Raw genomic sequence first — 56060 nt, 5'->3', positions numbered from 1 at the left:
ACATCCACTCCGGCACCACGCAGCACGTGCTCGACGAGGCGCTGGAGTGGCTGGACCTCGTCCAGCGGCAGTGCGGCGAGTGTCAGGCCCCGCTGGCCTGGGACTGACCGCCGGGCGACCACGGGCCATGGCGGGGCAGACAGGGACGGCCCCGGCTGGCTCAGTCGCAGATGCGAGCGCCCATGGCGCGGTGGCCCGGTTGGCGCCGCTGCCCCCGCGTGTCTTCGTGTCGGTGAGCTGGATGTGTTGGCGACACTCCACCTTCCGCTCAGAACCGGCACAATTGGGCCCCGCCCGGCACGGGCAGGGGCGCCTGGAGGGCCACGCGGATGGAGCGCTCCAGCACCGAGTAGTCCGCGGGATTCTCGCGCTCCAGCACCAGCGGCTCCTTCAGCCCCGCCTCCGTGTTGCTGATGAAGCGCGGCGGCCCGCCATGCTTGTAACCGCGCGTGTGGAACAGGAAGGGGTGGCCCAGCACCACGTCACCCGCCGCGCCGGTCAGCTCCAGGAAGTCGCCAATGGGCTCGGCGAGCACGCGCTCGAACAGCTCCAGGTGGGTGAGCCCCTCGGGGTGCCGCGCCAGCACCCGCGCCGTCCGCCGGTGCGAGCCCTGGGAGATGATGGTGCCGCCGTGCCTCGGGGCGATGTCGGAGAACAGGCCGATGACGAGCAGCCCCTGCCTCGGGCAGTCCAGCGTGTGCCGGAACCAGTTGCCGTCCACGTGCCAGCTGAAGTCGGGGATGCGGTAGGGCTCGTGCGCCCCGAAGTGGAAGTTCACCGGCCAGAAGCCCCAGCGGCGGTCGCCCCGCCAGCGCCCGGGGCCCAGCAGCTCCTCCACCGCCGCCGCCAGCCGGTCCGTGAAGGTGGCCAGCACCTCGGGCGCATCCAGGTGCTCCTCGATGTCATAGGCCGGCGGCCACGTCGCCGGGTCCTCCCGGCGGATGCCGCGCTTCGCCTCCATGCGCTCCCACACGCGCTCGCGCGCCGCCGCCGCCTGTGAGGAGGTGAAAGCGCCCTCCAGGACACAGAAGCCCCGCTCGATGAAGCTGTCCAGTTGGTCCGGGCTCAGCACGCCCATGTACGCTCCCCCGTGAAATGATTACCTCGCTCGAGATGCTCACCCCGGATGAGTGCGCCCGGCTGGATGCCCGCATCAAGGAGCTGCGCGCGCACTGGATTCCGCGAGGCAACACCCCCCGGGACACCTCGTTCTTCACTCTGGGCGCCGCCATCTACCTGGACGACCCGGCCGAGTACCGCGGCGTCGCCGAGCGCAACAACCCGCTGCTGCGCGAGCACTTCGGCTGGCTCTACGAGCGGCTCACCGGGTTCCTCTCCCGTCAGCTTCGCGCCCCCGCCGTCCTCGCGCCGGGGCTGGGCCACCCCGGCTTCCACATCTGGCTGACGCCGGCCCTCTTCACCACGCCGGAGGCCTCGGTGCACTTCGACCTCCAGTACCTGCGCGCCTTCCCCACGCCCGGGCCGGGCATGGACTTCGAGCGGCCCCTCTCCTTCACCCTGACCCTGCGCCTGCCCCGCCGCGGCGGCGGGCTCAACCTCTGGGAGTTCACCTTCGAGCGCTACCGCCAGTTCTACGAGCGCATGAACACGCGCATGCAGCCGAAGGACGTGACGGTGCTGCTGCCCCGCCTGCGGCACCCGTACACCGTGGGCGCCATCGCCATGCACTCCGGCCACCTGCTCCACCAGGTGGGCGAGGTGGACCAGGTCTTCCCCGGGGACGAGCGCATCACCCTGCAAGGCCATGGCGTCCAGGTGCATGGCGTGTGGCAGCTCTACTTCTGAGCGCCCGCCAGGAAGGCCGCCAGCGTGGCGGCGATGGGGTGGCCGGTGTGGTGCTCGTAGTAGGTGAAGCACGGGGAGGGGTTCACCTCGAAGCAGAACCACTCCCCTCGCGGAGTGCGCCGCAGGTCCAGCCCCGCCAGGTGGAGTCCCAGCGCGCGGGCCAGGGCGCGGCAGCGCTCCGCCACGTCCAGGGGGAGCAGCCCCGCCCGCAGCTCCACGCTGCCGCCCTGCTGGCGCGCGTACCGGTAGTCCACCGCGTCCGAAGTCACCTCGCAGGGGAACACCTCCTCGCCCACCACGTGCACGCGCACGTCCTGGCCCGGCACGTACGCCTGGAACTGGGTGGGGCACCACGCCACGTCCTGGAGCCGCTCGCGGTGCTCCGGCCCCAGCCGGGCCACCCTGCTACGCACCCCGCTCACCGACTTGTAGACGACGGCCCCGTGCCGCTCCCAGAACTCGAGCGCCGCGAGCGGGTCCGTGGTGAGGAGCGTCTCCGGCACGCGGAAGCCCTGCCGGGCGATGAGCGCCGCCTGGAAGGGCTTGGAGCCGTTGGACGCCATGGCGGCCGGCCGGTTGACGATGCGTCCCGGCGCCTCCTCCACCCAGGACCAGAGCGCCGTCTCCACCTCGCGGATGCGCGCCTGCACCACCGCGCCCACGTCCTCCACGCCGGGCAGCCTGCGCGAGTCGTACACACGGGTGTAGACGGCGTCCACCTCGCCCAGAATCACGCGCTGCGCCCCGCTCCACACCGTGCCTCCCAGCACGGGCCCCACCTCCAGCTCCAGCCGCTGCTGGAGCACCCGCCGCTGGTCCAGCAGCATGTAGGGCGCCTTGCGCCACTCCAGCGCCGAGCGCACCGCGTCGAAGGGCGCGTCCCCTGGCAGTCCCCACAGCAGAATCATGCGCGCGCCTCGCTCCCGAAACGCTCCAGCAACACCTCCGCCACCGCCGGCGCCCCCACGTCAATCGACAGCTCCGCCGACACGAAGGCCGGCCCCTCGAAGCGGGCGGTGAGCAGCTCCACCCCGGCCGCCATCGCCAGCCGCACCGCCTGCTCGCCCACGGCCGCGTCCACCTCGCCCAGCCAGCGCCGGCCCACCACCGTGACGGACGCCACGCGCCGGGGGGAGCCATCCCCGAGGTCCCGCCGCGCCGCCGCCAGCGGCAGGCCGCAGCGGGCCGCCAGCGACAGCCACCGCTCCAGGCCCAGGCTCGGCCCCATCAGCGACGAGGCCGTGGGCCGGTTGAGCACCGGGCACGGCAGCCGGCTCAGCCAGGACGCGAGGAAGGCGTTCAGCTCCGACGCCACGTAGCTCCGGTCCTCCGGGGCGATGTGCGTCAGGTCCGAGTCGAGGTACCCGGGCAGGCGCGTCACCACGCCCCGGAAGGTGGACACCTCCACCTGCTCGCCTCCTACCACCGCGAGCTCCGGCCCGGTGCCGCCCACGCGGTGCTGCCAGCCCGGCGTGGACAGGTCCAGGAGCGACAGCAGCCTCGCGCCCTCGGAGGCCCACCGCACCACCAGCCCTCGCGCCTGCTCGTCGCGGGGATGTGCCAGGACCACCAGCATCAGCGCACCTCCTTCTCCCCGGGCTGCTGCTCCGCGCCCTTCTCGCCCACCTTCTCCTCGGGCCAGTCCACCGGGCGCTCCACCACCGCCTCGCGCAGGACACGCTCGCCCACCTCGGGCCGCTCCTCGGCGCGGATGAAGGCCCGGCCCTGGACGGACACCGTCACCGCCGGCGCGTCCCCGGGCGCCCCGAAGAGGAAGGACAGCATCGAGTCCGAGCGCGGGTCCACCGCCCGGACTTCCGAGAGCTGGTCAATCTGCTTCTCCGCCGCGCCCAGCACCTTCTCGATGGTGTCCTTGTCGTCCTTGCTGTCCTTGCCGTCCTTGGTGTCCTTCGTGTCCTTGGAATCTTTCGTGTCCTTGACGTCCTTGCCGTCCTTGCTGTCCTTCGCGTCCTTGGTGTCCTTCGTGTCCTTGGTGTCCTTCACGTCCTTCGTGTCCTTGACGTCCTTCGCGTCCTTCGTGTCCTTGACGTCCTTCGCGTCCTTCGTCTCCTTGCTCGTCTTCGCCGGGGGCTTGTTGAGCTCGGTCTTGATGTCCGCCAGGAGCTGGAACAGCTCGCGGCGCATCTTGGCGATGGCCTCGAAGGCGCGGACCACGTTGCCGTTGAGCGCATCCAGGTCGGTTTCAATGCGGTGCAGCCGCTCGTTGAAGCCCATCTCCCCCGAGGTGGCCTGCGCCTGCACCACGTCCCGGCCATCCACCCAGTCCTCGTGGTCGAACGAGCGCTGGAAGTTGCTGCTCAGGGTGGGGTCCTCCTTGACGAACTCGAAGCTGTAGTTGAAGGCCATGGCGGTCCTCGCTACTTGACGGTATGGGTGTCGCGCTCACCCGGATGGCGGCGCTGCTGGAAGGCGCGGAAGCTGCGTGCGAGCAGCCCGGTCATCGGCACGGCCTGCCCCTGGCCGCCGGGGTCCACCTGCTCCTCGCGCAGGGTGCCGGTGTCCATCACCACGCCGAGCGGCGTGAGGCGCTCCAGCAGGTTCATCAGGTACTCGTACTGGGAGATGTCCAGGCGTGCGCCCGGGTTCATCACCACCCTCGTCTCGAAGGGGCGCACGCGCCTGCGGGGGTCCGCCCGGTTGCGCCGCACGAGCGTCACCGTCACCACCGCGTCCAGCCCGGTATCGGGCGTGGGCGCGACGTAGCGGCTGCGCGAGCCGGCCTCCTGCTCCAGCGTGCCGGGCGTGCCCGCCAGGGACAGCACGTACCAGTGGAAGTCCTCGCGCCGGGGGTTGAGCAGGACGGCGCGCGCCGGCAGGGGGATGACGCCCACCACCAGCAGCACGCCCGACGGCACGCCGCCCGAGACGGAGACGAGCGGCAGCACCGACACCACCTCGCGCCGCTTCATGGAGTCCACCAGCGCCGTGAGCCGCGCCACCGCCGCCGAGGTGTTCGCCAGCAGCCCGGTGGCGAACGCCGCCTCCAGGGAGAGTGTCACCAGCAACTCCGGGGGGAGGGTCTCGAGGCCCGCCACCGCGCGCTGCACCTCGGCGCGCGTCCGGGGAGGGCGCAGCCCCGCGGAGGTGAAGGCCGTGAGCGCGGCGGCGGGCGGCTCCAGGGTGGCGGCCGCGTCCCAGAGGGCGGGCGCCGCCGCCGCGGACTGCCGCGTGCCGACGTTCGCCGCGCCTCCCGCGTCCGCCTCCACGTCGCTCAGCGCGAAGTGGAGGACGGCGTCCAGCCCGGTGTCCTCGGGCGCGTGCAGGCGCACGCCCAGGGAGCCCGCGGGGCCTGACTCGTCGCTCACCACCAGGCCATGGATGGGCACGTGGGACAGGTAGTACCGGGGGCCAGGCGTGCGGTGCACCGTCCGCAGCCCGCAGCCCGCCAGCAGCCACCGGCCCGCGGGGTCCTCCGCCGCCGTCCCGGGCGTGAGGGACTGGAGCAGCCGGACGACCTGGACGTCCGTCCCCGCGGCGAAGGTGCCCGCCAGCAGGGTGTTCCTCATCAGCGTCAGCTCGTCCGCCGGCGGCACCTCCACCTCCACGCCCAGCCCCAGCTCGTACCGGCTGCCTCCGGTGTCGGCCTGCGCCCGCAGCACCCCCCAGCGCCGCGTCACCCCCAGCGCCACCCGGCAGCGCCCCACCAGGTCCAGCGCCTGGGCCAGCCCCGGGGCAATGAAGGCCCCCGCCGGGAAGGTGTAGTTCGTGCGCAGCCGCGACAGCATGGCGTCCTGCCGCGCCCGCTCCAGCAGCGGCATCAGCCGGTTCGCCGGCGTCGCCGAGGCGGGCGCCAGCAGGTGCACCTTCCGCAGGTGGTCGAAGAAGTTCGTCCTCTGGTTCTCGGGCCCCATCAGCCGCAGGCCCACCGCGAACTCGGTGTTGGCCTCGTAGAGCGTGAAGCGTTTGCTGACGCCCAGCGCGGCGAGCGGCCCGGTGTTGGCATCGCTCTCCCCCGGGCCGTTGAGGCGCAGGACCACCTGCCGCGGGGTCGCCATGAGGAAGGGCCGGTAGAGCGCGAGCCGGCGGCGGTAGCTGGCGTCGCTCTCGCGCTCCGTCACGCTGGTCGGCTGCGTCTTCGCCGCGTCCCAGCCGAGCCGGTCCTCGAAGCGCGGCACGCCCAGCTCCAGGCCCAGCCGGTCCAGCGCGCCGCGGGTGGCATGCTCCAGCTGCCGCATGGCGAACAGCTCGCGCGCCTGCCGGCGCAGCCGCTGCTTCTCCGCGCCCAGCGCATACAGCATCCGCCCCATCACCCCCTCCACCAGCCGCGCCTGCACCAGCTGCGCCACCGGCACGTCCGCGGGCGCGCTCGCCCCCTTCACCACCTCCACCGCCAGGGCCGGCATCGCCGCCGACTCGGCCAGCAGCGGGTCCGGGTGGAAGGCGGGCAGGAAGGCCCCCGCCTCGGACCAGGGCTCGAAGCGCAGCGTCACCTGCTCCCGCACCGTCGTCCCGACGGACACCTTCACCGTCACCTGGAAGCCCGAGGCCCCCACGTCCATCGCCGGCGCCACCAGCAGCAGCGGCTGCCGCGAGCCCGCCTCCACCACCGCCCGCCCGCTGGCGTCCAGCGGGAGCGGCCGCTCCCGCGTCCCGTCGGAGAACGGGCCGGTCAGGTGGGCGGCCATGCTCTGGTGCGAGGCACTCCTCAGCAGGTCCAGGTCGAGCTCGGGCATGGAGTCCTCACACGATTCGCAGCATCAGGTCGCTGTCCACGAAGGAGGCAATCTGGTTGGCGCGCACGAGGACGTTCTGCCCGACGGGCGCCTGGAAGAAGTCCACCAGGGCCGGCGGCTGCGAGACGCTGTTGTCGCCGTACCCGGGCGGGAAGCGCAGGAGCTGCAGGTTCTGCACGTCCGCCACGCCCGGCTCGCTCATCATCGCCCACACCACCTCGGAGGCGCGCACCGGCTCGCCGAAGCCCAGCGCGTCCACGTAGCGGCGCACCCGCTGCATCAGCCGCTGCTTGAGCGCCACCGCCGCCGCGGACGTATTGACGGCGTCCAGCTGGCCCGTGCGCGGCAGCGGCAGCCCCTTCACCACCAGCCTCCCGGACAGCCCGACGAAGACCCGGTCCGCCTGCTGGAGGCGCGCGCCGATGCCAATGGGCCGCAGGTCCTCCATGGCGGAGGCCAGCGCCGCCCCCAGCCCGTCCGGGCCGTCCCAGATGGCGGCGTCCGTGGTGGCCACCACCACGTCGAAGTAGTACGGCGACGCCAGGTCCCGCTCGCTGCCGAAGAGCCGCTCCAGGAAGTTGAAGCTCCCGAAGATGGGCAGGTTGACGTCCAGTCCGCCCACCCTGTCCCGCACCTGCACCTGGCGCACGCCGGGCAGCATCGACAGCGCCACGCGGATGGACTCCACCGTCCACAGCGAGCGCGGCGCCTGCAGCAGCAGCTCGCGGTAGCGCACGTCCGGCCACTGCTGCTCCCCGCCCGTCAGGGGCGCGGTGTGCTCGATGGCGACAATCGCCTCCGGCGCCACGTTGGGCACCTGGACCCGGGCGATGGACAGCAGGTCTCCCGGCGTCCAGGACAGCTTGGCGTCCAGCGTGTTCCAGAAGCGTATCTTCTGCGTCTCCACCGCGGGGTTCAGGTTGTGCTCGGGCCCGGGGTAGAAGGCCACCACCGGCACCTCGCGCACCGGGCTGCTGCGCGACAGCAGCACGGACTCCTCCAGCGCCACGTGGTGGAAGCCCGAGGTGAGCAGGCGCGCGCCCTGGGGCAGGGTGAGGAAGTCGAAGCTCGCGGGCAGGTTCGCCGTCAGCCTCACCGTGCCGCGCGCTTCCAGGTACGGCCGGGGCAGCCCCAGCTCCTCGCCCAGCCGCGACAGCGCCTCGCCGCGCGCGGTGGCCACGAACTGGTTGTCGTAGAGGGAGGCCATCGCCGCCCACGTCCGCGCGTCCTCCAGCGCGGACACCTCCAGCAGCTTGCGGATGGCCGAGCCCGAGCCCAGGTCCAGGTCGTTGCCGAACAGGGAGCGCGCCAGCGCCAGCTTCTCCGCCAGCAGGCGGGCGAAGGGCTTGGGGACGAAGCCCGTGTCGGTGACGCCATAACCGGCCGCTCCGGTGGAGCGCGCCACGGCCGCGTCCACGGCGAGCACGTCGGCGGTGTCCACCTTGAAGGTCTCGTCAGCCATTCGCCGTCCTCGCGCCGCCCGGCCCGGTGCTCATGGCCAGCCTGTCGCCCGTCACCGTCTCGAAGACCACCCGGACCTCCAGCCTGCGGGCGGCGCCCGTGCCGGGGGGCTCCAGCCGCTGGTCCACCAGCTTCACGTCCACCACGCGGCTCACCCGCGCCTCCTTGCGCAACAGCGAGACGAGCCCCACGCGCACCCGCTCCCGCACCAGCATGGGTGTCGTCTCGTCGCTCAGTGCGTTGAGCCCGTCGAAGCCGAAGTCGGTGTTGAACACGTCGCCCCCCAGGGGCGTGGTGACGGCCAGCGTCAGGGACTGGCCGAGCGCGTCCATGCCCTCCACCATGGCCAGGTCCACCTTCCCACCCGCCCCCCGCTCCAGCACCAGGTCCCGGGCCAGGTCGGCCACGGCCGCGCACCGGGGCGCGCGGCCCAGCAGCCGGGTGCGCAGCTGCTCTCGTTCGTCCCGCGGAGCCATGCGTCCCTCCTCGCTACTTCGCCTTCAGCTTCGTCTGCTGCGCGTCCACCGCCAGCGTGCCGGGCCCGTCGGTGGTGCCCGCCGCCGTGTCCAGCAGGACGGGGACGTTGCCCACGGTGAGGCGGGTGGCCGGGCCCGCCGTCACGGCCAGCACCGTGGTGCACTTCCGGGTGGTCTGGGTGACGGGGTTGGTGCATGCCGCCGAGTCGACGCCCCTGCCCGCCACGTCCGCGGCCCGCAGCACGGCCTGTCTCTTCACCGTCAGCTTCGCGCCGCCCGGCCCCGTCTGCACGCCACCGGTGTGGCTGCACGCCACCCTGCTGCCCTTCGTCAGCACGCCGCTCATGTCCGGTCCCCCACGTCCATGGCGTTCTTCACCTTCACCTTCACGTCGTCCGCCTCCAGGGTGAGGGTCGTCTTCGCGGCCAGGCTGAGCGCGCCCTCGCTGTGGATGACGATGTCGCCGTTCTGCTTGATGACGATGCGCGAACCCTCCGCGTGCTGGATGGTGACGGAGTCCCCGGCGGACTCCGGCCGCGTGCCCGGGCCCTTGAGCAGCGTCTCGCCGATGCGCACCGTGAGCCGGCCCACCTCGATGACGCGGTTGCCGTCCGCGTCGATGAGGTCGTTGGTGGCCAGCCCCGAAGGCTCCGCCGGCTGCTGCCCGGCCGGCAGCGTCTGGCGCCGCGAGGGGGGCACGTCGGCGGGGAGGATGAGCCACCAGTCGCCCGGCCGCGAGTCCGGGGCGTGTCCCGACTCCCACACCGCGCCCAGGTCCACGGGGTCGTCCTCCCGGCCCAGGTGGTGCCCCAGCACCACGCGCGTGCCCGGGTAGCGCGGCAGCACCAGCCCGCAGCGCCCCCAGGCGAAGGGCGTGAGGTAGGGCACACCCGCCAGCAGGGGCCGCTCCTCCCGGTCCACCGGCAGCCGGCGTGCCTGCCGGGGAAGGCCGTCTCCCGGCGCCAGGCCCTTCCACACGGACACCGTCTGCGCGGGCGGCTCGGCGCGGCCCTCCACGTGGGACGCGCGCACCTCGCCCACGCCCAGCGGCTCCCGCGCGCCCCCCCGCACCACCTCGCGCAGGGCGCTCATCACCCGCCCGTCCGGGGACGCGCGCGGGTCCCCGCCATGGGGCACGGGGCTGCGCACCGGCGTCGGCGTGTCCCACTCCCTGCCCGGGGCGATGCGGTCCACACCGGCCACGGTGGTGGTGAAGCCCGCCGTGCGGGACAGGCGGTGCTGGACGCCGGTGACGTAGATGGAGACCGGTGGTGCGGCCGCCGGGGCCCCCACGCCCGCCGCCCGGGCAACGTCCACCACCGCGCCGAGCGCGCCGAGGCCCGCCGGCTCCGCCGCGTCCTCGGCGGGCAGCGACACCTGCACCACGTCCCCGGGCTTGAGGTCGGGCCGGCCCTTGAGCAGGAGCTGATAGGTGGCGCGCGTGGGCGGCGGCGCGCGGAGCCCGCCTGGCGGAGCACCCTGCGGGTCCGTGGAGCGCGTGCCGCTCACCTCGGCCTGGATGAGCCCGCTGGAGAAGTCGAGCACCGGGGCCGGGCCGCCCTCCAGGGGAATGGGACGCCCCGGGCCGATGTGCAGCGTCCCCTCGCGGATGAGCAGCATGCCGCGCCCGTAGCGGCCGGACTCCTCCTCCAGCCGCGCCGCGAGCTGGAGCAGCGCCGACACTCCCGTGCCCTCCGGGGAGTGCCACTGTGGTGGGGCCCCGGCCGCCGCCCTCACCGCCGGCAGCGCATGGATTCTGACCTTCTCCGCCTTGTGCAGCGCCTTCGCCACCTTCGCCGCGGCGTCCAGGCTGTCCGTGCCCTTCTCCAGCACGGGGAGCCGGGCCAGCAGCGCGTCGTAGACGCGCTCGTGCCCCTCCAGCACCGCCTCGTAGCGCCGGGCGCCCATGCGCCGGCTGAAGCGCGTGACGCGCAGCACGGCGACCGGACGCTGGGCGTCCGTCCCCGGGACGGAGGAGCCCACGCCCGGCGAGCCCGTCAGTCCCGCCAGGCTGGAGAGCATGCCCAGCGGCGAGCCGGTGTCGCGCCAGGACAGGGAGAGGTCCGCGTAGACGGGCTGGCCTCCACGCATCATCGCGCTCACCTGCTCGTAGTGCGCGGGGGAGATGCCCTCGATGGCCATGGAGTAGGAGCCGCCCTCCAGCCCGCCCGGGAGCGTGGCCTCCACCTCCGCGTGGTAGTCCCGCGAGCTGAGCGACAGCTCCTTCGCGCCCACGCCCTCGGTGAACAGCCGCAGCTCCCAGCCGGCCTCGTTGCCGACGGCCTCCTGGAGGGAGGAAGTCATGGCCCGGGCTCCTCGGGCGCTTCCACGCCCAGCTCGGACTGGATGATGCCCTGGAAGCGGGCCGCCACACGCGACTGCAGCCTCGGCAGGACGAAGCGCGCGGCGCCCGCGTCCGCGCGCCGCCACGCCAGCTCGACGAAGGAGCCGAAGTCCCCCGCGCCGCGCAGCGTCCCCACGTGGAGCGCCCAGCCCAGCACGACGACCTCCAGCCGGGCCCCCGGCGCGCCCCCGCCGTCAGGAACCGCGCGCCACAGCCCGGCCGCCAGCGGCAGGACGCCGGCGATGGTGCCCGCCATGCGCACCACCAGCCGGGCCGGAGCACGCGCCAGGGCCTGCGTGGCGGCGGTGGCGAGACGGGTGGCGGCGGGCACCGGGGTGTGGCGTGTGTCCTCGGGCTCGCTGCCGCCCACGAGCGCCGTGGGGTCCGCCTCCCGGATGAGGACGGCCTGGCCCAGCGGGGCGTACAGGACGAGCTCGAGCTCGCCGTCCAGGGGAAGCGGCTGCGGCAGCCCGCGCACGAGCGGCACGCGCACGCGCGTCATGTCCGCGGGCAGGCGCGGGGGCGTGCCGGGCACGAGGTAGCGGTTGACGGGAATGGGGAGTGGCAGCGGCATGCCTCAGCGCCCTCCGAAGTCGGCGAGCGCGCGCACGCCGAGGCTGGCGACCTCCAGCAGCCGGCCGGTGATGCCGGGCCGGGGCATGTGGACGAGCGTCATCGACACGTCGAGGACGTCCCGCCGCGCCGCGGACGAGGTGAAGCTGAGCGACTGGACCTGGAGGTCGGTGCGCACAGTCATGCTGGTGATGAGGACCAGGCCCCCGGCGGCGCCGCCCGTGAGGCCTTCCACCACCGAGCCGCGCCGGCTCGACTCGGCCAGCAGCTCCAGCTCGAACTTCTGGCGGAAGCGCTCCGGACCCACCAGCAGGCCGGACAGCGAGAGGGTGTCGTCGTGGGTGCCCACCGCGGTGCGCAGCCCCGAGGAGGCCAGCGGGGGCAGGTGGTAGGACTGGCTCAGGGTGACGGTGCTCACCGCGTACAGCGGAAGGGTGACGAGCCCGTCGGAGAGGATGGCGGAGGGGGGTACACCCGCGCCGATGAAGCTCTGGCCGCTCATCTGCCCCCTCCCCGTGCCCGCTCGCGCTCGAGCTGCTCCAGCTGCCGGGCCAGCTTCTCCATCACCTGGTCCGCGACGGCATTGACGTCCACCGCGCCCTCCTTCCGCACGACGGTGATTTCCACCGGGAAGTGGTAGTGCACTCCATCCGCCCCCCGCTGGACGAGCGGAGGCTGCTCCCCCGCGGACACGGCGGGGGGCGACACCTCGGCGGCCTTCCCGGGGTCCGGAGCCATGCGTCCGCTCCGCTAGGGGACTTCCACCGAGGAGCCCTGCTTCGGCTCCATGCTCGCCTGGAGGCTGAAGCCGGAGAACGTGGCAACGGGCGCCCCGGAGACGGTGGCGTTGGACGGCGCGGCGCTGGTGATGAGGCACTCGCGCAGCACCACCCGCTTGAAGGACCAGTCCGTCCCCGTGTGCTCGTGCAGGGTGATGTCGCAGCGCTTGCCCGACATGGCCAGCGAGGTGAGCTGCGCCGCCACGTCTCCAATCGCCTTCACGTTGATGGTGAACGTAATCGCGCTCGGCGTGAAGATGGCCCCCACGTGGGTGCGCTCGATGGAGTGGTGTACCTCCGCGTTGAGGCTGAACGTCGGGGTGAAGGAGTCAATCGGGGTGATGTCCACGCGCTTGCCGTCCTCGTCCACGTAGGTGACGGCCAGGCGCGTCCTCCAATCCACGGGCTTTTCCATGGGCTCGTTCCTCTCTTCTCAATCCCGGGGGTGACTCAGAACTTGGGCTGCAGCGTCACGCGCAGCCGGTGCACGGCCGGCCCGTAGGTGACGCTCACCACCATGTCCACGCTCCGGTTGGCGCGTGCCGTGGTGACGAGGGTGTTGTCCGCCGGCGTCCGCGCGCTCTCCGGGATGGCGAACACGTCCAGCACGGGGATGGAGACGCTGAAGTCGTCGATGACGGCCCCCCGCTTCAGCGGCCCGAGGATGCCCTCCACCGTGGACTTGATGAGCGTGAGCCCGGCGCGGGTGATGCGCGCGTCGCCCACCAGTCCCACCAGCCCCGCCTTCAGCCGGAAGTCGATGTCGTCCAGCGTGCGCACCAGGTCGACGTAGAGCTGGGAGGCGTCACTCGTGAAGGCGCGGCCCTCGCCGAAGTGGAAGCCCCCACCCACGATGAGCGCGGGCTGGAGGATGGGGACGACCTCCTTCTCGGACAGGCCCTTGATTTCGGCGGCGCTGAACTGCGACTCCAGGGGGATGGAGATGCCGCGCACGCGCTTGAGCAGGATGGAGGTGGAGGGCGGGTAGCCCGCCATGGCCGCCATGGCGGCGGTGGCCACGTCGGCCGTGCCCCCGCCGTCCGCCACCACGCCACGGGCGGCCACCACCACCATGCGGCTGGTGCTGGAGCGCAGCGGCTCGAGAGGCGTCGTCACGTCCGCCACGTAGGTGGGCGTGCGCGCGGTGGAGGGGTCCGCCATGGCCACGCCGAGCCGCTTCTGTCCCGCCGCCGAGTTGCTCTCCACATGCGTCTTCAAGAGCCCGAGCGTGGTGATGGCGGTGACACCCGCGAGCGACACGAAGTTCACGTCGTCCGCCGCGTTGAGGCTGTCCAGCGCCGCGCCGAAGTCCCCGTCGGTGCCGGTGCCGCCCACCTTGACGCCGTAGACCTTCGACGGCTTGGGGTCCTGCAGGAGCGCCAGCGCCAGGGACTTCGCCAGGGGGGTGCCCACGCCGAACAGGGCGGTGGCATCCGCCAGCGAGTCCACCGGCCTGGGGGCGTTGACCGCCGCGCTGCCGGTGGCGGCCACGCCCACCACGGCGATGACCCCCGGTGCGCGCTGGGCCACGGGCTGGAGCGCCGACGTGTCGATGACCACGTCGATGAATGGGTAGGCTGCGGCAACTGGGGGCATGCGTCCTTCCTCTCGCGTTAGCTGCTGGCTGGCGTGGCGACCAGCCCGATTCCCTCGCGCGCCAGCCACAGGCCCGCGGTGGCGCGGCGGCGCTGGCGCCGGATGGCGGCGTCCAGGCCGGCGTCCTCTCCGCCGGGCCACCCGGCGTCGTCGAAGGTGGTTTCCGGCACCACCCAGATGACGACCAGCGCGTGACGCGCCTCCGACTGGGGACTCCGGGGCCGCTCCATCCCGAGCTGCTCCAGGTGCTCGCGGACGAGCTTGCTGTCGGCCACCAGTTGCGCCACGGACAGGGGCGCGCTCCGGATGAGCAGCGCGGCGGCCAGGGGAAGGGGCCGGGCAGAAGGTGTCCCGGCGCCGGGCGCGGAGAGTCCCAGCTGGAAGGTGCCCGCCGCCGCCTGTCCCCGCATGCGCCGCAGCAGCCCGCCCACGGAGGCGGCGCCCGCGCGCGCGAGCCAGCCCTCCAGCCACGCCTCGGAGAGCGCCTCGGGCTGGCGGACACCGGCGCGCAGCCGGGCGAGCAGCCGCGCGCGCCGCTCCGCCTCCAGGACGGCCGGGTCCTCCGGCAGCGCCCCGAGCGCCGCGGCAATCTCCGCGTCGATGCTCTCCAGGTCGGGCCAGCGGCTGACGACGTGGTCGACGGTGGCCGTCTCCCCCGAAGCGCGGGCGATGATGGCGCCGCGCCAGAACGCGTCCACCCGCACACCGTCCGCGCCCGGCGCGTGGAGCGTGAAGCGGGCCTCGTGCCGCTCCGTCTGGGTGGAAGGGCCCCAGGCCCCCTCGACGAGGGAGCGGCGGGGAACCGACAGGCCGATGAAGAACTGCTCGAAGACGGGGCTGTAGGGCCCGGAGAGCGTCATCGCCTCCGAGTCGTAGGCGGCGAAGAGCACGTGCTCGAGGGAGACCTGGTCGAAAAGCGCGGCCCGGCTGCCATCAGCCGCCAGCCGGACGAGCGTGTAGTCGACGTAGTCCACCGCATCCCCCCGCGTGAAGCACCCAACACATGCTCCCGGGCCACGTTTCACGGGCGGCGTGAAAGGAATATCAAACCACTTTCAATGTCAATCATTTGCATGAATTGATGAGTAGTTATCGCTGGGCTCGTCGCGCGGGGTGGCTTGCGGATGAAGACCGACGTCAACGTGCCCATCCGCCTCCGCGTGGACGCGGACGCGCTGAGCGCGGATGCGGAGCTGCTCGAGCGGCTCGTCTCCGAGTCCGTGGAGAAGGTGCTGGCCCGGGCCGCGGGCGCGCTGGCGAAGCATGGGCACGCGGGGCCGCCCGTCTTCCATCCTCCGCGGCTGCTCTGGAGCGGGCCCGGGCTGGGCGACGTGACGCCGCTGGTGCGCGCGGACATGGAGGCGCGCATCCGCCGGGCGGTGGAGGCCCAGGTGGCGAAGCACCGGCCCACGCCCCCCGCGCCCAGGCGCCCGGCGGCGGTGCGCCCCTGGTTCGTCGTCAAGGACGTGTACTTCCACCTCACGCCACGCGACTTCTTCAAGTTCCGCGATGAGGTGATGTACGAAGGCGAGCTGATCAACCCGCTCGAGCTGTACGCCCACATGCTCGACGAGCGCAGGCGCGCCGTGGCCTGGCTGGTCCAGGTCAACCAGGAGTTCGTGTCAAAGACGCTGGGCCGAGAGGTACGCCAGCGCTTCTCCGTGCTGTCGAAGGTGACCCGGAAGCAGGCGCTCTATGCCCCCTTCGTCTGGTCGGACCGGCTGCTGGGGATGCTCGCGGGCATGGACCTGGACGGTGTCGTCCGGGGCGCCCTCCCCAGCCTCGAGAAGTATCGCGAGAAGTACCTGGAGGGCCGCACCGAGGGCGCCAAGGCGGCGGTGTACATCAAGCCCGGCGGCCGGGTGCTCTTCGTCTTCATGGCGCTGCCCGGCTTCGACCTGACCACCCTCGTCCGTGGCGAGCCGGTGCTGGACAGGACGCTGCCGCTGCGAGAGCTCGACGCGCTGGTGGACACCCTCACCTTCGAGGCGCTGTTCAGCGCCCCGTGGGCGGACGTGCGAAAGGCGTACGGTGACGAGCCGGTGCCGCTGTCCCTCGAGCCCTTCACCGTGGAGCAGCCCGTCCAGGAGCGCAGCCTGGCCGCCCTCTTCGAAGGACGGAGGCGGGCGGTCTCCGGTATCGCCGTGCTGGGCCGAACGCTGCTGCTCAGCGACGAGTCGCTCGCGCCGCTCACCCCCGCCGCGCGGGCGCTGCTCGAGCCGCTCAGCAACCCGGAGACGCGCGCGGTGCGGGGCCTGCCGCCGCAGGGCCGCCAATGGAAGCCGGGCTGGCGCGGCGTCAGCGTGACGCCCCGCTTCGGCCTCGTCCGCGAGCGGCTGGAAATCGTCTCGTGGCACCCGTGGGCCCAGAGGAACGCGGCCGAGCTCGCCGGGTACCTCCGCCTGGGGAAGTACGACCGGAGGGACCGCCTCCGTCACTGGCTCATCGCGACGTGGCCGGACACGGACAGGTGGGCGCTGCTGGACCTGCTGCTCCTGGAGCTGGAGCGGCTGGGCGTGCTGGAGCAGTTCCTCCAGCTGCTGCGCGACGAGGCGCCCAACGTCGGCTTCTATCTGCGCCCCGTGGTGCGCCTGCTGGAGAAGACGCGCTACGCGCCGCGGGTCAAGCGCCTGGGGGTGGTGGAGGCCTACTCCCGCGCCACCCAGGGCCTGCGCCGCCACACCTACGACGTGGAAGCGCAGGAGCTTCGCCCCTGGCACGAGCAGAAGCGGCGCGTGCGCGCGGGCGCGGGCGCGGTCCTCGCGGACCACGTCTACATCTTCCAGGAGAAGTTCGACGCGCTCCGTCCCACGGAGAAGACGATGGAGCGGCTGGCCGGCCCGGCGAGGAAGCGCGCCGGTGAGCTGATGGGCGAGCTGCTCTGCGAGGGGAAGCAGCGCACCCAGGAAGAGCTCATCGCGCAGGCCGTGCAGGAGGCCGCGGAGGCGCTCGTCCCGCCCCTGGGAGAGAAGGACTTCGAGAAGGTGGAGGTGAGCATCAGCTACCGGCTCGTGGCCCTGGAGCTGGCGGACCCGCATGACCCCTCCAGCATCCGCGTGCGCTACAGGCGGGTCCGGAGGATGGGCGACGGCCCATGGGAGGACGTCTCCGAGGACCAGGTCGACGACGTGGAGAAGTTCGCCGGGTACCTGGCCGCCTACGAGATTGCCAACATGCGGCGGGGCGTAGAGACGCTGGCCACCATCGAGCTGCTCCTGATAGGCGGCTTCTTCGCCGCGCAGGCGGGCGTGGTGGGTGTCATGGTGCGGGTGGCGGGAGGGCGGCTGCCGGTGCTGCTGGCCGTCGCCGCGCGCGAGGCCATCTACCTCTACAAGGTGGCCACGGGCCAGGAGGAGTTCACGCTCGGCGGCTTCCTGCTCAACGCCTTCAAGGGCTGGCTGGACGCGGTGGGCTTCCGCTTCGGCTCGATGGGCGGCCTCGCGCTGGGCAAGCTGATAACGGCAGGGGGCGTGCGCCTGCTGCTCGCGGGCGCGACGGCGCGCATCCTGACCCGCGCGCTGGGCGTGGGCATCTCCTTCGTGGTGGAGCAGTTCGTGGAGGACGTCATCGTCCTCGTGCGCTGCAACAGGTGGCAGGGCTCCGCGCGCAAGTACGTGCAGCAGCTCGGGTTCGGGTTCGCCGTGGGCCTGGGCTTCGAGCTGGTGGCGCCGCTGCTGGGCGCGGCGGCGAAGCCCCTGCTGGAGCGGCTCAAGCCGCTGCTCAGGGGCACGCAGGACAAGCTGGAGGTGCTGAAAATCCTCCTGAAGGAGCTGACCCCCGAGCAGGCCGCGCTGTGGCTGCGCCTGTCCATGGAGCGCATCGCAGCGGCGCTGCGCGAGCTGCTGGACAACCCGAAGGTCCTCCAGGAGATGGCGGAGGCGCTGCGCGGCAAGGCCCGCGAGCTGGTGGACGCCCTCCCCGACGCGCTCAAGGCCCTCAAGGCGGCCCCGGGCAGGGCGGCCGGCGCGGTGAGGAAGGAGTACAAGGTCGCCTTCTTCCAGGAGCTCTTCGACCTGGCGGGCATCGAGCTGCGGGGCCCGGTGCTGGAGGGCTTCGAGCGGCTGCTGGGCGCGGCGGGCACGCGCGACGTCTACGGGCTGGTGCGCACGCTGCTGAAGCAGAAGGGCGCCAGCGGCTTCATCGCCTCACTGCGGGCGCTCGAAGTACAGGCCCTGGAGCGGCTGTTGGCGAACGGGGAGCTGGAGCGCATCCTCCGCTCGACGAGGCTGACGGACTTCATGTCCACCCGGGGCGGGCTGGGGTGGGGACTGCTGGAGCGGGTCTTCGACGGCTCGGCGGTGAAGCTGGAGGCGCTGCTGAAGGACCTGGAGCCGCTGGCGCCGGATGCGCGCGAGGCGGTGCTCCGCCTGCTGGACGCGCACGGCCACGCGCTGCCGCCCGCGATGCGGGGCAACGTGGGGGAGCTGTCCCGGCTCGCGGGACAGGAGGGCACGCCCGGCTTCCAGGCCGAGCTGGCGACGCTGGGCCGGCAGACGCGGGTGGAGGCGCTGCTGCGACAGGTGACGCCGGAGGCGGTGACGCGGGGGAATGCCCGCGCCATCCTGGACAAGGTGAAGCAGGCGGAGAAGGCCGGGAAGGTGCCCGTCAGCTACGAGCTGCGCCAGGAAATCCTCACCCGCAGCGGCGGGGAGCTGCAGACCATCGAGGCGTATACGTACGAGATACCCAAGGACCTCTCGTACGACCAGATGTCGAGGTGGCTTGCGGACCCGGCGCACTGGCTGCCCGAGCGGCGCGTCGTCCAGCAGCAGCTCGTGCAGAGCGAGCTGGCGAAGGCGCAGGCCCTCTCCGCCCGCCTCAACGAGCCGGACGTGGTGTACGCGCTACGCGGCAACACGGCGGCGGGCAAGACGACCACCGTGAAGCGGCACCCCACGCTCGGTCCCAAGGCCCTGGACCCGAGCGGCGAGCTGAGCGGCGTCATCAACCCGGACACCATCAAGGGCCGCATCGTCGAACTGGAGCGGGGCGTCACCAGCTCCCAGGCCCACCGCGAGGGGAGCATGCTGTCCGGCCAGGTGGAGGAGTCCGTGCTGGCGCAGGAGGGCAGCGCGCTCGTGTACGACCGGCGCTTCTCCTGGCCCAAGGAGATTCCGGAGCTGCTCAACGCCATTGGCCGGCGCAGGCTGAAGCTCATCGACATCGACGTGTCGCTGGAGACGTCCGCGGTGCGCGTGCTGATGCGCAATCCGGGCTCGGCGGACCCGCTGGTGCCGTTCGACCCGGTGGCGCAGGGCTTCCTGGGAATCCGTCAGAATCGGAAGGTGCTCATCGAGGGGGAACCGCCGCCCGGCTTCCGCGGCGTGAAGAACGACCCGCGCGTCAGCGACTACGAGCTGTACGTCACCAATGCGCAAGGGCAGTCCGTCCTCGTGGCGTCCAAGCGCAACGGGACGTGGGTGCCTCCCCAGACAGAGGCGGAGGCGGAGCTCTTCGAGCAGGCCGTCCGCAACCCCGCCTCGCTCGAAGCCCAGGCCCGGGCGCAGGTCATCGACGATGCGTTCATCCAGAGGATGACCGCGAGCATCTCCGACCCGGGCTACAAGGAGGCGGTGAAGAAGCGGCTCTTGGAGTACCGGGGCAAGACGCTGAAGGATGCGCTGGACGCGCACTCCAAGCGGCTCCAGTAGAGAGAGAGAGGACACACATGCCGGGGAAGACTCCAGAGCAGCTCGAGGCGGAGATGTGGGAGCGCGTCCGGCAGCAGGAGAAGGAGGATGATGCCGCGCAGCGGGAGCGCATCCGCCAGGCGCGGGAGACGTCCGACAAGGAGCCCTTCGACTTCGAGCGGTTGCGCCAGCTCTACGCGCCCATTGCCGTCCCACCCCTGGCGGCGCTGCCCGAGTCCATGGCGCAGAGCTTCGAGGAGAACTACTACCGGCACTGGACCGAGGTGAAGACGCTCCAGCAGGCCGCCGAGTACATCCGGTGGCTGAACCTGCACGATGCGACCTGAGAGCCCCCGCGGTGACAGCTCCAAGGCTGGAGTGAATGTCACATGCCGGGAGTCTGGTTGTGAGACGGCATGTCCAGGTAGGAAGCGCACACCTCGAACGGGCCCAAGGGCCGCGTCGCGGGACGGAGTTCCTTCGCGCTCATGTCCCGGGTGGCCCAGGCCCCCTGCCGCCGCTCGTGGACCCTGGCTCCATCAGGAGGGGTCGTTCGCCGGGGGCGTCTGGCGTGGGTGATGTTGCGCGGCGCGGCGGCCCTCCGGGCCTGGATCCGGCCCGCCAGGATGCGCGCGTTCAGGGACATGGACCGAGCGACTTCCAGCATGCGAGGAGGCACCCTACGGCTTCGGCGGCGCACAAGGGGCATGGGAAGTCCCTGATTGCGTCATGGTTCTGTCATGAAATCGCCGCGCCGATTTTTCTTTGACGAGAACCGGCGTCCCGTCCCTGGCTACCCGAAGGTCATCCGCACCGGCAGTGAGTCATGAAGCGCACGGCCCCACACCCGGCCATTGATGACGTACAGCACGGCGCGGCCGTAGTACCAGAGGCTCAGCCGGTAGCCATCCACCGTCAGTGAATCGGTGGGCCCCACGCCGAGCTGCACGCCCTCCATCGTGAAGGTGTCCACCACCGCGGGCTCTCCGCACCGGGCGAGCACCTCCTCGGCCGGCGTGCCCATGGCGACGCTGTCGAACAGCGCCCTGGGCAGGTCCACCTCGCCCACCGGCACCGGCTCCCGCCGCGGCGCGGGGCCTCCGCCTCCCGGCTTGCGCGCCACGAGCTTGTCCACCGGGTGGCAGTGCAGCGGGATTCCGGGATGCTGGTCCCACTTCACGTACCGGTCATGCCGCACCTGCTCCCAGTCGCCGTAGAAGGCGGCCAGCTCGCCCTGGGCCAGCGAGTGCTTGAAGCCGGCGGCGAGGAACTCGGGACCGGCGGGGTACTCGTCGGTGAAGAGCATGCAGGTATAGGCGTTGTAGCCGCCCGGCGCGGTGTGCGCCTTGAGCCGCGCCAGCAGGCTCCGCCACGTCCTGTTGTCCAGGTAGTCGATGACGCCGTGGGCCATGATGACGTCCCAGGTGTCGCGCAGCTCCAGCTCGGCGATGTCCGCCACCACCGCCCGCAGCGGGACGCCGGTGCGCTTCGCCAGCGCGCTCAGCTTCTCGATGCCCGCCGCCGAGCGGTCCACCGCCGTCACCTGGCACCCGCGCCCCGCCAGGAAGAAGGCGTTGCGCCCCTCGCCGCAGCCCAGGTCCAGCACCCGGGTGCCCGGAGGCAACGCCGCGGCCAGCTCGACGATGTCGTGGTTGGGCCCGCCCATGGTGGAGACGTTGCCGTCCTTGTAGCCCTTCTCCCAGAAGGCGTTGAAGGGCAGGTGCTCGAACTCCCGGGTCGTCGTCTTCATGAGGCCCTCTTCAGGTGGGAAGGAAGGCGCGCTCGAGCGCGTCCACGGCGGGGGACTTGAACAGCGTGGCGATGACGTTGCTGAACTTGAAGCCCAGCGGGGTGAGCGCGTAGGTGCCCTCGCGGTCCACCGTCACGCAGCCCTCGAGGACGAGCGCGTCCAGTTCCTCGGCGAAGTCATCCAGGCCCGCGCCCCCGAAGCGCCGCGCGTAGGCGGCCGGCTCCAGCCGCCCCAGCGAGAGGTTGAGGATGCAGAAGCGCCGCTTCTGCTCGTCCTCGTCCAGCACGAAGCCCAGGCCCAGCGGCTCGTCCGGACGGTGCGGGTGGGAGATGAAGCCGCGGATGATGTCGAGCGTCTCCGGCCGCCGCACGGCGAAGTCGGTGCCGTAGTGGACGGTGTCGGCATAGCTGCGCGCCCCCGCCCCCAGCCCCAGCAGCGGCACCCCGGCGAAGTCCGCCACCTCCTGCTGGAGCCCGTCGTGCTCCAGCGTGGAGAAGCGCACGAAGCTGTTCTGCCGGAAGCCCCGCTCGGCGAGCCACGCCACGCTCTCGTCATAGAGGGCGTACTTGGAGCTGTCGTCCATGAAGCCGTCCGCGAGCCGCCCGCGCCGCTTGTCGATGACCGTCAGCGGGCGGAACACCACCGGGTAGAGCGTCACCGTCCGGGGCCCGAAGCCCACCGTGGTGCTCAGGCTGTGCAGCCAGGTCTCGCGCTGCTGGCCCTCCAGCCCGTAGATGAGGTCGTAGTTGACGTTGGCGAAGCCCACGCGCTGGATGGCCTCCACCGCCCCGTACAGCGTCCGGGTGGAATAGGGACGCCCCGCGCGCTTGCGCTCCTCCTCGTCCAGCGTCTGCAGGCCCATGCTGACGCGGTTGACGCCCAGGGCCTTGAGGCGCTCCAGCCGCTCCGGCGTCATCGTGTCCGGCGAGCCCTCCACCGCCACCTCCGCCGTGGGCGAGAAGCGTGGGAAGGCCCGGTGCAGGGACTCGAAGAGGGTGGAGAACTGCTCCGGCGAAAGCGTGGTGGGCGTGCCCCCGCCCACGTACAGGGACACCACCTCCAGGTGGCCCAGCAGCGCGCCATACATGGCGATCTGCCGCTGGAGCGCGGCCACGTAGTCCTCCACCAGCCGCGGGGAGTGGCTGGTGGTGAGGAACAGCGTGCAGAACGAGCAGCGGTACCCGCAGAAGGGCACGTGCACGTAGAGGTTGAGCTTGTCCCGGGCGCCGGCCCACACCTCGGCCAGGGTGCGGGGCGGCTGCACCGGCCGGTAGGCGCGCTTGGAGGGGTAGCTGTAGACGTAGCAGGGCAGCTCGGAGCCCGCGATGGCCCGTTGCAGCCGGGTCCGGGCGTCCAGCTCCGGCTCGGGCGTGGCGTACAGCATGGCGCGCTCCTTCCGCGAAGCCGCGGCGGCTTACGCGTAGTGGTGGATGAGGTACTGGAGGGCCGGCTCCAGCCCGTCGAAGTCCCGGGTGACGATGGCCTCGTACCCGGGCCGGCCCCGGAAGCAGTTGCCGAAGACGAGGATGGGCAGCCCCGCGGCGTGCGCGAGGAACATCTCCCCGATGGTGAAGAACGGCGCCTTCTGGCTCTCAATCGTGGGCGGCAGCGTCAGGTTGACGAGCAGCACGTCCGCCCGCGCCAGATGCCAGCGGTCATTGGTGAAGACCTCGTTGGGCCGGGCCCGGTACTCCGTGCCCGCGGCCACCATCACCCGCGTCGGGTCGTAGGTGAGGAAGCCCGCATCCTCCAGCACCCGGGAGGCCCGCTGGCGCCACGTCGAGGCGTCCTCCAGCGAGAGGCCATCAATCATCCCCGAGAGGAACACCGTCTTCGGCTGTCCGCCGCGCGTGCGCCGCTCGTGCATGGTCATTTCGAGTCGTAGGGCGCGACCTCGCCGGCCGCGCGCGGTTGGACCTTCAGCTCCAGCCTTCCTTCCTGGTGCCGGGTGGCGAGCTCCGGGTGCACGGCGAACAACCGCAGCACCAGGTCGCGCACCAGCTCCCTCACGCGCTCGGGGAACATCCACGGCGCGTAGCGCAGGCCCAGCGTCAGGGTGATGCGCTCGGGGCGGTGGCCGGGCTCGGCGGGCAGGTGCTCCACCGCGTAGTGCAGGTCCCCCGTGAGCTCCAGCCCCTGTCCGCCGGGCAGGTCCGGGAAGCGCGGGGAGATGGCGATGTCCGGCAGCGCCTCCAGCGCCTCATAGAGGGGACCGGAGAGCAGCAGCGGCACCACCTTGGGGCCGCTCGCGTCCAGCACCGAGCGCTTGAGCCGCCCCAGGTAGCGCGCCTGGAGGCCCGCCGGACCGTGCGGCTCGCCCACCGGCTCCACCACGTCCCCGGTGAAGTAGCGCACCAGCGGCATCTGCTGCATGAACGGGTAGAGGCCGGTGAGCAGCAGCACGCCCGGGCCCTCCTTCACCGGCTGCAGCGTGCGTGGGTGCACCACCTCCGGGACGAGGTGCGGGTCGAACACCCAGATGCCGTCCGAGCCGTACTCCACCGCGCCCCCGAACATCTCGGTGAGGCTGTAGCGGTTCTGGACGTTGGCGCCCCACAGCGAGCCCAGCAGCCGCTGGCGCGCGGGCGTCACGTGGCCGCCGAAGAGCACCAGCGTCTTCACCGGGCTCCTCGCCAGGTCCACGCCTTCCGCGAGCAGGTAGGCCGTGAGGGCCTTCACCATGCGCTCGGTGCCCATCACCACGGAGACGCGCGGCTCCACGCCGGGGAGATTGTGCGTGCGCTCCAGCACCCCGCGCGCCTGGGCCGCCTGCGCCTTGTCATACACGCCCACGGACAGCACGTAGGCGTGGCTGGGCACGGGGGTGAGCGCCCCGTGGTAGGCGTTCATCAGGTTCATGTACAGCGGGCGCGGGCCGGGCCGGGGCTCGGCCAGGAGCTGGGCGCCGAAGAAGTCCCAGACGAAGGCCTGCTCGGCGGGACCCCGGTACACCTGGAGGAAGGCGCCGGTGGTGCCAGTGGTGTGCTGCACGGCGGCCGGCGTGCCCGGGTCGCACAGGATGTCTCCCTGGTGCTGGACGACCTCCTCGCGGAAGAGCACCGGCAGCCGATCCAGGTCCTCCAGCCCGCGGAACGGATTGGCCACCTCCGCGAAGCGCTGCCGGTAGAAAGGCGAGCGCTCCGTGCACCACGTCACCGTGTCCTTGAGCAGCCTGTCGCGCAGCGCGTGGACGGAGTCGGCCATCGGGCTCACTCCCCGCTACCGGAGCGGGTGGCGTCGGCGACGAAGGCGCGGAAGGCGTCCGTGAAGGGGGTCCTCCCGGTGAGGGACGCACCGGCGACGCCGGGCTGCGCCATGAAGGGCTGGGCGGTGACAGGCTCGGCGGCGAACGGCTCGGCCACCAGCGGCTCCGCGGCGAACGGCTCCGCCACCAGCGGCTCCGCAGCGAACGGCTCTGCGGCGAGAGGCTCCGCGGCGAGAGGCTCCGCGGCGAGGGGCTCGGCAGCGAGAGGCTCCGCGGCGAACGGCTCCGCGGCGAGAGGCTCCGCGGCGAACGGCTCCGCCACCAGCGGCTCCGCGGCGAACGGCTCCGCCACCAGCGGCTCCGCGGCGAACGGCTCCGCCGCGATGGCCTCGGCGGCGATGGCCTCCGCGGCGATGGCTTGCGCGGCGAGCGCCTGGGCGGCGATGGCCTCAGCGGCGGCGGCCTGGGCGTTGGCGTTCTTCTCACCCATGGCCCGCTGGGCGGCCTTCTGCACCTCGTCCAGCTCGGCGTTGGCGCGGGTCATCAGCGCGTTGGCGAGTTGCGGCAGGGCGGCGCGCTGACGGGCGTCGGCGAGCACCGTGCGCGAGGCGGCGACCTGCGCGACGGACCGGGCCAGCGTCTGGCGCACCGCTTCGTCCTTCACCTTCAACGCCTGCCGATAGAGGGACGACAGCTCGGTGGGATCCATGGCTCTTCACCTCCGCCCGCATCGAAGGTCCGTCGGGCGTCATGGGGGTGGCAGTGTGCCGGGGATGGATGTCTTGCTCCACCGCCAGTGATTTCAATTTCACTATTGGTGTCGCATATCCAACCCATGGAGGTGGTCCCTCTTCGGAGCTGGGCCATACTGCGCGGCATTTCTCGCTGGAGCCTGACTTGTCCGATCAGCCCCTTCGCACCCTGCGTGGCCGTGTCCTCCGTCCCCGAGCGGAGCAGGCCCGCTTCGAGCTGTTGCCGGATGCCCTCATCGAGCTGGACTCGCGCGGGCGCATCCAGGCGGTGGGGCCGGCTCCCGCGGACTGCCGCGTCCCGGAGACGCACCCCGGGACGGTGTTGCTGCCGGGCTTCGTGGACACGCACATCCACTTCCCGCAGACGCGGATGATTGGCAGCGCGAGCGGGCCGCTGCTGACCTGGCTGGAGCGCTCGGTGTTCCCGGAGGAGGGGCGCTTCCGGGAGCGGGCCTATGCCGAGCAGGTGGCGGTGGAGTTCTGCGACGCGCTCATCGCCCAGGGCACCACGAGCGCCTCCATCTTCAGCTCCAGCCACCCCGAGGCCACGGACGCGCTGTTCGCCGAGCTGTCCCGGCGGGGCCTGCGAGGGATGGCGGGGCTGACGCTGATGGACCGGGGCGCTCCCCCGGCGGTGCTGCGCGAGGCCCCGGCGGCGCTGGAGGCCTGCGAGGCCCTCATCGAGCGGTGGCATGGCCACGACGCGGGGCGGCTGCGCTTCTGCGTGACGCCGCGGTTCGCGCTGAGCTGCACGTCGGAGCTGCTGCGTGGCGCGGGGCGGCTGGCGGAGCTGCACGGGCTGTGGATGCAGACGCACCTGTCGGAGAACCGCGAGGAGCTGCGCGCCACGGCGGCCGCGTTCCCCGGGGCGGCGGACTACCTGGGTGTGTACGAGGAGCACGGGCTGGTGGGCAGCCGCAGCCTGTTCGCCCACTGCATTCACCTGTCGGATGGGGAGTGGTCGCGGATGGCGCGTCACAACGCGGTGGTGGCGCACTGCCCGGACAGCAACTTCTTCCTGGGCAGCGGGTGCATGCCGCTGCGCCAGGCCACCGAGCGGGGCATCCGGGTGGGCCTGGGGACGGACATGGGCGCGGGGCGGACGTTCTCGCTGCGTCGGGTGGCGGCGAGCGCGTATGACGCGGCGCTGGTGCTCCAGGCGCCGGTGGCGCCGGAGGAGCTGCTGTGGCGGGCGACGGAGGGTGGAGCCCTCGCGCTGGGGCTGGAGGGGGTCGGACGCATCGCCCCGGGCTACGAGGCGGACCTGGTGGCGGTGGACGTGCCCGCGCACCTCGCGGCCGAGGAGGCCCTCATCGACGCGCTGCTGTTCCGGCGCGATGCGGGCCCGGTGCGGGCCACCTACGTGCGCGGCCGGAGGCTTGCGTCCAGTGGCGGGAGCCCGTCCCGGAGCTGAGCCGCCCGCGCGGTGTCAACCTCACGGCTGCCCCAGGTGAGCACGGCGGGCCCGGTTCGCGACTCGCTGGGTGGGGCTCTTGTGTCGAGTCCCTGGAACGTGGCACGCCTGGGGAGTGCCCACCACCCGCATCGAGAACTCAGCGCTCCCTGCCCACAACCCGAACGCGCGTGGGTGGGCGAGCCCCGGCGTGGTGGTGTCGGCCGTGGTGTTCCTGGTCGCGTTGCACGCGCTGAGCCCGAGCAACACGCAGGCGGACTGGCGCGTCTTCTATGACGCCGGGGCGCACGCGCTCGCGGGGCAAGCGCTGTACCGGCCAGAGGACCTCCCCTGGGTGTACAAGTACGCGCCCGTGACGGCGTACCTCTTCGCGCCGTTCGCCCTGCTGCCCCAAGGGGTGGCGCGCTGGGCCTGGGTGCTGCTCACCGCGGCCATGCTGGTGCGAAGCTACCTGCTGTGGGCCTCGCAGCTGCCGCGGCCCCTGCCCACGTGGGCGCACGGGCTGGTGCTGGCGGTGGGGTTGCCGTTCTTCAAGCACCTCTTCCGCTACGGCAACTGCGACTCGTTGCTCTTGTGGCTCGCGCTCGAGAGCGAGGCGCTGCGCACGAAGCGGCCGCTGGCCTCGGGCGCCATGCTCGCGCTCGCGTGCGTGTTCAAGCCGCCGCTCGCGCTGCTCGTGCTCGTGGCACTGCGGGCACGTGAGTGGCAGCGGGTGGCCGCCACGGGAGCCGCGGCGCTCGCGCTGCTGGCGCTCCCCGCGCTGCAGCTGGGGCCGGCGCGCGCCTGGGGGGAGCTGCAGGCGTGGCGCGCGATGCTCGCGGACTCGACGGGCCCGATGCTGTGCGCCAACCAGAACCAGAGCGTCTTCGGCATGGCGTGCTGGGTGTCCTCGCCCGCGGAAGGCGTGCGCTACACGCTGCTGGCGGCGGGGTTGGGCGCCGTGCTCGTGGCCTCGCTCGCCTGGCTGCTCGTGGCGCTGGCCAGGGCGGACCCCGCGGCGGAGCGGCGCGCGCTCACCGCCGTGGCGCTCTACTGCACGGCGGTGCTGTCGCCGCTCGGGTGGCGCAACAACCTCGTGAGCCTCATGCCGCTGACGTACCTGTTGGTGGAGGCGGCACTGCGGCTGCGCTCGCGCGCGACGTGGGCCGCCGCGCTCGTCGCCCCCGCGGTGGCGACGCTCACGGGCGTGCTCGCATACGAGGTGCTCGGCCGCGCGCGCTTCCAGCTGTTCCTCGAGCTGCGAGTGCTCGGGGTGTGCGCGGCGGTGACGGCCGTCACCGCGATGGTGCTGCAGGTGCGGGTTGCGCGAGGGGTATCGCCGGATGCCGCGCACACGCGACAGGATGTGGCGATGGACGCTCGCGGCAGGTTCTGAGCCTCGCGAGGCACCCGGCTCAGTGGCCGTGCCGGCACTGCCCCAGGAAGCGGACCAACTCCGTGTGGAACCACTGCGCGGAGTCCAGCATCAGCCAGTGGCTCGCGTGCGGCGCCACGGAGCGGGACAGCGAGGGCCGCGAGCCCACCAGCGTCTCCGGTCCCGTGGTGGCCGCCAGCGCGTGGGTGTGGCCCGTGAAGCCCTCGAAGGCCTCGCCCGGGTCGTGGTGGAAGAGCGACTCCAGATACCCGGCGATGGGCTCGCGCCGCGACGTGCGCATCATCTTCATCACCAGGACGCGCGTGGACTCCTTCGCTTCGAGCATCAGCGGCGCGAGCCAGTGCTCGTGGAAGGCGCCGTACTTCGCCGCGCTGAAGTTCTCCAGCCACGCGTCCGCTTCCGCCTTCGGGGTGCGGCGCATGTCACCGGGCGCCTCCACGTAGAGCAGCCCGGCGAGGCGCTCGGGGTAGTACGCGGCGAAGGCACCCGCCACCGCGCCTCCGAAGCCGTGCCCCACCAGCACGAACTTCTCCGGGGCCAGCGCGTCCGCGACGGCGGCCACGTCCTCCACCGCCGCCTCCACGCCGAAGGGGCCGTGGGCGCCGCCGCTCTCCCCCAGGCCGCGCAGGTCGAACGAGATGCTGCGCGTCGCCAGGCCGTGCTGCGCCCCGGCCCAGAGCGTCCGGTCCGCGGGGATTCCGTGCACGAACAGCGTCGGAATGCCGCCATCGCCTTCAACGGTCGCCATCAACCGTCCCGCGGGTCCCGTAACGGCCACCGTCTTCGGTTCCTTCTGCTTCATGGACTCTGCTCCCGGCCCCCGGTACGGGCACTGCCCGTCCTCCCACCGCGCCGTCCGTGGCGCCAGGGCCATCCTCCCAGTCTGCTCCCATTCCCTGGCGGCCGCATCGCGGCCCGGCCCTGAGGTGTAACGGGGGGGACAGTGGAGCGTCTCCGCACCAGGTGCCCGCGGTGGGGTTGCTGAGTAGGATGCCACGGTTTTCCGTCAGGACTCAGGCACCCATGCGGCAGAAAATCACAGGCTTCCATCTCGACGGGGAAGGCCACTGGGTCGCCGACCTCGAGTGTGGCCACCGGCAGCACGTGCGCCATGACCCACCCTGGATGGTGCGCCCCTGGGTCCTCACGGAGGAAGGGAGGCGCAGCCGCCTGGGAGTCGAGCTCGATTGCAAGCGCTGTGATGAGGCAGGGCTCGCGGTCGCCGAGGCGGTGCGCGAAGCGCTGAAGACCGCGGCACAGCGGGCCTACGAAGAGGGGGGCCTGAGCGGCCTCTGCGCCGAGGGCCGATGGGACCTGGCCCTGGACGCGCTCGGTACGACAGACCTGCTCCCTGTCATCCACCGCGCGCTCGCCCCCGGGCCCAGGGGCGATGCCGAATAGAAGGCCCTGATGCCGCGCACGTCAGGATTGCCCGGTTGACTCTCAGGCGTGGCTGCTGCCAGGACAGCAGGAACCATGCTCAAGAGAGCCTCATTGGCCGAAGTCACGAACGGAACCATCAGCCGGGCTCCTGGCCAGCGGCATCTGGTCGTGGCGATGCAGCTCTACCCGCGCTTCCTGTCCAAGGCCAAAATCGACGAGTACCTGCGCTGCCTCTCCCCCGAAGCGAACCTCTTCGCCGAATATCGAAAGCTTTGCGTCCAGTATGACGACCACGAGAAGGCCTTCGAGAACGTCCGCTACGAGGAGCGCTTTGACCTTTCGGACGAGGGCAAGGAGAACCTGGCTCGACTTGCGGAGCTCTCGGAGAGCCAGGATGTCATCCTGATCTGCCGCTGCGACCGCGGTCAGCACTGCCACGTCGATCTGGTTCTCCTCATGGCGCGCGCATGGTTCGGCGCCTCCATCTCAGAGTTGCCTTTTGAATACCGGAGGTTCCAAGAACGCTTCGCACGTTGACGCTTCAGCGGATCTCCGGCGATGGCAATCGTGATGATTGGCTAGAAGCCGTTGCAGGTGCAGATGTTGTAGGGCCCACCTGCCGTGACGTTGTCGTCACCGGAATCGTAGGTCCCAGCCGGGCAGTCGCCGCACGCCTTGGGATGAGGCGCTCCGACGAACTGGACTCCATTGGTTGTCTTACCGCAGGAGGAGACCCACGAGGAGTCGCAGCTGCCGCCCCCATTACCGCAGACGGGATTGCAGGGGTCTCCTCCACAAACGCCGGCGCAATAGGTGCACATGCCGGCGTGCGGGTTGCTGCTCGTCAGCCTGTCCTCACCGCAATAGCCACAAGCGTTGTAGCCGGCCTTGTCCGGACAATCCACGGTGCTGTCGCAGGCCATGAGCATGGTGGCGACAACAGCTATTGATAACATTCTTGACATGCGACGATCCTGCCATCGCCAAGGGCCATTGTCACATGCCGGCCCGAAGGGAGCCGCTGGATGCCGCGCCCACGGAGCGAGCGCCGCGACATCGCTCCCTCGCCGCCAACGTGAGTGAGACAGTCCGCACTTGCAGTTTCAGTGTCCAGGGCGTCGAGTGGGGCACCATCAGGAGGATGCGACCATGGCGCATGGAAACGTGACCGACGAGGAACTTGCCGAGCTCATTCGGCGCACCGCGGAAGCCGCCTCGGCCTTCATGCGCGGGGATATGCGCAGATACCTCTCGCTCATTACGCACGCGGACGACTACACGCTCATGGCACCGTTCGGCGGAGAGCCGACGCGCGGCTTCGACGCATCGAGCGAGCGACTGGAAGCCATGGAGCGCTACTTTCAGGCCGGCGAGGCGGCTCTGGAGCTGGTGCAGTCATACGCGTCTGGCGACATGGTGGTTCTGGTGGTGATTGAACGGCAGCATGGCGAGGTCGGCGGTCTGCCGGACCAGGACTGGTCGTTGCGCGTGACTCTGGTCTATCGCCGTGATGGAGCCGAGTGGCGGTTGGTGCATCGTCATGCCGACCCGCTGGTCCATGGCATGAGCCTGGAGCAAGCCGCGGCGATCGCCCGCGGCTGACTCCTGTTTGCCGGCCGGCCGAGCCCCTCGGCTCTTCCGCATTGGCACTCGGAGTGAGAAACACTAAAAATGGCTTTTCATGGGAAAGCGGTTTGGTTCATGGCGAGCCTGGGGGCTCCTGGCCTGCACGGTGCTCGCCGTCGGGGCGCTCTGGGCGTACCGCGGGAGCGCCGCTCCCGTGGAGTCCGCGCCCGGACCTGGCTCGACCCGGGTAACGGAGGAGAGCGCCGGAGCGCGGGCGAGCCCTGGCCCGGCGGGGGCCGTGCCGCGGCAGCCGCGAGCCGTCATGGCCTCCTCGCTGCCCGAGGCGCGGGAAATCCAGGCACAGCTCCTGCTGGCGCGGGTCCGCCACTCCCTGGAGCGGGCCTGGCGCCGCGCCTCCGCCCAGGGGGACTTCTCCCTGGCTCCAGGCCGCATCCTTCAGAGCCTCCTCGACCGGCGCTGCGGGCTCATGGAGCAGCACGCCGAGGAGCTCCAGACCTGGAAGCACTCGCTGGGGCTCGAGGGCTCCAGCGGAGCCGAGCTGTGCCGGGGCCTGCTGTTCGCCTCGCTCCGGGAGGGCCTCGCCCTGCCGGAAGACCTCACCCCCGCGCGGCTCTGGAGCCTGCTGGAGCAGGTGGACGCCGCGTACGAGCAGCTCGTCGTGCGAGAGGCCTCCTCCTCGAGCGAGAGCGGCTTTCGCGCCGCTGTCGAGCGCTTCCGGGAGGCGCGCCGGCACATCCTCGGCCCGGAGCTGGATGCCCGGCTCTTCGGGCTCTCGGATGACGTGCTCCTGCTGCCGTCCCAGGTGGACGCGCTCCTTCGCGCCCCTGGCGCCTCCGTCGAACAGAACGTGGCCACCTGGCGGGCCGGGCTCCAGCGCATCGAGCGCGAGCATGGCGTGCGGCTCGCGGACGTGATGGAGCCGCTGGAGCTGGCCCGGCAGGAGCTGCGGCTGCGCGAGGCCTCCGGTCCGTTGGACGAGGAAGCACGTCGCGCGGTGCTGGAGCGCCATGCCGGGCCGGAGGTGGCCTCGCGGGAGCTGGCGTTCCGGCATGAGCAGCAGGAGCTTGCCGAGCGCCTGAGCGCCTTCAACGCGGAGCGGGAGCAGCTCCTGGAGAAGCTGCGCGGCGAGGGGCTCACCGAGGCGCAGCTCCGCGAGCGCCTGCCTGAAATCGATCAACGTCTCTTCGAGAAGTACCACCTGCGGTAATCCCCCACTGAAGACAGGAGGCCGTGATGGAGCTCCACCGGCTCGTGCGACGCTGTTTCCCCCTCTCCGCCGGAGTGCTGGCGCTGGCCCTGACCGGCGTCGCCCGGGCGGAATCGACACCCACGTTCGATGCCAATTACGCGAGCCACCCCAAGTCCTGGTTCGACGCCGTGAGCGAGGCGGACTACTTCAACCCGTCGCTCACGCGCTCGTGGCAGCTCAACGAGACCTGCGACGACAGCGGCGCGTTCTCGATGGCCACCTACAACATCTTCCACAACGTCCCGTTCGTGACCGACTTCGGTGACGAGATGGAGCAGAGCCTGGGCAAGGTGACGAAGTGCGCCGACGTGCTCGTGCTCCAGGAGGCCTGGGACTACGACGACATCATCCAGGACGGGCCCAAGGCGGACCTGGCGGCGCGCGGCTACAGCATGGCGACGCCGAGCGGCTACTACTGTGGTGACACGCTGGATGGCGCCATCGAGAACGACTGCAGCGGGCTGGTGCTCTTCTACAAGAGCGGGACGACGCTGGTGAAGGCGCTGGGCTTCCAGGCCTTCACGGACGTGAACGGCCCGGACGTGCACAAGGAGAAGGGCGTCTGGGGCGCCATCCTCGCCAAGGGAGGCCGGTACTACTACGTGTTCACCACGCACTTCACGTACGGGTACAACAGCCACCTGGACGGGGACTCGGCGTCGGACAGCTCGCGCATCTCCAATATGAAGCAGTCGCTGGCCTACATCCGTGCGCAGGTGAGCGCGAACCGGGCCAGCTACCCGCCGGCGGCCGTGCTCTTCGGCGGAGACTTCAACGCGGACTTCAACAGCACCGCGGCGGCCACCAAGGGGCACCAGCTCCTGGTGCAGGCGCTCGCGGACAGCTCCTTCTCGGAGCCGTATGCCTACCGGCAGGCGGGGGCGGTGATGGGGGCCCATGAGACGGCGGGCTTCCAGTCCTGCTGGGTGGGGAGCTCGGTGGACACGGGCCCCAACGGCATGGCCTCGGGCATCAAGGCGGATCTGGACACCGTGCTGCTGGGCAGTCCAGCCGCGTTCGGCACCTGCGCGGCGTCGGTCATCGGGTATAGCGGCTGGGCGCCCGCGTGGAAGACGCTGGATGGCACCCAGCGGCTCTGGCCCTACTACACGCACTCGGACCATTACGGGCGCTGGGTGAAGGTGAAGCCCGGTTGCTGACCGCGGTGAGCACTCGCTGGCGCGCGCTGCCCGAGCCGTGGAAGGTGGCCGCGTGGGCCGGCGCGGGAGGACTGGGGGTGGGCGCCTCCGCGCACCTGCTGCTGGTGTTTCCCGTCAACGTGCTCGGGCTCGTCGCCGGCTTCGCCTGTCACTTCCGTGCGCTGGCGCGGAGCCCCACGCCACGAGTGGGGCTCCGCGCGGGCGCGGTGTTCGGAGGGACACTGGCGGCGAGCACCCTCTACTGGCTGACGGACGTCCTCCAGGTGCTGACGCCCGGCGAGCGCATCGCCGGCGGCGCGGTGGTGGGCGGCTTCCTGCTGCTGATTTCGCTGCCGTACGCACTGTGGGGGTGGGCAGCGGGCCGGCTGTCCCGGAGTGCCCTGTCGCCCTGGCTCCCGCTGCTCCATGCACCGGGACTGGTGCTCACCCAGGCGCTCATCCATGACGCGTGGCTCGGCTTCCCCTGGTTGCACTACGGGTACTGGCTGGCGCTCGGGCCGCTCGGACGCTGGTTGGGGATTCTCGGCGCGCAGGGGGCGGGGCTGCTTCCGCTGTGTGTCGCGGCGGGCCTCGGGGGCTGGGGCCAGACTCCCCGGGCGGCTCCCATGGGAGGGATGGCGGCGGTGGTGCTCTGCCTGGGCCTCCTGCTCCCCGCGCGCTGGGCAGCCCCCACGGAGCCGCGCCCCGTCACGATTGCCACCATCACCCTCCCCCTGGCCGAGACAGGAGACAGCGTACGGGATGACCTCTCACTGCTGTCCCGGTACGTGGCGGCCACCCGTGAGGCCCGAGCGGACTGGGTCGTCTGGCCGGAGTCCGTCATCCGCGACGGTGGCATGAACCTCCGGGCGCTCGCCGAGGTGCTCGGCCCGCGGGGCGCTCCTGTCTTCGCGGGCGCGCTGCTCCCGGCGCCAGCGGCGGGGCGCTACAACGCCCTCGTCGAGCTGCGCGGCGGTCAGCCCGTCTACTACAAGCAGAAGCTCGTTCCCTTCTCCGAGTATGTCCCGAGTCAGCCGTTGCGCCAGCTGTTCGCCGTGCTCGAGCTCAACACGCTGAAGACGAACGTGAGCGCGTGGCAGAGCCCCCAGCGGGCCTTCGCGGTGGGCGGCGTGGCCCTGCGTCCGCTGCTCTGCTACGAGGTCGCCTTCACCGAACTGGTGGAACCCGACGAGCGCCCCCAGGTGCTGCTCAATATCGGCAACGAGCACTGGTTCCGCCGGAGGCTCCTCCACCGGATGACGCTGGCGATGGGCGTGGCGCGCGCGCGGGAGTATGGCCTGCCGCTGGTGCGCGCGGTGACGGAGGGATACAGCGGCTCGTTCGAGCCAGACTCGAGCGGCTGGAGCGGCACGACGGCGGAAACGGGCTCGGCCACGCTGCACCACGCGCGAGTGACTCCCCAGCCCGCGGCGACGCCGTACAGCCGCTGGCGCCGTCTGCTCACCCAGCGTCCCTGAGCCACGTCGTCGAGAGCGATGCCGTGCGGCGGCCCGTCCACCCGGGAGGACCTCGCTGCGTCAATATTTCAACTAAATCATGTTTAACAGGTTTTATGTGGAGTTCTGGATGTTTCATGCTCTCTCCCGGCTGTTCGCGCCCGAGCGGGGCACGGTTGCCGTGCCTCCCGGGGAGCGACAGCTCGATGAGGCCCCGCAATGAAAAGAACCCACGAAGCAGCTCCCCCCAGAGTCTCCCTCCTCTCCGCGCTGGTCACCGCGTTCCTGGCATTCAGCCCGGAGGCCAGCGCCGCCCCTCCTCTTGCCACCATCACGCCGACGACCGGCGTGGCCACCGCCGCCACCGGGAAGCGCGACGTCCTGCTGGTCGGCAACAACTGGGATGGCACCGTCGACGTCATCGACGTGCAGACCTACCAGCGGCTGAGCCGCATCAACGTGATTCCGGACCGTAGCGAGCGGATGCTGGAAATCACGTTCGACCCGGTGCGCCTGACGTACTTCCTGTTCATCCGCGAGCAGGTGGGCGAGGGCCACGATCAGTTCGTGGATGACGTGTTCGCCTCGAACGACGGGCAGGTCATCTACGTCTCGCGGCCAAGCTTCGCGGACGTCGTTGCCATCAACCTGAGCACCGGCAAGATCCGCTGGCGGACGCGGGTCGACGGAAATCGCGCCGACCATATGGCCATCTCGCCGGATGGCACCCGGCTCGCCGTCTCGGCATCGACGGCGAATCGCGCGCACATCATCGACACCGCGACCGGGAGCATCGTCGGCTCCTTCCCCTCGGGGGACAACCCGCACGAGAACAACTACTCCCGGGACGGCAGCAAGATCTTCCATGCCAGCATCGGCACCGTCTACACGGCGCTCGATACCCCGGATATGGACGGCACCAAGGGTGAGCGCATCTTCCAAATCGTGGATGCACGCACGCTGCAGGTCCTCCGGAAGATGAACATGCGCCAGAAGCTCGCCGAGATCGGGATGCCCGACATGAGCGCGGCGGTCCGGCCGATGGCGCTGTCTCCCGATGAGCGGTTCCTCTACTTCCAGGTGTCGTTCTTCCACGGCTTCGTGGAGTACGACCTGGAGGCGGATCGCGTGACGCGGATTGCCCACCTGCCCGTCTCCCCGGAGACGCAGGCGCTGCGCCGGGACCAGTACCTCCTTGACTCCGCCCACCACGGACTCGCGATGAGCGGCGATGGGACGAAGCTCTGCGTGGCGGGCACGATGTCCAACTACGCGGCCATCGTCTCGCGCGAGACGTTCCACTACCGCATCCACCCGCTCGGCGCGCGGACCTACTGGGCCACGAGCAGCACCGACGGGCGCTACTGCTATGTCTCGGTGGCGGGTGACGACTCCGTGTCGGTCATCTCCTACGAGACCGAGGAGGAGGTGGCCCGCATCCCCGTGGGCGACCACCCGCAGCGTGCGCGCACCGCGAAGCTCGCGGCGTCGCTCTTCCCCTGACGAAACCGTAGCGGGGCGGAAGGATGCGCCCCGGCCCGGGCGCCCGCGCTGGTGTGCGCGGGCGTCCGGCGGGTTCAGTCGTGGACGCATCTTCATGACTGGTATTGAGATGTTCCTGGCGAGGGGACGGGCGGCAGCCAGAGCAAGCGTCATGCCGGTGGCGTCCCCGTCCGCGTCCAGGAGGGCGTGGGCGTCGCAAGTGCGCTCGCGGCGTGACGTGACGCGCCCGCCTGCCCCCCTCGGACGCGCTCCCCCCAGGCAGGGAGAGATGGGCAAGTGGCGGGTGCCCCGCTATAATGCCGCCATGTTTCCGCGGGAGTCGTACGCCTTCGATGCATGACCAGCCGGACGTCCGTCGCCTCGCGACGAGGATGTCCGGCGGTATCCGAGCGCCGTGGTTCCCCCCGGCGTTCGTGGATGGCTGAGCGAAACCCGGCCCACCCCGTCGAGGGCCATGCGTCCGCCCCAGCCTCGAGGCCTCCCATCGGTCATCTCGGCGGATCCGCGTCCGCTCGGAATGGCCCTCGCCGCGCTGGCATCGCCGCGCTCCACGGATTCATCGATGCGTTGGCTGAACTACCACCACCTCTTCTACTTCTGGACCGTCGCGAGGACCGGGAGCATCGCCGCGGCGAGCCGAGAGCTGTACCTGTCGCAGCCCGCCATCAGCACTCAAATCAAGTCCCTGGAGGAGCAGCTCGGAACGCCGCTGTTCGAGCGGCGGGGCAGGACACTCGTCCTCACCGAGGCCGGACGGAAGGCGCACGACTACGCGGAGCAGATCTTCCGGCTGGGGCACGAGCTGTGCGAGTCGCTGAGCGCCTCCGCGGCGCAGCCCCGGCTGCGAGTCGGGCTCGGCCCGATGACCTCGAAGCTCCTGGCCTCTCACCTGCTGGGCCCCATGTACGCGCAGCCGGGCCCCCTGCTCCTCGAATGCCGCGAGGCGCCCACGGACATCCTGCTGTCGATGCTCGCCGCACGGGAGCTCGACCTGGTGCTGGCGGATGACGACCCGCGTCCCAACACCGTCGGCACGCCGGAGTGGGAGTTCCTGCGCCGGGTGGACTTCGGCCTCTTCGGCGCGCCAGCGCTGCTGGAGTCCTTCGAGTTTCCACGCTCCCTCCAGGGCGCGCCCATGCTGATGCCCACGCCCGGCTCGGCGCTGAGAGACCGGCTGTCGGAGTTCTTCCGCGCCCACGACGTCTCACCGAAAGTCGTGGCCGAGTGCGAGGACGGCGCGCTGATGGTGGAGCTGGCCCGTTGTGGGGTGGGACTGCTCGCGGCCCCCGCCGAGCTGCGCGCCACGTTGCAGAGCGTGCACGGCCTGCGCTGGGCGGGCCCGCTGGACGCGGTGCAGGTGAATGTCCTGCTGCACTCCACCCGCGCGCAACGGAGCCACCCCGCGGTGGAGAGGCTCCTCAAGTCCACCGCGAGGGCCCCAGCGCCAGCGCACGCCGCGGGATAGGCGCGGAGGTGGCCCGGGGCTTCAGCGCTCCCGCCCGCCCAGCCGCGCCAGCTCCGCCGCCAGCTCCGCGAGGTCGATGGGCTTGATGAGCACCGTGGCCTTCCGGGTGGCGGGGCTCATCTCCAACACCCCATGGTCTCCGGGCGCGGCAATGGCCACCACGGGCACGTCCAGGCCACTGGCGAGGATGCCATTGAGCGTGCGGGCCGCCACGGACGCGGCGCCGTCGGGCACGTCCAGCAGGAGGACGTGGACCTTCGCCGGCTGCGACGCCGGCGCTCGGGTGAGCGCCTCGGCCTCGGCCTGATTCGCGGCGGCGAGGACCTCGAACTTGTGGCGGTTCAGGCCACGGGTGAGGGTCTCTCGCAGCCGTGTGTTGTCGGTAATCATCAACACCCGCGTGGGAGGGGGCGGGTTGTGCCAGGGGGGCGAATCCATGGAGGGCATACATGCGAGGGTTGCCGCGGACACCGTCCCGAACCATGACAAAAACCAGAATGGCTCTTCGGCTCCCTGCATCCAGATATTGAAATGCCTCTTCGCCGCGCTGGAGCGTATGGGCTTCCCTCCATCGAAGCGCGGGGGGACCCGCCGGAGGTCCAGGTGTTGGTTCAGCTGCGAGGGCAGGGAGCGGAGTTCAGGGCAGTGGTCATCCAGGATGAGCTGTCATTGGGCCTGGGACTGCTGGAGCCCGCCCTCCTGAAGGCCCGGTTCTCGGTGGAGCGGCGCATCCACGGGGTGGAGGCGGAAGATGCCCACGCCGATCTGCTGGTCGTCCTCGGTGGCTCCCTGACGACGCCGGAGGCCGAGCAGAGTGTCTTCCTGACCCGGGTGAGGAACCTGCTGGAGCGCCGGCTGGCCGATGCCAGGCCCGTGCTCGGCATCTGCCTGGGAGCCCAGCTCCTGTCGCTGGCGGGTGGAGGCCGGATTCCGCGGAACCGGGCGGGCCCCCTGCTGGGAATCGCTCCCGTCGTGCCCACGGCCGAGGGCCGGATGGACTCCCTCTTCCGTGGGCCGCTGCAGCGGCTGGATGTGGTGCATTGGCACGAGGACGTGTTCGAGCTTCCGCCACGCTCGGTTCGACTGGCCTCCTCGCGGGCCTGCGCGAACGAGGCCTTCCGGCTTGGCAATGCCTGGGGGCTCCTGTTCCATCTCCAGGCGGATTTCGAGCAGTTCAACAGATGGCTTCAGCTGGCTGCCGCCACGGGGAAGACCGGCGGACGCACCGTGGAGGAGATTCGAAGCTACGACCTGTGGCGGCTCCGGGCGGTGCAGCGCCGCAACGAACAGGCGCTGGACCGGCTCCTGGGCGAGGTCGTCCGTACGCTCAAGGCGAACGAACTGCCTGACGGCCCGACGCCCGCATAGCCACCCGCGCGCCCCTCCATCCGCCCGTGTCTTCCTTGGAGAATTCCAGATGAAACAGCAGCCACGAATCATCATCGCCAGAGATGACCTCGACCGCCTCCAGCGCGTCATCGAGAAGTACGACGACGAGCGTGCCGCCACCCTGGCGGACATGCTCGACAGGGAGCTGGGCCGTGCCGAAATCGTTCCCCGCGACCAGCTCCCGGGGGACGTGGTGGCGATGAACAGCACCGTGCTGTTCCAGGACGAGGAGACCGGGGCGCGCCGGGAGCTGATGCTCTGCTATCCGGAGGACGCGCGCGGTGTCGAAGGCCGCCTCTCGATTCTCTCCCCGATTGGCAGCGCCCTGCTCGGGCTCTCCATCGGTCAGACCATCGAGTGGCCGGTCCATGGAGGGCGGCGCCGCCTGACCGTCCTCGCGGTGTCAGCTCCGCCGCGAGACACAGCCGCCGGACCGCGCGTGGCATGACCCGGCGCCCCTCCATCAGGGGGGCCTCGCGCGACACGTGTGCGGTGCCACTGCGGCGGTCAGTGGCGGACCGGTTGAGCAGGATGTTTCACGGCCGCCAGCTCGCCGGGCTCCATGCGGCCCGCAACCGCCGTCGCCGCCCGTGACATCTGGTGTACGCTGCGCACCCGCCGGAGCCTTGGGGTGCGCCGGTATCACGAGGTGTCACGCAGTGCGGTACTTCGCCATGGTCGCGGCCGGGGCCACCCTCTGGGGGTGCTGGTCCCTCTTCCTCCGGCCCGCGGGGTTGTCGGGGGCGCAGAACGCGCTGCTGGCGCTCACGGCCATGTCGCTGCCCGCGCCCTTCCTGCTGCGGCGCGAGGCGCTGCGGAACAAGCGCGCCACCGCGGCGCTCGTCGTCGTGGGCCTGGCGGACGCGGCCAACGTGGCCCTCTTCTTCGCTGCGATGCGAAACGGCCCCGTCTCGGTGGCGGTGCTGACGCACTACCTCGCCCCGCTGCTGCTGGCGCTGGCGGCGCCGTGGGTCCTCGGCGAGCAGCCCTCGACGAGGGCCCTGGTGGGCGTGCCCATCACCCTGGCCGGACTGGCCATGCTCATCCTCCAGCCCGGCACGGCCTTCTCCGGGCTCACGGCGGCGCTGGGCGCGGGAAGCGCCCTCTTCTACGCGGCCATCGTCCTGGGCGCCAAGGAGGCGGCGCGCGCGTACTCCCCGCTCGCCGTCACCTCGCTGCACGCCCCCATCTCCGTGGCGGTGCTGCTGCTCTACTTCGGAGCGGAGGCACTTCCACCGGCGATGCTGGACGCGGCCACACTCCGAGTCCTCGTGGGCGGCGCGGTGTGCGGCCTCACGGGAAACATCCTCTTCAACGCGGGACTGCGGCGCGTGCCCACGGCGGCGGCCGGGGCCCTCACCTACCTGGAACCCCTTACGGCCTCCGTGGTGGGATGGGCCTTCTTCGCGGAGTCACTGACGCCCCTGGGCGTCGCGGGCGGCATGCTGGTGCTGGCGGCGGGAGCCTGGGTGGCCGCCGAGCGCCGGGCACCCTCGCGGGCACTCCTGGAGGCGGCGCCGGCGCCGTCCGGCACGCCCTGAACCGTCATTCCAAATCCCCCCTTGCATGCGCGGGGACACCTTTGGTCCTCTTGGGGCCCACACCCCGCACGACACCTCTTCAGTTCCTGGCGACGCCGTATGCCTATGGAAACCGCAGCCGACAGCCGTGAGTACCGCGTCGTCTTCTTCTGCCCCGCGTCGAGCGCCCGGCTCGAGCGGCTGGAGGCGCCCGTGCGGCGGCTGCTCTCTCGCATCCAGGCGCCGCCCGCGGAGCTGGCCCCCTTGCAGGAGGCCGGGCCGCTCACCGAGGCGGGCTGGCAGGTGTTCCTCGTCCGCTCCCTGACCGAGCGCTCCGCCGCGCAGGCCATGGCCGCCTACGTCAGCGAGGCCACCTGCGCGCTGGCCGCCGAGCTGGATGCCGAGGTGCTGGGCCTCTACGTGGACGTGTCGGGCGACTCGGCCCGCATCTGCCGCTGTGGCCCGGAGGACGGGCCGGAGACCTTCGCCGGCCGCCGGCAGGCCGCGCTCAACCGCACGGCCGAGTGGCTGGAGGTGGCGCCCACCAGCCTGTCCGCCCTCTTCCACCTCGACCCGCCGGACGCCGACTACGAGCCGGACGCGGACGACCGCTTCGTCGAGGAGAAGCTGCGGGAGGCGCGCAGCTACATGGAGCGCTACCGTCAGGGGAAATGAGGTCGCGAACTCCGGAGGACCTCGCTGGCCGTTGCCCGCGCTGCTTCCTGCCCACGTCCCTGTGTCTGTGCGCCGACGTGCCGTGTGTCCCCACGCGCACGGAGCTGCTCGTCATCCGCCACCACAAGGAGACGCTGAAGTCCACCAACACCGCCCGCATGGCGGCGCTCGCCCTGCCCCGCTGCACCATCGTCTCCTACGGGTCGCCAGGACGGCCCTTCGACCCGTCCGTGCTGGAGGCGCCGGACACGTGGCTGCTCTTCCCGGACGCGCAGCAGACGCCCGCGCCGGACGCGCCACCTCCGGCGCGGCTCATCGTCCTGGACGGGAGCTGGGGCCAGGCGCGCCGCATGGTGCAGCGGCTCCCCGCGCTGCGGCGCCTGCCGGGCCTGAAGCTGCCACCGCCCGCGCCCGACACACGCCGCCTGCGCCGGCCGCCCCACCCGGACGGAATGTCCACGCTGGAAGCCATCGCCGGCGCGCTGGCACACCTGGAGGGCGAGCCCGTGGCCCGGCCCCTCTACGAGCTGCACGAGCGGATGATTGACCGGGTGATGATGAGCCGCGGCCGGCTCGCCATGCCCGGCTGTGACGAGGACGGCGGGGACTGACGGCCCCGCCCCCGGCTCAGCAGGTGCTACCGGCGGAGCAGCGCGCCTTCTTCATCTCCTCGGCGAACGGGCTGGGCTCCAGGAAGCCGGTGACACGCGGCTTCGTGAGCACCTCTCCCTTCGGCGACACGAAGGCCACGGTAGGGAGGCCCTCCACGCCGAAGCGCTCCAGCAGCGCGTCCAGCGCGTCCTCGCTGTTCGTCGCGTCAATCTTGATGTTGAGGAACTGCCCCTCCGCCGCCGTGGAGATGACCTCCGGGGCGGGGTACGTCTCGCGGTCCAGCTCCTTGCAGGCCGCGCACCAGTCCGCGAAGAAGTCGATGAGCACCGGGCGCCCCTCGGCCTTCGCCTGCGCGAGCACCTTGTCGAACTCCTCCGGGGAGAACGTGGCCTGCTTCGCGGGCATGACATGGTGCCACTGCCAGGCGGGCGCGCGCGGCGGCTCGGCCAGCCCCATGCGCACCCACAGCGCGCCCACCGGCCCCGCGTCCAGCGCGCCGCCGCGCAGCACCAGCGCCACCACCACCAGCGCCACGCCCAGCGCCTTCATCGAGAAGTCCCGCGCGCCGTCCTTGAACGAGCGGTGCACCGCGCCCGCCAGCACGCCCGCCATCACCAGCGCCGCGGCGATGGCCGCCCCCGGCCACTGCCCCACCTGCGCGCCCAGCCCCTTCACCGCGTCACGCGCCCAGGGCAGCGCGTCCTTCAGGTAGTTGAAGGCCAGCGCCACCAGCATGATGCCGAGCACGCTCTTCACCCACTCCATCCACACGCCGCCACGCGGCAGCCGCACGGTGAAGACGCCGATGAGGAAGAACGGCACGCCGATGCCCAGCGCGTAGATGAACAGCAGCGTCGCGCCCAGGGTGGTGTTGGCCGTCTTCGCCACGAAGGCCAGCAGCCCCGTCAGCACCGGGCCCGTGCACGGCGCCGCGAGGAAACCGGACACACTGCCCATCAGCAGCGCGCCCACCACGCCCGTGCCGCCCACCGACGTCAGCTTCGTCTGCAGGCCATACGGCAGCGCCAGCTCGAACGCCCCGAACATGGACGTGGCCAGCAGCAGCAGGAACACCGCCAGTCCCGCCACCACCGCCGGATGCCCCAGCAGCGCGCCGAAGGCCTGCCCCGTCTTCGCCGCGAGGATGCCCAGCGCGCTGAACACCACCCCCATGCCCACGATGTAGGCCGAGGTGAGGAGCAACGCGCGCCCCCGCCCCTCCGCCTTCCGGGCCCCGAAGACGGAGACCGTTATCGGGATGAGCGGGTAGACGCAGGGCGTCAGGGCGGTGAGCAGCCCACCGGCGAACACCACCGCGGCGCCTACCGCGAGGCTGCCCGACTCCAGGAACCGGGCCGCGTCCAGGCCGGCATTGGGCCCGGTGGGCAACAGCCACGGCACCACCGCCACCGCCACACCGGCCAGCACGGCCACCAGACCCAGCTTCTTCGCATCCATGCGCGCTCTGCTCCGTATGCCCCAGGGCTGCCCTTCTATACGCAGACCCGGGGCAACGGGCTACTGCGCAGGAGCACCAGGCGGGGAAGCAGGCACCTTCAAGCCCGCGGAGCGCGCCAGGCCCATGACGCCCTCCACAGCGGCGGCGATGTAGCCAAATGGGTTCGCTCCATCCACCGCCGTGACGTGCACCTCGCCCATCTTCTGCTGGAAGGCGGCGGCCACCTGGGGGAGTTGCTGCGCCAGCGTCATCTGGATGACCTCCGGGCTGACGGTGTTCTCGATGTCGCGCAGCACCTTCGCCTTGTTCAGTTCCAGCTCCTGGAGCGCGCGGTCCTTGCGCGCGCGCAGCTCGGCGATGACCACCTCCGTCTCGACGATGGACCTGCGGGCCTGCACCACCTGGAGCTCCGCGTACAGCCGCTCCGCCTCCTGCTGGTGCTCGGCGAGCATCGCCTCGTGCCGCGCCATGGCCTGCTCCTGCTCGCGGCGAAGGCGCTCCAGCGCCATCCGCCCCTTCTCCGCCTCCGCCTCCTGCTCGGCCCTCAGCTTCGCGAGCTCCACCTCCTGCTCGCGCTGCAGCTTCTCCATCTCCACCTGCGCGCGGCTGGTGGACAGCGCCCGCTCGGAGACAATCTTCGCCTGGGCCAGGCGCGACTCGGCGGCCAGCGCCTCCAGCTTCGCCTGCTCGTCGGACACCTGCTTCTTCTGGCGGACCTCCTGCTCCGCGGCCAGCCGGGTGAGAGCGACCTCGCGCTCCACCGTGACGTGCTCCTGCTTCAGCGTGCGCTCCTGGGCGAGCTTCGCCTCGGCGACGCGCGCCTCCACCGCCAGCGCCTCCAGCCGGGCCTGCTCGTCCGAGACCTGCTTCTTCTGGCGCACCTCTTCTTCCGCGGCCAGCCGCTGCAGGCTGAGCTGCCGCTCGGCCTCCGTCTCCTCGCGGTGGACGAAGCGCTCCTTGGCCAGCTCCGCCTCGCGCGCCTGCCGCTCCGACTCGCGGCGGAAGCGCGCCTGCATGTTCTCGAAGACGGTGGAGGACAGGACGCGCACGTCCTGGATTTCAATCGTGTCGAGGATGACGCCCCAGCCGGCGTCCGTCTCGTCCTCCAGCTTGCCCCGGCCCGCCACCACCGGCGCGATTTCGCGCATCAGCTCCGCGGCGATGCCCTCCTTGCGCTTGGAGAGGCACTCCTCCACGGACATGTTCGCCACCAGGCGCCGCGCCGCGCCCACGAACATCTCCCGCAGAAGCTCCGCCAGCTTCTCCTGCGCGCGCTCCGGGAAGGAGAAGTTGAGCATGCGGAACGCCACCAGCGGGTCCGCGATGCGGTACACCGCGAGGCCCGTCACCTGCACGCCCACCTTCTCGCTCGTCACCTGGTCCGCGCTGAACTGCAGCCGCTGGATGCTGGTGGGCACAATCGCCACCGAGTCCCCCGGCAGCTTGAAGCAGCTGGCGCCCTGGCCGCTGACCTCGCGCACCCGGCCGCGCCGCATGTGCACCAGGAACTCGCTGGGCCGCGCGGTGATGAGGCCCCAGCGCTTCATCTTCTCCGGGTCCTCCACCGGCTTGCCCGCGCGCCAGCCCTCAAGGTGACGGGGCTGCCCGCCCCCGCCGCCCCCGCCGTCCACCCGGACGAGCTGCACCCGGGACACGCCCTCACCGGACTCGGGGGACTCCTTCACTCTGGCCGCCTGCTTCGTGTTCGCGCTCATGCCTGCCTCCTTGCGTGAGGCAGCCTGTGCAGGCGGCCGGCCAGGGCATGGCCCGCCGGGAAATCAGGACCTTGGGCGAGGGGGCCGCGCCATTCCGGACCACCCCGCTCCAGGACGGCGCACCCGGAGTGATCCACGGCGGCGCGGCGTTGACTCCGGCGGCGCGATTCCGGAGCGGCTCCAGCCCCCTTCTGGTGCACCTTCCGGGTCTCCTGCCCTCCTTATGTTCGCTTGACCCGAGGGCACGCCCTTTTATATTTGACCAGTCCGGTCCACATTCAGGTACGCCGGTGTAGGCCTCCGCGGCGCGCCAGTTCAAGGTGCCGGGGCGCGGGGGCGGTTCGGGCCCCCATCAGGAAGGTACTGGAAGCACATGGTGAAGCTGCCGATCTACATGGACAACCACGCCACCACGCCGCTGGACCCGCGGGTGCTGGAAGTCATGCTGCCCTACCTGCGCGAGGACTTCGGCAACGCGGCCAGCCGCAACCACGTCTTCGGCTGGAAGGCCGAGGCGGCGGTGAAGAAGGCCCGCCAGCAGGTGGCCGAGCTCATCGGCGCGTCCGAGCAGGAAATCGTCTTCACCTCCGGCGCCACCGAGTCCGACAACCTGGCCATCAAGGGCGTCATCGAGTTCTACAAGTCCAAGGGTGACCACATCATCACCCTGAAGACGGAGCACAAGGCCGTCCTGGACACCTGCAAGCGCCTGGAGCGCATCCGCCAGGAGCGCCTGGACGAGCTGAAGGCGCTGCGCCTGTCCGAGCTTTCGGGGCAGGACGTCACCGAGGACAACCTGGCCGAGCTGGCGGCGAAGTACGACGTGGAGAACGACGCCGTCTACCAGAAGTGGGCGGAGCGCCCCACGGGCGGCGCGCGCGTCACCTACCTGGACGTGGAGAAGGACGGGCGGGTGAGCCTGGAGAAGCTGGCCGCGGCGATGACGCCGAAGACGGTGCTGGTCTCCATCATGTTCGTCAACAACGAGATTGGCACCGTGCAGCCCGTCGCGGAGATTGGCGCGCTGTGCCGTGAGAAGGGCGTGCTCTTCCACTGCGACGCGGTGCAGGGCATCGGCAAGGTGCCCTTCGACGTGGAGGCCATGAAGGTGGACCTCGCGTCCATCACCGCGCACAAGATGTATGGCCCCAAGGGCATCGGCGCGCTGTACGTGCGCCGCAAGCCGCGCGTGCGCATCGCCCCCATCATCGACGGCGGCGGCCACGAGCGCGGCATGCGCTCCGGCACGCTGAACGTGGCGGCCATCGTCGGCTTCGGCGCGGCGGCGGAGCTGGCCCGCAAGGAGCTGGCCGAGGAGTCCGCCCGCATCCTCCGCCTGCGCGAGAAGCTCCGGAAGGGGCTCACGGACGCGCTGGACATGACCATCATCAACGGCTCGCTGGAGCACCGGCTGCCGGGCAACCTCAACATCTCCTTCGCCCACGCCGAGGGTGAGTCCCTGATGATGGGCATCAAGGACGTGGCGGTGTCCTCCGGCTCGGCCTGCACGTCCGCCTCGCTGGAGCCGTCCTACGTGCTCCGGGCGCTGGGCGTGGACGAGGAGCTGGCGCACAGCTCCATCCGCTTCGGCCTGGGCCGCTTCACCACCGAGGAAGAGGTGGACTACGTGGTGGAGCTGGTCGTGGACAAGGTCCGCAAGCTGCGTGAGATGAGCCCGCTCTACGAGATGGCCAAGGAAGGCATCGACCTCAAGAGCATCGAGTGGACGGCGCATTAGCGCGTCTTTCCCGGCATACAGCGGAGCGCATGGCCCCCCGGCCGGGGGGCATTGCCCTCCGGAACCTTTGGTGAGAAGCAGCCGTTGAAGGAGTCGGTATGGCTTACAGCGACAAGGTCATCGACCACTACGAGAACCCCCGCAACGTCGGGACGCTGGACAAGGAAGACCCGAACGTGGGCACCGGCCTGGTGGGCGCGCCCGCCTGCGGCGACGTGATGCGGCTGCAGCTCAAGATTTCCGACGACGGCCTCATCGAGGACGCGCGGTTCAAGACGTTCGGCTGCGGCTCGGCGATTGCCTCCTCGTCGCTCGTCACCGAGTGGGTGAAGGGCAAGACGGTGGACCAGGCGATGACCATCTCCAACAAGGACGTGGCCCGCGAGCTGTCGCTGCCGCCGGTGAAGATTCACTGCTCCGTGCTGGCCGAGGACGCCATCAAGGCGGCCATCGAGGACTTCAAGAAGAAGCGCGCCGCGCGCCAGGCCAAGGCGTCCTGACGCGTGCCGGGAACGCTCCCCCTCCTTATCTTCGGGGGAGGGACCCATGGGAGACGGAACGATGAGCGAGCAGGCGACCCAGCAGACGACGCAGCAGAGCCAGGTGCCTGCCACCGCGCCCGCGGCGAAGCCCGCCCCCAAGGGCATCGTCATCGCGGATAGCGCGGTGCGCCGGCTGAAGGAGCTGCTGGAGCAGCGCCAGACGCCCGAGGCCGGCCTGCGGCTGGCGGTGAAGGGCGGCGGGTGCTCCGGCCTCCAGTACTCCATGGAGTGGGCGGAGAAGGCCCGCGAGCGCGACAAGATTTTCGAGAAGGACGGCGTCCGCGTCTTCGTGGACCCGAAGAGCTACCTGTACCTCATCGGCACGGAGCTGGTGTTCGAGCAGACGCTGATGGCCTCGGGGTTCAAGCTGAACAACCCCAACGTGAAGGCCGCCTGCGGCTGCGGCGAGAGCTTCGCCGTCTGACCCGCGCTCCCCTTCCCCGGGGGAGCCACCGTCACCGGGCCCGGCCAGCCGCCGGGCCCTTTTCGTTTGTCACCCCTGGAGAGCCCCCTGTGAGGACCCACTTCGACGTCTTCGGGCTGCCGCGCGCCTATGACGTGGACGTGCCGGCGCTGGAGAAGCAGTACCGCGAGCTGTCGCTGCAGCTGCACCCGGACCGGGTGGCGCAGGCCGACGCGCGCGAGCGGCTGAAGGCGCTGGAGGGCACCACCGCCCTCAACGAGGCCTTCAAGACGCTGAAGGACCCGGTGCGCCGCGCCTTCTACCTCCTCAAACTGCACGGCATCGACCTGGACCGCGAGGACGCGGGCGCGCAGAAGGACATGCCCCTGGAGTTCCTGGAGGAGGTCATGGAGCTGCGCGAGGCCCTGGACACCGCCATGGAGAAGAAGGACCTGCCGCGCGCCCGGGCCATGGCCACCGACGTGGAGGCCCGGCGCAAGGCGGCGCTCGGAGAGGCGGCGGGCGCCCTCCGCGCCCTGGAGGGTGGCGGGCCGGGGGCGGACGGGCAGGCCCTGGTGAAAAAGGCATCGCACGCGCTGGGGCGGGTGCGCTACTTCACGCGCTTCCTCGAGCAGGTGGACGCGTTCGAGGAGGAGAGTCTGTCGTGAGCAAGAACGGCTACCTGCAGATCCACGACCCGCTGAAGCCCAGGGGGCAGGCGGTGGGCATCGACCTGGGCACCACCAACTCGCTGGTGGCGTCGGTGGTCCACGGCAAGCCCCGCTGCGTCCCCGTGGACGAGGGGGACTCACTGCTGCTGCCCTCCGTGGTGCACTACGCGAAGGACGGCGGCGTGGTGGTGGGCGCGCGGGCCCGGCGCCTGGCCCCCGAGCACCCCACCGACACCATCAGCTCCGTGAAGCGCTTCATGGGCCGCAGCCCGGACGACGCGGAGACGCGCAAGCTGGGGCACTACCGCTTCGTCCCCGGCTCCAAGGTGGTCCGCTTCGACGTGGCCGGCGGCACCCCGGTGAACCCCATCGAGGTGTCCGGTGAAATCCTGCGCGCCCTCAAGCGCCGCGCGGAAGCGCACTTCTCCACCAAGGTGGAGCAGGCCGTCATCACCGTGCCCGCCTACTTCGACGACGCCCAGCGCCAGGCCACCAAGGACGCGGGCCGGCTGGCCGGGCTGGAGGTGCTGCGGCTGCTCAACGAGCCCACCGCCGCGGCGCTGGCCTACGGCCTGGACAAGGGCAGCCAGGGCACCTTCGCCGTCTATGATTTGGGCGGCGGCACCTTCGACGTGTCCATCCTCAAGCTGGTGGACGGCGTCTTCGAGGTGAAGTCCACCGGCGGCGACTCCGCGCTGGGCGGCGACGACTTCGACCGGGCCATCGCGCAGCACGTGCTCCAGGCGATGGGCGCTTCGGAGCCCTCCCCCGCCCTCGTCGCCGAGGTGCTGGCCGCCTCGCGCAAGGCGAAGGAGGCCCTCACGGACGCGCCCGAGGTGGAGCTGTCCGCGGGCGGCCACACGCAGGTGGTGAAGCGCGCGGACTTCGACGCCTGGATTCAGCCGCTCGTGCAGAAGACGGGTGTGGTGTGCCGGCGGGCGCTGAAGGACGCGGGCGTGGCGGCCGGGGAGCTGGACGGCGTGATTCTCGTGGGCGGGGCGACGCGGGTGCCGGCGGTGCGGCGGTACGTGGCGGAGCTGTTCGGCCGCGAGCCGCTGGGCGACATCGACCCGGACCAGGTGGTGGCCCTGGGCGCGGCGGTGCAGGCGGACCTGCTCACCAACGCGGACCGGCAGGACGAGGTGCTGCTGCTGGACGTGATTCCGCTGTCGCTCGGCCTGGAGACGATGGGCGGCATCGTGGAGAAGCTGATTCAGCGCAACTCCACCATCCCCACCGCGGCGGCGCAGGTCTTCACCACCTTCAAGGACGGGCAGACGGGCCTGGACGTGCACGTGGTGCAGGGCGAGCGCGAGCTGGTGGAGGACAACCGCAGCCTGGCGCGCTTCACCCTCTCCGGCATACCGGCGCTGGCGGCGGGCATGGCGCGGGTGGAGGTGCGCTTCCAGGTGGACGCGGACGGCATCCTCTCCGTCAGCGCGAAGGAGCAGAGCACCGGCGCCACGCAGTCCATCACCGTCAAGCCAAGCCATGGCCTCTCCGACGAGGAAATCGAGCAGATGCTGCTCGACTCCATCGACCACGCGGAGGAGGACATCCAGGCGCGGCAGGTGCGCGAGCAGCGCGTGGACGCCGAGCGCGTCCTGGCCGAGGCCGAGCGCCAGCTCCGTGAGCACGGCTCACTCCTCCAGGACGGGGAGCGCGCCGCCATCGACGCGGCCATGGCCCGGGTGCGCGAGCTGTCCGCGGGCAATGACCACCTGAAGCTGAAGGAGGCCGTGCACGCGCTGGACGAGACGTCGCGCCCCTTCATCGAGCGGGTGATGAACCAGGCCATCACCCAGGTGGTGGGCGGCCACTCCGTGGAGGAGTTCTGACGTGCCGAAGGTGACCTTCAAGAGCCCCCTGGCCGAGGTCAGCGCGGACGTGCCGGCGGGAACCACCCTGCTGGACGCGGCCGAGCAGTGCGGCGCCCAGGTGGGGCATAGCTGCGGTGGCGTCTGTGCCTGCTCCACCTGCCATGTCTGGGTGCGCAAGGGCCTCGACTCCCTGAGCGAGCAGACGGACGCGGAGGCCGACCGCCTGGACATGGGGTTCGACGTCCGCCCGTACTCCCGGTTGAGCTGCCAGACGGAGCTGGGCGGCGAGGACATCCTGGTCGAAATCACCGAGGAGTCCCTCACCGCCTTCATGGACGAGAACCCCGTCATCCGCCGCGCGCTGGAGGCGGAAGGGAAATGGCCGCTGAAGAAGTAGGGTTGTTACGTTGTGCTTGACGGGGCGGGGCGGTGCCTCTATACGTCTCGCCCATCGCAGCACGGCGCAAGCCGCAGCACCGCAGCAGCAGCACCACCTGCCCAGGTGGTGGAATTGGTAGACACACTAGATTCAGGGTCTAGCGCCTGCAAGGGCATGGAGGTTCGAGTCCTCTCCTGGGCATGAAGTCGCGAAGGGGTCCCGGTTGAAAAACCGGGACCCCTTTTGCGTTTCAGGGCGGTGCGGGCTCCACGGCCTCGTGGGCCACATGGTGCGCGGCCTCTCGCGCCAGGCTGCCGCCCTTGCGCAGGTCCCGGATTCGAATCTTCCGCTGGTGCACGGAGATGGCGCCCACGGACACCTGGCTGATGACGGTGCCCAGGTGGGTGAGCGTGGCGAAGGCCGCCGCGTCCTCCGGCGTGGCCCCCAGGCTACGGGCCGCCCAGCTGGTGACGAAGTAGAACAGCCCCATGCCCGCCGGCACGCCCGGGAGCGACTGCCCCAGGGAGATGGCCCCCAGGACGACGGCGCCGGCGAACAGTCCTCCCTGGATGCCGATGCCGCGCAGCGCCAGCCCGTAGCTGAGCGCGGACGCGAGGACGGGGCCCACGGAGAAGACGAACACCCTCGCCATGCCGGTGAAGGAGCGGGCGGTGCCCAGGCCATCACTGACGTGATGGAGGAAGCTCTCCGTGCGGGGCAGCTTGTGCCGCCGGTGCAGCGCATGCGCGAGCGGGGCGGACCAGTGGGCCAGCAGCACCACGAGCGCCACCAGCCCGATGCACAGGGAGACGGCCACCTTCAACTCGCCCTCGAAGCGGGCCAGCGTCCGGCCGAAGGGGCCCAGCAGGGACGCGGAGACCAGCAGCATCAGCGCCGCGAACTCCATCAGCTTGCACACCCCCACCGAGCCCAGGCAGCGCAGGAAGGGGATGCGCTGGGTGCGCGACAGGAGGAACGAGCGCATGACGTCGCCCAGCTTCCCCGGCAGCGCGTTGTGGACGAAGGCGCCGATGGCCACCAGGTGGTAGCGCTCCTTCAGCGGCACCGGCCGGCGCAGGGTGGCCTGCCACTGCACCGCGCGCAGGGGGATGATGGAGGCCTGCAGGAGGAGGAAGGGCACCAGCCACACGAGGTGGCCGGGCAAATCACGTACGAACTCGTCCAGCGGGAAGCGCGGCTCGAGCAGCGGCCCCGGCCCACGCGGGTGCCACCGGAAGAAGGCCGTGGACAGCAGGACGACGGAGAGCACCAGGCCCACCACCGCCAGCAGGACCTTGAGGACTGTCCGTCCGCCCTGCCCGTACCCGCCGCTCATAGCACCAGCCGCAGGGGCGGCGCGGGGTCGAGGTACGCCTCCGCGAGCCGCTCGTGGAGCTGCGCGCAGTGGCCCAGGCCGGACAGGTCCACCGGCGCATCGGCCGGCCAGCACACCAGGCTGTTGGCCTCCGTGCGCGTCAGCCCGCCGTGCGAGCCGAACTCCCAGGCGAAGCCCACGGTGCCGCCGCGCCGCACCGCCTCGCCGAAGAGCACCACGTCACCCGCCGTCGTCATCGACGGCAGCACGCGGAGGAAGTCCGCCACGGCGCGCTTGCTGAACTCCGTGGAGAGTGGCGCCCGGTCCAGCTCATCCGGGCCGTAGACGCCGCCCTTCACCAGCGCCACCGCCGAGTGGCCGCGCCGCACCGCCACGATGCCAACCTCCGGGCTCCGCGTGACTCGCGCGAGCACGTCCGGGTGCCGCGCCAGCAGCTCGCGGGCCTCCAGCGGCTGGCGCTCGCCGGAGAGGTACACGTGCGCGAAGTTGCCGCACTCCATCACCACCGGCGTGAAGGGCGCGCGCGGGGGGGTGTCCGGCTCGGGCCGGGGGCGGCCATCGCAGAGGCCCCGCACCACGTCTTCGGACAGCGGTTCGTGGTCTTCATTCTCCAGGAGCCACTGCTCCAGGCGCCGGCCCTGGCGCTGCTCCAGGGGCAGGCTGTCCACGTGCCCATGGTCGGAGAGGATGACGACGTCGTAGGGCCGCGCCACGGTGCGTGCCACCGCGTAGAGCTCTGACAGATACGCGTCCACGCGGTGCAGCTCGTCCAGGGCCAGCTCCGAGCGCGGCCCGCGGCGGTGGGCCACCTCGTCGTAGTTGCCGTAGACGAGGTAGATGGCGGGCACGCCGCGCACCATGTCCACCAGGGCCTTGGTGTGCGCGAAGCTCCAGCCCAACCGCTGGAGGAGGACGCGGCTGACGAGGAAGGTCTGCTCATGGCGCCAGTCGCGCAGGGAGCGCGCCCAGTGGCGCACCTCGCGCGCCGCGTGCCACGTGTCCATGCCCAGCGAGCGCAGATACGCGAAGGTGCTCCGCGTGCGCGCCGCGGACAGGCCCATCATCTCGTAGGAGAACGAGCGCGCCATCAGCTTGAAGCTGGCGAGCGTGCTCATGCTCAGCGCATTGCTCGCGCCCGCACGGAACAGGGAGAAGTACCCGTGCCCGCCACCGTCGAGCAGGCTGGTGCGGCCCGCGCCGCGCAGGCGCTGGTCGATGTCCAGCGCGTCCACGGGAGTGCTCATCTGCACCTTGCGCCCCAGCTCCCGGTCGTACCAGGAATACGCCGGCAGGTTGGAGTGCCGCATCCCGTACAGCAGCCCCGCCTGGAAGTAAGGCGTGGACGTGGGCGCGCCCCAGAACGCGTCTTCCAGGTGAAAGGTGCCAGAGCGGACGAGGCTTGCCAGAAACGGCATCTTCCCGCTGACAATCGCCTCGTCCAGGAGGGTCTTGGGGACACCATCCAGGTGGACGATGGCCACGTTCCTGGGACGGCGTTGCGGTGCGGGCGGAACCTTTGAGCCGATGCGGCGGACGAGGCCAAGGGCCCACAGGTGCATTGCTGGGGTGATAACGCTGCTCACGTTGACGCCTCCCCTCCCCCGCGAGCCAAAATGAGCATTCGGGGGGCTGGTCGCCTTCGCCAGGAGCCCGACTTCCTGGTGGGTAGGCGGGCAGCCCGGGCCGCTCAGCAGTTCGGGAGTTTTTGTTCCTCTGAAGCGTCAGAGCGGGCCCCCTCATGTTCATTCCCTCTGTCCTGCTGCTCGCCAGCCTGAGTGCCGCCCCGGTGGTTCCGCCACCGAAGCCCGCTCCCGGCCTTGCACCCGCGAAGAAGGACGCGGGAGTCGACGCGATTGCGCTGCCGTTGGTGAGCTTCAGCTCGGACCACGGGTTCGGTTACGGCGGCGTGGGCGGCATGTACCTGTACGCGCCGGGGAAGGCGCCGTACGCGCACGCCATCGGCGCGCAGGTGTTCTTCAGCAGCCGCGGCGTCCAGAACCACTACATCCGCTATGACGGCCCGCAGTTGATTGGACAGCTGCGGCTGGAGGGGCGGCTGGAGTACCGGCGGGAGATGCGCAGCCCCTTCTTCGGCGCGGGCAACAAGTCCGCCCCGGACTTCCGCGGGGACGAGAGCGACCCGCGCTACAGCTTCGACAAGGGCGCGCCGGGCTTCTGGGTGCGCCTGCGGGGGCGGCCCTTCGGACTGACGCATCCGCTCCAGTCGTACGTGGGCTACGGCTGGCGGCACACGAGCGTGGACACGTACGAGACGTCCATGCTGGAGAAGGAGAAGCCGCTCGGCATGGAGGGTGGTTCCACGGGGCAGCTCCTGGCGGGCGTGCTGTGGGACACGCGTGACGACGAGTCGGACCCGACGGAGGGCGGCGTGGAGGAGCTGGCGCTGCGGGTGTCGGGCAGCGCGACGGGCAGCCGGTATCACTACGCGGGGATTACGCTCAGCGAGCGGCGCTACCTCCGGCTGTCCTCGCGGCTGACGCTGGCGCACCGGCTGACGCTGGACATGCTCTTCGGCGACGTGCCCTTCTACGAGTGGAGCAACACGGGCGGCGTCAACGTGTCCGAGGGCATCGGCGGGATGAGCAGCGTGCGCGGCATCGAGCGCAACCGCTTCCTGGGGAACATCAAGGCGTTCAGCAACACGGAGCTGCGGTTCCAGGCGACACAGCTCCAGGTGTTCGGGCAGAGCATGAAGCTGGGCGCGGTGGTGTTCATGGACTTCGGGCGCGTGTGGCACCCGGGCGTGCCGGACGGCAAGTGGTACGAGTGGCACCCGGGCATCGGCGGCGGCCTGCGTCTGTCCCGGCGTGCCGCGGTGGTGCGCATGGACTACGCGCGCTCCACCGAGTCCGGGCGGCGGCGCTTCTACCTGACGTTCGGACACATGTTCTGAGCCCGGTGGGCCCGCGGGCTCGGCCTGGCTACAGCTTCACGCCGTCCAAGGTGTCCAGGACGGCGCGAATCTCGGCTTCGGTGGTGCCGAATTCCCTAGCGAGCCTCGGCGCGGAGAACGTCACGGCCGCCGTGGACGGTGGGGTCTTCGAGAGGACGCGCACGATGACTCCGAGCTGCCCCGGCCACTGGAGGGCGGCCAGTTCGCCAATCCGCTGCACGGGGTCGCAGATGGTGAAGCAAGGCCACGCCGGGAACCGAAGAGTGCTGACGTCACAGCCGACGAATCGACACCCATCCAGATGCGCGCCCGTGAAGTCGCAGTCCTCGATGCTGCCGAGTTCGGGGTGCTCCGCGTAGGGCCAGCGGCCGAAGTCATTACCGCTCATCGTACCCGTGAAGCGGCAGCCCTTGAGGATGACGCCTTCCCAGCGAAAGTTCGTGAGTTCTCGTTTGACGTCTATGGTGCAGTCGATGAGCCGTGTCCTCGTAATCACCAACGACCGTGTGGGGACCTTGATGATGAGATGGCACCCTCTCAGGGTCAGGTTGTGCCCCAGGTAGCAGAACTCCGTCTTGCTGTTCAGCTCAATCCGCTCGCCTTCAATCTCTCTGTCGCTGAACTGAATCATGATGTTCCTGCACTTGATGGGCTCAGAAGGTGATCATCCGGAAGAGGAAACCGGCCATGCGCTGGCCGTGCAGGGCGAGGTTCGAGTCTGTTCCTGAAAGGATCTCGTAGTAGCAGCCTGTCCTTGGATCAACGGCATCGACGCCAACCTTGCTCCAGCGGAGCTGCGGAAATTCCGCGTTCAGTCGGCTCTCCACGAAGCGCCCCCGGGCCTCGCGCTCAAGCAGACGCGCCAACCAGTAATCACCGCGAGCAGCAGCCGTCTCAATGGCACTCTGCTCGTTGAATGAGAGTTCCCGGGCGCTCCAGCGCTGAGCCGTACGTATGGCTGCCGCCTGAAGTTGTACGCCAACGGGGTCGGTCGCCGGAATGTCCTTCAGCGACTTGTTCGCAGGCACATGCCAGCGCTGGCCTTCAATGACGACCTGCCGATTTCCTCCCTGGTGCTGGATGACGGTGGTTGCCGCGCGCGCCCCGGCGGGTGCCGCGCTCGCCCGACTCCCAGGACTCTTCATCAGCACGGAGAAGGTGCCTTCCGAAGAGGCCGCCACCGTCTCCACCTCGGCCACCGCCGCGAGCCGGAGGCCGCCCTGCGCCTCCGCCTGCACCGCCGCCTGGG

General features: G+C 71.0%; 53 protein-coding genes, 1 tRNA gene and 1 pseudogene (1 of these 55 running past the window's edge). 27 read left to right on the top strand and 28 right to left on the bottom strand.

Features of this window, described 5'->3' with window-relative positions:
* Window positions 1-107, top strand: the final stretch of a protein-coding gene (locus K8638_RS41075; protein WP_223760231.1) for a hypothetical protein. It extends 349 nt beyond the left edge of the window; the window shows 107 of its 456 coding nt (coding positions 350-456); its start codon lies off the left edge, out of view; it ends in the stop codon at window positions 105-107.
* A gap of 161 nt (window positions 108-268) precedes the next feature.
* Here the strand turns inward: K8638_RS41075 and K8638_RS41070 are convergent, their stop codons facing one another.
* Complete coding sequence (locus K8638_RS41070) at window positions 269-1078, bottom strand: phytanoyl-CoA dioxygenase family protein (protein ID WP_223760230.1); 810 nt, start codon at window positions 1076-1078, stop codon at window positions 269-271.
* Between the two features lie 17 nt (window positions 1079-1095).
* Here K8638_RS41070 and K8638_RS41065 point away from each other — a divergent pair, with 17 nt between their 5' ends.
* Window positions 1096-1806, top strand: a complete 711-nt coding sequence (locus tag K8638_RS41065) for a hypothetical protein (protein ID WP_223760229.1) — start codon at window positions 1096-1098, stop codon at window positions 1804-1806.
* Here K8638_RS41065 and K8638_RS41060 read toward each other — a convergent pair.
* The 14 genes from K8638_RS41060 to K8638_RS40995 are packed head-to-tail and all read right to left on the bottom strand — an operon-like array spanning window position 1797 to window position 14703.
* Window positions 1797-2714 carry a RimK family alpha-L-glutamate ligase gene (locus K8638_RS41060; protein WP_223760228.1) on the bottom strand — a complete coding sequence of 306 codons (918 nt, stop codon included), beginning with the start codon at window positions 2712-2714 and terminating at the stop codon, window positions 1797-1799. The two genes, K8638_RS41065 and K8638_RS41060, sit on opposite strands and share 10 nt — an antisense overlap.
* Window positions 2711-3382 (bottom strand): hypothetical protein, encoded by a 672-nt coding sequence (locus tag K8638_RS41055; protein ID WP_223760227.1) that lies wholly within the window; start codon window positions 3380-3382, stop codon window positions 2711-2713. Before K8638_RS41055 ends, K8638_RS41060 begins: the two co-directional genes overlap by 4 nt.
* Window positions 3382-4173: a hypothetical protein gene (locus tag K8638_RS41050; RefSeq protein WP_223760226.1), complete on the bottom strand. Its 792-nt coding sequence runs from the start codon at window positions 4171-4173 to the stop codon at window positions 3382-3384. The genes K8638_RS41055 and K8638_RS41050 overlap by 1 nt, the downstream gene beginning before the upstream one ends.
* Window positions 4174-4184: 11 nt before the next feature.
* On the bottom strand, window positions 4185-6500 hold the full coding sequence (locus K8638_RS41045) for a hypothetical protein (RefSeq protein WP_223760225.1): 2316 nt from the start codon (window positions 6498-6500) through the stop codon (window positions 4185-4187).
* Window positions 6501-6507: 7 nt separating this feature from the next.
* On the bottom strand, window positions 6508-7962 hold the full coding sequence (locus K8638_RS41040; protein ID WP_223760224.1) for a baseplate J/gp47 family protein: 1455 nt from the start codon (window positions 7960-7962) through the stop codon (window positions 6508-6510).
* On the bottom strand, window positions 7955-8437 hold the full coding sequence (locus K8638_RS41035) for a hypothetical protein (protein ID WP_223760223.1): 483 nt from the start codon (window positions 8435-8437) through the stop codon (window positions 7955-7957). The genes K8638_RS41040 and K8638_RS41035 overlap by 8 nt, the downstream gene beginning before the upstream one ends.
* Window positions 8438-8450: 13 nt before the next feature.
* Entirely contained in the window at window positions 8451-8783 is a 333-nt protein-coding gene (locus K8638_RS41030; protein WP_223760222.1) for a hypothetical protein, read from the bottom strand.
* The gene (locus K8638_RS41025) at window positions 8780-10741 is read right to left on the bottom strand and encodes a hypothetical protein (protein WP_223760221.1); all 1962 of its coding nucleotides are present in this window, start codon (window positions 10739-10741) and stop codon (window positions 8780-8782) included. The genes K8638_RS41030 and K8638_RS41025 overlap by 4 nt, the downstream gene beginning before the upstream one ends.
* A complete protein-coding gene (locus K8638_RS41020) occupies window positions 10738-11355 on the bottom strand; it encodes a hypothetical protein (protein ID WP_223760220.1) in 618 nt (205 codons plus the stop codon). Before K8638_RS41020 ends, K8638_RS41025 begins: the two co-directional genes overlap by 4 nt.
* Window positions 11356-11358: 3 nt before the next feature.
* A complete protein-coding gene (locus K8638_RS41015; RefSeq protein WP_223760219.1) occupies window positions 11359-11856 on the bottom strand; it encodes a hypothetical protein in 498 nt (165 codons plus the stop codon).
* Window positions 11853-12092, bottom strand: coding sequence for a hypothetical protein (locus K8638_RS41010; RefSeq protein ID WP_223760218.1), 240 nt, complete (start codon window positions 12090-12092; stop codon window positions 11853-11855). Before K8638_RS41010 ends, K8638_RS41015 begins: the two co-directional genes overlap by 4 nt.
* A gap of 12 nt (window positions 12093-12104) precedes the next feature.
* Window positions 12105-12548: a hypothetical protein gene (locus K8638_RS41005; RefSeq protein ID WP_223760217.1), complete on the bottom strand. Its 444-nt coding sequence runs from the start codon at window positions 12546-12548 to the stop codon at window positions 12105-12107.
* 35 nt (window positions 12549-12583) lie between these two features.
* The gene (locus tag K8638_RS41000; RefSeq protein ID WP_223760216.1) at window positions 12584-13729 is read right to left on the bottom strand and encodes a hypothetical protein; all 1146 of its coding nucleotides are present in this window, start codon (window positions 13727-13729) and stop codon (window positions 12584-12586) included.
* Window positions 13730-13746: 17 nt separating this feature from the next.
* On the bottom strand, window positions 13747-14703 hold the full coding sequence (locus K8638_RS40995) for a hypothetical protein (protein ID WP_223760215.1): 957 nt from the start codon (window positions 14701-14703) through the stop codon (window positions 13747-13749).
* Between the two features lie 150 nt (window positions 14704-14853).
* Between K8638_RS40995 and xopAJ the strand changes: the two genes are divergently transcribed.
* Both xopAJ and K8638_RS40985 read left to right on the top strand, forming a co-directional pair.
* Window positions 14854-19380 (top strand): XopAJ/AvrRxo1 family type III secretion system effector zeta toxin, encoded by a 4527-nt coding sequence (gene xopAJ, locus K8638_RS40990; RefSeq protein WP_223760214.1) that lies wholly within the window; start codon window positions 14854-14856, stop codon window positions 19378-19380.
* Window positions 19381-19397: 17 nt separating this feature from the next.
* On the top strand, window positions 19398-19706 hold the full coding sequence (locus tag K8638_RS40985; protein WP_223760213.1) for a hypothetical protein: 309 nt from the start codon (window positions 19398-19400) through the stop codon (window positions 19704-19706).
* A gap of 446 nt (window positions 19707-20152) precedes the next feature.
* Here the strand turns inward: K8638_RS40985 and K8638_RS40980 are convergent, their stop codons facing one another.
* From K8638_RS40980 to K8638_RS40960, 5 genes are read right to left on the bottom strand one after another with little or no spacing between them, the layout of a single operon-like run.
* On the bottom strand, window positions 20153-21109 hold the full coding sequence (locus tag K8638_RS40980) for a methyltransferase domain-containing protein (RefSeq protein ID WP_223760212.1): 957 nt from the start codon (window positions 21107-21109) through the stop codon (window positions 20153-20155).
* Window positions 21110-21119: 10 nt separating this feature from the next.
* A complete protein-coding gene (locus K8638_RS40975; protein WP_223760211.1) occupies window positions 21120-22493 on the bottom strand; it encodes an STM4012 family radical SAM protein in 1374 nt (457 codons plus the stop codon).
* Window positions 22494-22523: 30 nt separating this feature from the next.
* A complete protein-coding gene (locus tag K8638_RS40970; protein WP_223760210.1) occupies window positions 22524-22976 on the bottom strand; it encodes a nucleoside 2-deoxyribosyltransferase domain-containing protein in 453 nt (150 codons plus the stop codon).
* A 2-nt stretch (window positions 22977-22978) separates the two neighbouring features.
* Entirely contained in the window at window positions 22979-24313 is a 1335-nt protein-coding gene (locus K8638_RS40965) for a hypothetical protein (protein ID WP_223760209.1), read from the bottom strand.
* 5 nt (window positions 24314-24318) lie between these two features.
* Window positions 24319-25023 (bottom strand): hypothetical protein, encoded by a 705-nt coding sequence (locus K8638_RS40960; protein WP_223760208.1) that lies wholly within the window; start codon window positions 25021-25023, stop codon window positions 24319-24321.
* A 188-nt stretch (window positions 25024-25211) separates the two neighbouring features.
* Here K8638_RS40960 and guaD point away from each other — a divergent pair, with 188 nt between their 5' ends.
* Complete coding sequence (gene guaD, locus K8638_RS40955; protein WP_223760207.1) at window positions 25212-26480, top strand: guanine deaminase; 1269 nt, start codon at window positions 25212-25214, stop codon at window positions 26478-26480.
* A gap of 205 nt (window positions 26481-26685) precedes the next feature.
* Window positions 26686-27855 (top strand): glycosyltransferase family 87 protein, encoded by a 1170-nt coding sequence (locus tag K8638_RS40950; RefSeq protein WP_223760206.1) that lies wholly within the window; start codon window positions 26686-26688, stop codon window positions 27853-27855.
* A gap of 19 nt (window positions 27856-27874) precedes the next feature.
* On the opposite strand, the gene K8638_RS40945 is transcribed toward K8638_RS40950, so the two are convergent.
* The gene (locus K8638_RS40945; RefSeq protein ID WP_223760205.1) at window positions 27875-28657 is read right to left on the bottom strand and encodes an alpha/beta fold hydrolase; all 783 of its coding nucleotides are present in this window, start codon (window positions 28655-28657) and stop codon (window positions 27875-27877) included.
* 221 nt (window positions 28658-28878) lie between these two features.
* On the opposite strand from K8638_RS40945, the gene K8638_RS40940 reads away from it, so the two are divergent.
* The 8 genes from K8638_RS40940 (at window position 28879) to K8638_RS40905 (ending at window position 37638) form a co-directional block, all read left to right on the top strand.
* Window positions 28879-29256, top strand: coding sequence for a DUF3565 domain-containing protein (locus K8638_RS40940; RefSeq protein ID WP_223760204.1), 378 nt, complete (start codon window positions 28879-28881; stop codon window positions 29254-29256).
* A gap of 75 nt (window positions 29257-29331) precedes the next feature.
* Window positions 29332-29775, top strand: a complete 444-nt coding sequence (locus tag K8638_RS40935) for a DUF488 family protein (protein WP_223760203.1) — start codon at window positions 29332-29334, stop codon at window positions 29773-29775.
* Window positions 29776-30387: 612 nt separating this feature from the next.
* Window positions 30388-30840, top strand: coding sequence for a nuclear transport factor 2 family protein (locus K8638_RS40930; RefSeq protein ID WP_223760202.1), 453 nt, complete (start codon window positions 30388-30390; stop codon window positions 30838-30840).
* Window positions 30841-31126: 286 nt separating this feature from the next.
* Window positions 31127-32032, top strand: coding sequence for a lipase chaperone (locus K8638_RS40925; RefSeq protein ID WP_223760201.1), 906 nt, complete (start codon window positions 31127-31129; stop codon window positions 32030-32032).
* 44 nt (window positions 32033-32076) lie between these two features.
* A complete protein-coding gene (locus tag K8638_RS40920; RefSeq protein ID WP_223760200.1) occupies window positions 32077-33234 on the top strand; it encodes an endonuclease in 1158 nt (385 codons plus the stop codon).
* On the top strand, window positions 33228-34691 hold the full coding sequence (gene lnt / locus K8638_RS40915) for an apolipoprotein N-acyltransferase (RefSeq protein WP_223760199.1): 1464 nt from the start codon (window positions 33228-33230) through the stop codon (window positions 34689-34691). The genes K8638_RS40920 and lnt overlap by 7 nt, the downstream gene beginning before the upstream one ends.
* 198 nt (window positions 34692-34889) lie before the next feature.
* Entirely contained in the window at window positions 34890-36173 is a 1284-nt protein-coding gene (locus tag K8638_RS40910) for a YncE family protein (protein WP_223760198.1), read from the top strand.
* A 562-nt stretch (window positions 36174-36735) separates the two neighbouring features.
* Complete coding sequence (locus K8638_RS40905; protein WP_223760197.1) at window positions 36736-37638, top strand: LysR family transcriptional regulator; 903 nt, start codon at window positions 36736-36738, stop codon at window positions 37636-37638.
* A gap of 21 nt (window positions 37639-37659) precedes the next feature.
* On the opposite strand, the gene K8638_RS40900 is transcribed toward K8638_RS40905, so the two are convergent.
* On the bottom strand, window positions 37660-38076 hold the full coding sequence (locus K8638_RS40900) for a hypothetical protein (protein WP_223760196.1): 417 nt from the start codon (window positions 38074-38076) through the stop codon (window positions 37660-37662).
* 207 nt (window positions 38077-38283) lie between these two features.
* On the opposite strand from K8638_RS40900, the gene K8638_RS40895 reads away from it, so the two are divergent.
* From K8638_RS40895 to K8638_RS40875, 5 genes are all read left to right on the top strand, one after another.
* Window positions 38284-39006 carry a type 1 glutamine amidotransferase gene (locus K8638_RS40895; protein ID WP_223760195.1) on the top strand — a complete coding sequence of 241 codons (723 nt, stop codon included), beginning with the start codon at window positions 38284-38286 and terminating at the stop codon, window positions 39004-39006.
* 49 nt (window positions 39007-39055) lie between these two features.
* Window positions 39056-39475 (top strand): nucleoside diphosphate kinase regulator, encoded by a 420-nt coding sequence (gene rnk / locus K8638_RS40890; protein ID WP_223760194.1) that lies wholly within the window; start codon window positions 39056-39058, stop codon window positions 39473-39475.
* Window positions 39476-39686: 211 nt separating this feature from the next.
* Complete coding sequence (locus tag K8638_RS40885) at window positions 39687-40568, top strand: DMT family transporter (RefSeq protein WP_223760193.1); 882 nt, start codon at window positions 39687-39689, stop codon at window positions 40566-40568.
* A gap of 105 nt (window positions 40569-40673) precedes the next feature.
* Entirely contained in the window at window positions 40674-41222 is a 549-nt protein-coding gene (locus tag K8638_RS40880; protein WP_223760192.1) for a hypothetical protein, read from the top strand.
* On the top strand, window positions 41219-41833 hold the full coding sequence (locus K8638_RS40875) for a tRNA-uridine aminocarboxypropyltransferase (RefSeq protein WP_223760191.1): 615 nt from the start codon (window positions 41219-41221) through the stop codon (window positions 41831-41833). The genes K8638_RS40880 and K8638_RS40875 overlap by 4 nt, the downstream gene beginning before the upstream one ends.
* 16 nt (window positions 41834-41849) lie before the next feature.
* Here the strand turns inward: K8638_RS40875 and K8638_RS40870 are convergent, their stop codons facing one another.
* Together K8638_RS40870 and K8638_RS40865 are read right to left on the bottom strand one after the other, a co-directional pair.
* On the bottom strand, window positions 41850-43292 hold the full coding sequence (locus tag K8638_RS40870; protein ID WP_223760190.1) for a protein-disulfide reductase DsbD: 1443 nt from the start codon (window positions 43290-43292) through the stop codon (window positions 41850-41852).
* A gap of 60 nt (window positions 43293-43352) precedes the next feature.
* Window positions 43353-45008: an SPFH domain-containing protein gene (locus K8638_RS40865; RefSeq protein WP_223760189.1), complete on the bottom strand. Its 1656-nt coding sequence runs from the start codon at window positions 45006-45008 to the stop codon at window positions 43353-43355.
* Window positions 45009-45384: 376 nt separating this feature from the next.
* Between K8638_RS40865 and K8638_RS40860 the strand changes: the two genes are divergently transcribed.
* The 7 genes from K8638_RS40860 (at window position 45385) to K8638_RS40830 (ending at window position 50762) form a co-directional block, all read left to right on the top strand.
* The gene (locus K8638_RS40860) at window positions 45385-46746 is read left to right on the top strand and encodes an IscS subfamily cysteine desulfurase (RefSeq protein WP_223760235.1); all 1362 of its coding nucleotides are present in this window, start codon (window positions 45385-45387) and stop codon (window positions 46744-46746) included.
* A 98-nt stretch (window positions 46747-46844) separates the two neighbouring features.
* Window positions 46845-47246: a Fe-S cluster assembly scaffold IscU gene (gene iscU, locus K8638_RS40855; protein ID WP_223760188.1), complete on the top strand. Its 402-nt coding sequence runs from the start codon at window positions 46845-46847 to the stop codon at window positions 47244-47246.
* A 61-nt stretch (window positions 47247-47307) separates the two neighbouring features.
* Window positions 47308-47712 carry an iron-sulfur cluster assembly accessory protein gene (locus K8638_RS40850; protein WP_223760187.1) on the top strand — a complete coding sequence of 135 codons (405 nt, stop codon included), beginning with the start codon at window positions 47308-47310 and terminating at the stop codon, window positions 47710-47712.
* An 89-nt stretch (window positions 47713-47801) separates the two neighbouring features.
* Entirely contained in the window at window positions 47802-48359 is a 558-nt protein-coding gene (gene hscB / locus K8638_RS40845) for a Fe-S protein assembly co-chaperone HscB (protein WP_223760186.1), read from the top strand.
* Window positions 48356-50200: a Fe-S protein assembly chaperone HscA gene (gene hscA / locus K8638_RS40840; RefSeq protein ID WP_223760185.1), complete on the top strand. Its 1845-nt coding sequence runs from the start codon at window positions 48356-48358 to the stop codon at window positions 50198-50200. The genes hscB and hscA overlap by 4 nt, the downstream gene beginning before the upstream one ends.
* 1 nt (window position 50201) lies before the next feature.
* On the top strand, window positions 50202-50579 hold the full coding sequence (locus tag K8638_RS40835) for a 2Fe-2S iron-sulfur cluster-binding protein (protein ID WP_223760184.1): 378 nt from the start codon (window positions 50202-50204) through the stop codon (window positions 50577-50579).
* Window positions 50580-50678: 99 nt separating this feature from the next.
* Window positions 50679-50762 (top strand) — tRNA-Leu (locus tag K8638_RS40830).
* A 49-nt stretch (window positions 50763-50811) separates the two neighbouring features.
* Here the strand turns inward: K8638_RS40830 and K8638_RS40825 are convergent.
* Both K8638_RS40825 and K8638_RS40820 read right to left on the bottom strand, forming a co-directional pair.
* Window positions 50812-51897, bottom strand: coding sequence for a lysylphosphatidylglycerol synthase transmembrane domain-containing protein (locus K8638_RS40825; RefSeq protein WP_223760183.1), 1086 nt, complete (start codon window positions 51895-51897; stop codon window positions 50812-50814).
* Window positions 51894-53378 (bottom strand): alkaline phosphatase family protein, encoded by a 1485-nt coding sequence (locus tag K8638_RS40820; RefSeq protein ID WP_370644240.1) that lies wholly within the window; start codon window positions 53376-53378, stop codon window positions 51894-51896. Before K8638_RS40820 ends, K8638_RS40825 begins: the two co-directional genes overlap by 4 nt.
* Before the next feature lie 257 nt (window positions 53379-53635).
* On the opposite strand from K8638_RS40820, the gene K8638_RS40815 reads away from it, so the two are divergent.
* The gene (locus K8638_RS40815) at window positions 53636-54811 is read left to right on the top strand and encodes a BamA/TamA family outer membrane protein (RefSeq protein WP_223760182.1); all 1176 of its coding nucleotides are present in this window, start codon (window positions 53636-53638) and stop codon (window positions 54809-54811) included.
* Window positions 54812-54839: 28 nt separating this feature from the next.
* Here the strand turns inward: K8638_RS40815 and K8638_RS40810 are convergent, their stop codons facing one another.
* Entirely contained in the window at window positions 54840-55442 is a 603-nt protein-coding gene (locus K8638_RS40810; protein ID WP_223760181.1) for a pentapeptide repeat-containing protein, read from the bottom strand.
* Between the two features lie 22 nt (window positions 55443-55464).
* A pseudogene (locus tag K8638_RS40805) lies at window positions 55465-56060 on the bottom strand (hypothetical protein); the annotation flags it as partial.

The organism is Myxococcus sp. RHSTA-1-4 (assembly GCF_020037125.1).
GTDB lineage: Bacteria > Myxococcota > Myxococcia > Myxococcales > Myxococcaceae > Myxococcus.
Note: the sequence above shows the minus strand (reverse complement) of the source record. Positions and strands in the feature narration are given on the sequence as shown.

Excerpts from the sequence above, each read along its gene's own strand:
- K8638_RS41070 (WP_223760230.1), bottom strand. The coding sequence starts at position 1,078 with ATGGGCGTGCTGAGCCCGGACCAACTGGACAGCTTCATCGAGCGGGGC.
- K8638_RS41065 (WP_223760229.1), top strand. The coding sequence starts at position 1,096 with ATGATTACCTCGCTCGAGATGCTCACCCCGGATGAGTGCGCCCGGCTG.
- K8638_RS41060 (WP_223760228.1), bottom strand. The coding sequence starts at position 2,714 with ATGATTCTGCTGTGGGGACTGCCAGGGGACGCGCCCTTCGACGCGGTG.
- K8638_RS41055 (WP_223760227.1), bottom strand. The coding sequence starts at position 3,382 with ATGCTGGTGGTCCTGGCACATCCCCGCGACGAGCAGGCGCGAGGGCTG.
- K8638_RS41050 (WP_223760226.1), bottom strand. The coding sequence starts at position 4,173 with ATGGCCTTCAACTACAGCTTCGAGTTCGTCAAGGAGGACCCCACCCTG.
- K8638_RS41045 (WP_223760225.1), bottom strand. The coding sequence starts at position 6,500 with ATGCCCGAGCTCGACCTGGACCTGCTGAGGAGTGCCTCGCACCAGAGC.
- K8638_RS41040 (WP_223760224.1), bottom strand. The coding sequence starts at position 7,962 with ATGGCTGACGAGACCTTCAAGGTGGACACCGCCGACGTGCTCGCCGTG.
- K8638_RS41035 (WP_223760223.1), bottom strand. The coding sequence starts at position 8,437 with ATGGCTCCGCGGGACGAACGAGAGCAGCTGCGCACCCGGCTGCTGGGC.
- K8638_RS41030 (WP_223760222.1), bottom strand. The coding sequence starts at position 8,783 with ATGAGCGGCGTGCTGACGAAGGGCAGCAGGGTGGCGTGCAGCCACACC.
- K8638_RS41025 (WP_223760221.1), bottom strand. The coding sequence starts at position 10,741 with ATGACTTCCTCCCTCCAGGAGGCCGTCGGCAACGAGGCCGGCTGGGAG.
- K8638_RS41020 (WP_223760220.1), bottom strand. The coding sequence starts at position 11,355 with ATGCCGCTGCCACTCCCCATTCCCGTCAACCGCTACCTCGTGCCCGGC.
- K8638_RS41015 (WP_223760219.1), bottom strand. The coding sequence starts at position 11,856 with ATGAGCGGCCAGAGCTTCATCGGCGCGGGTGTACCCCCCTCCGCCATC.
- K8638_RS41010 (WP_223760218.1), bottom strand. The coding sequence starts at position 12,092 with ATGGCTCCGGACCCCGGGAAGGCCGCCGAGGTGTCGCCCCCCGCCGTG.
- K8638_RS41005 (WP_223760217.1), bottom strand. The coding sequence starts at position 12,548 with ATGGAAAAGCCCGTGGATTGGAGGACGCGCCTGGCCGTCACCTACGTG.
- K8638_RS41000 (WP_223760216.1), bottom strand. The coding sequence starts at position 13,729 with ATGCCCCCAGTTGCCGCAGCCTACCCATTCATCGACGTGGTCATCGAC.
- xopAJ (WP_223760214.1), top strand. The coding sequence starts at position 14,854 with ATGAAGACCGACGTCAACGTGCCCATCCGCCTCCGCGTGGACGCGGAC.
- K8638_RS40985 (WP_223760213.1), top strand. The coding sequence starts at position 19,398 with ATGCCGGGGAAGACTCCAGAGCAGCTCGAGGCGGAGATGTGGGAGCGC.
- K8638_RS40980 (WP_223760212.1), bottom strand. The coding sequence starts at position 21,109 with ATGAAGACGACGACCCGGGAGTTCGAGCACCTGCCCTTCAACGCCTTC.
- K8638_RS40975 (WP_223760211.1), bottom strand. The coding sequence starts at position 22,493 with ATGCTGTACGCCACGCCCGAGCCGGAGCTGGACGCCCGGACCCGGCTG.
- K8638_RS40970 (WP_223760210.1), bottom strand. The coding sequence starts at position 22,976 with ATGCACGAGCGGCGCACGCGCGGCGGACAGCCGAAGACGGTGTTCCTC.
- K8638_RS40965 (WP_223760209.1), bottom strand. The coding sequence starts at position 24,313 with ATGGCCGACTCCGTCCACGCGCTGCGCGACAGGCTGCTCAAGGACACG.
- K8638_RS40960 (WP_223760208.1), bottom strand. The coding sequence starts at position 25,023 with ATGGATCCCACCGAGCTGTCGTCCCTCTATCGGCAGGCGTTGAAGGTG.
- K8638_RS40945 (WP_223760205.1), bottom strand. The coding sequence starts at position 28,657 with ATGAAGCAGAAGGAACCGAAGACGGTGGCCGTTACGGGACCCGCGGGA.
- K8638_RS40940 (WP_223760204.1), top strand. The coding sequence starts at position 28,879 with ATGCGGCAGAAAATCACAGGCTTCCATCTCGACGGGGAAGGCCACTGG.
- K8638_RS40935 (WP_223760203.1), top strand. The coding sequence starts at position 29,332 with ATGCTCAAGAGAGCCTCATTGGCCGAAGTCACGAACGGAACCATCAGC.
- K8638_RS40930 (WP_223760202.1), top strand. The coding sequence starts at position 30,388 with ATGGCGCATGGAAACGTGACCGACGAGGAACTTGCCGAGCTCATTCGG.
- K8638_RS40925 (WP_223760201.1), top strand. The coding sequence starts at position 31,127 with ATGGCCTCCTCGCTGCCCGAGGCGCGGGAAATCCAGGCACAGCTCCTG.
- K8638_RS40910 (WP_223760198.1), top strand. The coding sequence starts at position 34,890 with ATGAAAAGAACCCACGAAGCAGCTCCCCCCAGAGTCTCCCTCCTCTCC.
- K8638_RS40905 (WP_223760197.1), top strand. The coding sequence starts at position 36,736 with ATGCGTTGGCTGAACTACCACCACCTCTTCTACTTCTGGACCGTCGCG.
- K8638_RS40900 (WP_223760196.1), bottom strand. The coding sequence starts at position 38,076 with ATGGATTCGCCCCCCTGGCACAACCCGCCCCCTCCCACGCGGGTGTTG.
- rnk (WP_223760194.1), top strand. The coding sequence starts at position 39,056 with ATGAAACAGCAGCCACGAATCATCATCGCCAGAGATGACCTCGACCGC.
- K8638_RS40880 (WP_223760192.1), top strand. The coding sequence starts at position 40,674 with ATGGAAACCGCAGCCGACAGCCGTGAGTACCGCGTCGTCTTCTTCTGC.
- K8638_RS40875 (WP_223760191.1), top strand. The coding sequence starts at position 41,219 with ATGAGGTCGCGAACTCCGGAGGACCTCGCTGGCCGTTGCCCGCGCTGC.
- K8638_RS40870 (WP_223760190.1), bottom strand. The coding sequence starts at position 43,292 with ATGGATGCGAAGAAGCTGGGTCTGGTGGCCGTGCTGGCCGGTGTGGCG.
- K8638_RS40865 (WP_223760189.1), bottom strand. The coding sequence starts at position 45,008 with ATGAGCGCGAACACGAAGCAGGCGGCCAGAGTGAAGGAGTCCCCCGAG.
- iscU (WP_223760188.1), top strand. The coding sequence starts at position 46,845 with ATGGCTTACAGCGACAAGGTCATCGACCACTACGAGAACCCCCGCAAC.
- K8638_RS40850 (WP_223760187.1), top strand. The coding sequence starts at position 47,308 with ATGAGCGAGCAGGCGACCCAGCAGACGACGCAGCAGAGCCAGGTGCCT.
- K8638_RS40825 (WP_223760183.1), bottom strand. The coding sequence starts at position 51,897 with ATGAGCGGCGGGTACGGGCAGGGCGGACGGACAGTCCTCAAGGTCCTG.
- K8638_RS40815 (WP_223760182.1), top strand. The coding sequence starts at position 53,636 with ATGTTCATTCCCTCTGTCCTGCTGCTCGCCAGCCTGAGTGCCGCCCCG.
- K8638_RS40810 (WP_223760181.1), bottom strand. The coding sequence starts at position 55,442 with ATGATTCAGTTCAGCGACAGAGAGATTGAAGGCGAGCGGATTGAGCTG.